Raw genomic sequence first — 53150 nt, 5'->3', positions numbered from 1 at the left:
CCTGCACCCTGGAGACCTCCTGGTCAGAAATGGACTTCCACTGCTCACGGCTGGCCCAACGAATCAACAGCAAGCCTTCCTCGCGCTGCGGGTCCCAATAGAGATCACGGCCCAGGAATCCGGCTTGGGTCTCGAGCCAGGGCTGCCAGGTCGAGCGTTCACCCTCGAGCCAGATCTGCCGTTGCGTTGCTGGCACCTGCAAGCGCAACTGTTCAACGACATCGGTCGCTGCCATCACTGGAGTCGCCACTGCCAGCACAATGGCGAAGACAAAGACCAGAACGCGGGTCATGGCCGCGACAGCAGGGCAACGGCCTGACAACTGATGCCCTCTTCGCGTCCTTCCGGACCCAGTTGTTCGTTGGTGGTGGCCTTGACGCCCACACAATCGGGATCCAACCCCACCCGCGCAGCAATGTTGGAACGCATGGCCTCAATGTGGGGTTTGAGTTTGGGGCGTTCGGCAATGACCACAGCATCGAGATTGGTCACCTGCCAACCGCGCTCCTTGACCAGAGCAACCACCTGTTCCAACAACAGGAGGCTGTCGGCACCCTTCCACTGGGGATCCGTGGGGGGGAAATATTTGCCGATATCACCCAAGGACAAAGCACCCAACAGGGCATCCATCACGGCATGCACGAGCACATCGGCATCGCTGTGGCCATCCAGACCGAGCCCGGCGGGGTGATCGAGGGCAACACCTCCAAGGATCAGCGGTCGACCGGGCACCAGGCGGTGGATGTCGTATCCGTTGCCAATGCGCACTTGCAACGTTGACTTTGCATCTGCATCCATTGTTTCGGTTTGGCTCTGCCAACGGCGGAACAGATCGGGGCGCCGTTCAGCGGTGCGTGCTTCCCTCTGACTCTGACGCCAGGCCTCGATGGCGGCATGGTCACCACTGCGAAGCACGCTCGGCACAGAGAGTCCCTGAAACTCAGCAGGACGCGTGTAATGCGGATGCTCAAGCAACAGGGTGCTGTGGCTTTCCTCAACCAGGGACGCCGGCGTGCCGACGGTGCCCGGCAACAGACGCACGACACCATTGATCACGGTCATCGCCGGCAGTTCACCGCCGGTTAGAACGAAATCACCGCAGGACACCTCCTCATCACAAAGGCTGCGGATGCGTTCATCAAATCCCTCGTAGTGACCGCATAGAAAAACAAGTTGGTCGTAATCAGTCGCCCAGCGCTGCAGATCGGATTGGCGCAGCGGTTGTCCCTGCGGAGACATCATCAGCACCCTGGAACGCGACGACCGGGGGATCGCCTCCATGGCCGCAAACACCGGCTCCGGCTTGAGGACCATGCCGGCTCCGCCGCCGTAGGGAATGTCGTCCACCTTGCGGTAGCGGTCCGTCGCGAAGTCCCTGGGGTTGTGGCAATGCAGTTCGGCACGTCCTGCCGCAAATGCACGGCCAATCACACCCAGCTCCAGGAGGGGAGCAAAGGCCTGCGGGGCCAGACTCACCACATCGAGGCGGTACGGAGCCATGGTGCCTAGGCAGCGGGCTTGGACACCCTGCGGATGTCTGTGCAGAAGCTTCCCTGGACGGGCTGCCCTGACGCATCAACGGATGTGGTGCTGCGTAACCGCAGATTGGGACGCGTAAACCAGATCCGTTCCTGAACTTCGAGGCCATCCTCCTGCTGGAGGGTCAACTCAACACTTCCATCGGGCCAAAAACGCCAGACACCAGCCTGGGAATGGGCACCGGCCTGAATGCTCAGGCCACCACTTTGCTCGAACACCAGGGCCGTGGTCACTCCACCGGGAGCTTCAACCGACAAACGCCCCAATTCGCCCTCCTGAGCAGGCTCCATGTGGACCATCACAGTTCCACGCTCGCTGCTATGCCAGTCGTCATCACCGGTGGTGGAGAGCTCAAAACCACTGCGCAAACTCATCCATTCCCCTGAACACAGGGAGAGAAATGCCGCTGGATCAGCAGGCGGGAATGTGGAATCGCTCATGGGTTCCATTCTCTCAGTTGGGTTCACCAGGTGAGGGGCAGGAACGGATACGGTCGATTCCATCCGTAGATGGCCAGTCGCTCGCGTCCGGGTTGTGCTGCCCCTCGGCGATGGAAGCCAAAGACATCGGCGAGCACCAGGGTGTTGGCAGCGCAGGACACCGACACCGGAGCCGGCAAGTCCAGCGCGGGGAGATCCTCTTCCTGGATCCGAAAGGATCCGGACGCATCCGGAGGACGGCGATGCTCAATCGCCGCATTGGCCTTGGCCTGCTCCCAATCCAACCGTGCGGACGTCAAACGATGGCTTCCGGGCACGTATTCAAACGGTCCATCGTTCGGCGTGACCGGATGGAGAAAAAACCAGAACTTAATCGCCCGAAAAAAAGTGTCGCGATGCAACTCTTTTTGCAGATCTGGTGTCCGTGTTTCTTCACCGTGTCGGGTGAGGTACAACTCCAACTTGCGCGGATTCATCGGCAAACCGATCACCTCGCGGCAGAGGGCGCTGAGGCGGCGGTCATGGCAGAACGTCTCAGCCTGGGGGAAGCCCTCGGGATTGAGGCGGAGGAAGCGATTCAGGGTGCCCCCGTCAAAGCGATCAAATCCACCCGGGAAAGGCTGTTTGGGCTGAAACCCCTGACGTTGATTCTGCGGAAGCGGATGACGGTCAGCGGCTGCAGCGACAGCCGCCTCGGCCTCGTGACGGAGTGCCGAGAACGCGTCCGTTGGCAGAACGTTCTCCAACACCACAAAACCATCGCGACGAAGGCGATGGACCACGTCCTCCGTCAAACCGGAACCGGAACGAAGGCTGCGGCGCCAGCGACAAAGGCTTTCTGCCAAGAGCAGACGACGACGATGCAGTTGCCATCTCCGATTTAGAACCGGATGGCCCACCCACGGGTCGCGAAAGCTTTTCGTTCGACTGAGCAGGGACAGCATCGCGGGAGGTTACGACCTCCTGAGCTGGCCACGACAGGCTGGAAGGCCTCAGCCATCCCGCGATGGACGTCGGCCAATCCGAACCATCTGCGAACGCAAAGGGCATGCCAACGCATGAATCGGGCGATGGGATCCATCCTCAATTAAGGTCCCCATCGGTTGGGCATTGGCGCTGTCGTATTTCATGAACAGGATGCGTTCAGAAACGTTCTAGACAGCCCCATCAGCTGCGGTCGATAGGTGAATGAACGGATTTCCACCTCAATCGACGGCACGGTTGGCAATTGCTGACAGAAACTGATGTTGAGGCGTCAAATCAAATCAGGAGGACTTCAGATTTGGACGACACCAACGCACAAACCCATCCCCTTTATGCGATCGATCGCGACGAGGTGGATGCCTTGCTTGGACATCAAGGGGATCCAGGGCCCGAACAACTCACCACAGCAGCTCGTCTTGTCATGCGCTACGGGGATTTTCCCGGTGCTGAAGACATCAAACAAGATCTCCAAAAGGCGGTGCAAGCTTGGGGGTTAGACCGCGACTCACTCAACCAACGATGCCGCGAGATCTGGTCCAGTGGCTGGAGACCGGGCCAACAACTGGGTGGAGACGTGGGTTCTGGATCGGATGTCGATGATCGGGAGAGCTGAGAGTGAGCTCGGCCCTACCGCGTCACTCGACCGGAACGGATCATCACTGGCTGATCGTCTTTCGAGCCGCCGTTGGCCAACAACGCTCCATAGCGAGAACTGAGGGGGCAGTAGCGACTGAAACTCGGCTGATTCAGCTGATAACAAGCAAATTGCTCTGCTTTAGCCAGGCAACACTCAAGTCCACAGGTCAAGCCCCTATAAAGCGGACAGATCATGACAATCCAGCAACTTCAATCACTGTCCAACCAAACGTCAACTGAGAACAGAGAGAACCCTGAAATCCAGTCAAGAATCAGCGTCCTGCCGAAGGTCGCGAAACCTCAATCAAGCAATCCTGCATCGCGCAGAACAGGAAGCAACCAGCCAGGGATGCCATCCCGGTCCCACTCCCAGAGACCATGCCGTTTGCTGATGAACACGTTCTGACGGCGACTGAATGACTCCAAGACCACCGTGCGGTCGATCATTTCCAAAGCATCCTCCCGTCTGATCCGCTCCAAACGCTGTCGGGCCGAGAAGTTCAAAAGATGCAACGAGCACAACGGTGATCCAACCTTAGGATCACGTCAACAGCAGCGACGAACTCTCCACACAACAAACAAACGGAATGGAGAGAATCAAGGCACTAACAATTAAAACAAACCCGCAACTTAACCGGCGATCAACACAGAATGGCAAGACTAAGAACTCGCTGGATCTGCCATGAAAATATTCCCTCGACGCTTGACCCTCCTCAGCCTTGGCGGAGTCACAACAGCATCACTCCTGATCGCAACACCAACCGTCGCCTTCCCAATCCAACCGAATGCATACTCAGCACGTCAATATTTAAACAGTGACACGATGTATAACGATGGAACAAGGATTTACATTCGAAATCTAAGCCAATGCAGAACAAAACTGAACAATAAAGGGAGGCTCAAGGCTTTCGTCTGTGAGCAAGGCAGCGCCGACAAGACATTTCCATCTGGAATCACAGTGCGCTGCAATATATCCAAAGTCAAAATCACGTCCAAACGATCAAAGGTCACCACAACAGGGTGTCGTTAATCAGGAACCCAACCTCGAGCCTCCAACCTGAGGCTGGAGAAACACCCACACAAGGGTGATCGTTCCGGCATGTCATCAAGTCGACTGACCCCAGAAGCAATCAACGGCAATTCTCCCCTGCTCAGGCAAGACAAGTTTCCGGGTCGTGAGATTCTCCAAGATGGGGTAGTCGGCATCCTGACGAACCAAGAACTTGTAATTCACCAGGCTTCCTGTTGATGCATCGAACGGAACAGTCGCCAACCAAGTGTTGTCATTGACATACTCCATCCCAAACGCACGGTCATGATCCCAGGCGCCGAGCTCCTGGCAGGAACCAGTGATCGCAAGGCTTTGTCCTGGCTTGGTTTCAAATCCATTCACTTGGAACACTGCGACAACCTGCCCCGTCACAGGTGCGCCTTCGACACTGATCACCAAAGCTGTTTTGCCATTCACCACGTAATGCTCAAGCTTGCCATTGGAGATCGTCACCGGGTAACCCGTGAGATGGCATGTGTAGGTACCATCGGGAAATTGAATATTATCCACACTTGCAACATGCTCTGAATCCGAACGATTCATCATCACCAATACAGCGGAATCACGGAAATTGCGGGTATATAGATAAAAGGATTCATTGACCCAAGCAGTATGGTGAGAGCCAAAAGCGAGAGCTTGGTTGCGCTCCCTGAGCGACAACAAAGCCTGAACCAGTTGGAACGAGTGGCTTTCTTCATCCCAACGATCCATCATCGGACGGTTGTAAGGATCCTGCCCCCCATTGGTGTCGTTACGTAGATACTGCTCAGTTCCATAAAACAAACAGGGCACCCCACGCAAGGTCAGCAAAAGAACCATGGCAAGGTCGAGAAGTTGCTCGTCCGGGACTGCGGAGAGAAACCTCGGCATATCATGGTTATCAATAAAGGTAACCAGTTCATTGGCGCGATGATAAACACGGTCATAGCCAAGAATCCTTTCAACCTGATAAAAACCACCTGGCTCCTGACCTGAAAAACAGAATCGAATTCCATCGCAAAGGCCAAAATCAAGAATCGACATCCCTATATTGTTGGCATAATCAACCGATCGCTGCTCCCATGGCTTGCTAAACCCATACTCTCCGAACATGAACAAGCCTGGCTTATGGCTCTTCATTTCTGTCGTGAATTCCTGCCAGAACCAAATCGGCATATGCTTGAGTGTATCCACCCTCAAAGCATCGACACCAGCATCGAGCCAGCCCTTAATCGCCGACTTAATGTAATCTCGATAAGCAATATTCTTCTCATTAAAAGTCGCCAAACCCATCATCTCTAGATGAATGAGCTGGTATTCATCCTCCCAGTCCGTAATCTCGCCTTCATGATAATAAAAATTGTTCACGTCATCGTTAAAATCCGCAAGCGGGACGCCGTCATCCAAGACGACACCCTTGCTACCATTGATATCAGGAGAGCTATGATTGCAAACAATATCTAAAACCACTTTAATTCCAGCGCGATGACAAGAATCAATCAACAGACGCAATGTCGCTGATTCAGACAAGCGCGTTGACTCATCTTTTTTCAGGAAACGTGGATTTAAACGCTTGAAGTCCCTCGTCCAATAGCCATGCATCGGCGCACGACTGAACTGCAAATCACTCACCTGCTCAAACAAGGGCGACAACCAAAGTGACGTAACCCCGAGGGACTTAAGATAGGGAATTTTATTAATTATTCCCTGAAGATTTCCGCCCCAGTACTTACCCCAATCCTGCTGAGTTCGATCATATAAACCTTTACTTTCCTCCTGTTCAGACCCTTCGATGTCGGAGGAAAGCTGCGAATGTCCATCACAGAAACGATCAACAATGATAAAATAGATAACCTCTGACCTGAAATCCACAGGCTCATTAAAAAAGCCCTGATCGATTTGATTCAGGCGTTGGCTGGCTGTTTCAGACATTGATCGAGACTCACCCTTGACAGGATGGCAAGAGGAATCAAAAAAAGAGCCTGATCAGAAATTCTTTAGACTTCGTCCATCTGGTTCGCAACCATCGATCATGAAGTTATTCCTCGTGGTTCTTGGCGGACGTCTTCCTGGCTGCCATCTCGAATGCCACGATGTGCGCTGGGTTGCAGCCGAAAATCTTGCATCGGCTATTCCTGAACTGAAACGTCAATGGATTGGACCCCAGAAGGGACTGCACCTGGACAGCTATTGCCAGGTCAATGTCATTGATGGTCACCAAATCAAGGTCCGTTCAGGCCCAATGACAACACCCAGCAAGCCCATGCTTTGGTTTGTCAATCTTGGGGCCTATCACGCAGATGAACTGGCGGAACGTCATCAATTCGGGTTGGTCGTTGCCAACAACCGACAGGCCGCCGCGATGGCAGCCAAGCGGCGCTGGTTGGTCGGCCTGGATCAGGTGCACACCGACGACCTGTTCAGCATGGACAGCCATCAGGGCGTTGATGCTTGTCTACCCATTGATGGCCAGGGCCATTGGCACGTGCAGCTCACGCCAACAGCCACAGCCGCCAACGATTCCGGACGACCCGATTGGTATGGCTACCGGCCCATCTGAACAACCAGGCGTATCCAGTCATATTCACGCCGTCGCTCAGACACGTCTTGGCTCAGCAGCATCAATACGTTGACATCAGTTGCGCAGCTCTCCCGTGCCAATCGCCCAACGCCTTTGTCTGTGCATGGTCGGCATGACTGGACTTGGCCTGATGCTCCAGGCCGAAGCCCAAGCCCATCAAGGCCACAAACACCACCATGGGGGCCATCGCCATGGACGGCATCACCATGGACATGGCAAACACCACAACCATCAATACAAAAAGGCCAAGGCCTACAACAAGGGCTATCGCCAGGGCCTGAAAACCGGTTACTACCAGACTCCCTACCGCTACGGCTACGGCTACCGCCCCTATTCCCAACCGGTGGTTGTATCACCCGGTCCCTGGGGCGCCCCCCCGGTCCAAGTCGGGCCGCCCAGCGTCGGATTCGGCTTTTATTTCTGATCAATCGCAGCAGCGATCAAGACACCATCCACTTCAGCAAGCAATGGCTTCCATTTCCCGCTGAAGCAGCGCATCTTTGGCTTGATTGAAACGCGTCATGGCCTCCGGGTCGCCTCCACGATCCGGATGATGCTGAACGGCCAACAGTTTGTGGGCACGCTTCACCTCTTGTTCAGTCAATCGGCCGGTCAGGGGCAGGCCGAGGGACTGACGCGCGACGATCGCCTCGAGGTCGGGATCACGCCCCATTGGACAGCGCTCGCGCTGATGGTTGGAGGTTCCTGGCTTGCGCTTGCGGCTGCCGCCATTGCGCCGCTTGCGTGGGTTCGTTCCTGGCTGGCCAAACCCTCCCTGGGAGTCCAATGGTTGTTTCGTCATGGCTGTGTTGCTCAGGCGACACAATGCCTGATCGCCCATCAAGCACCCTGAGCAAGCCCCCTCAAGGGCTCTGTCAGTCAGGGTTCGACGTCAACGCCCCAGAGGGGCACAGTCGAGGTCCAGCCTGAACCCATCAAGGCCTTCCAGAGCGCCTCCGCATCGGCGCGGTGCAGATGACGGCGGCTTTTCAGCAGAGCTGGCTGGCCTTCGGGCATCGGTCTGCCGTAGTCAACAAACACCTTGGGAGCCTGTTGCCAGGCCTTTTCATCCGGATGAAAACGCACACACCAAAATCTGTCTTGATCGATCAACCAACCATCCATCACCACAGCGAAGCACTAATACAGATGTACCAAAACGGACATCACGCGTCAACGCACGCGGCTGTCCACCATTGATCCACGCGCTCAGCAGAGCCATACCAGCTCGATCCGAACGCGCCGCCATGGGCCGTGTTCTCCAACGTGATCGGGTGGGCATCGCGGAGCAGGGCCGATTCCACAGGAACCAAGCCATCGCCAAGCGAGGAACCCTCACCCTTGATTTGTCGATACGAGCGTTGCGCGAGACGTCGGCTCAGCCAAGAGGCCGTCGAAGAGGACAGGTCAAGGACACCGGCAACGGCGATGGCATCCACTCGGTCAGCCCAGGGACAAGCCGGAAAACAGTGATCGACCTGGGCACGGAGCGGAGTGGCACGTCTGGCCTGATGCGGGCTTCCCAGGGTGATCAAGCGATTGCAGTGTTGCGCCCCGTTGTATCGGCGACCCAGAAACGACTGCTCACTGAGGTAGGGACGCAACATGACCCCGCCGGAGCTATGGCCAATCAAGGTGACCCGACCGGTGGGGGAATCCGTGCGTAAACGCCGGACCATGGCATCCACACGATCAAGACAACGGTTCCATCCGGCCGCCGCGCTGGTCCGCAGCCACTCCATGCGTGAGACAGCAACAATCTCCACCGGTGCACCGCTCAGGGCATGGATCCTTGAAGCCATCGTGAGATAGGCCTCTTGCGTGATGAGAAAACCGCCGAAAATCACAACCGGCTGCTGTGGCGACACCGACACCCGCATGGCCCAATGCTCAACGCATCATTCGCGCACATTGTGGACAAGCCACCAGGCCATAGGCCGAGCGGATGCGACTGGCCAATGGTTCAAGGATTGTGCTCAATGTTTGATCACCACTGACCGCCTCGAGGATCACGTGATGTCCGATCAGTACGATCCGAAAGGACCAAGCAGGAAGGCCGGGAAGAGTAAATGACAAAACCACTCAATTGCTAGCCTTAGGCTGGCGCAAGATGTGCGAACGTCCATCCCTCACCCGAGGGATTCTTCCTAAAGATACGATCACAAAGAGTAAACAACACCATCACACAATCCAAATCAATCGAGCCCATGCCTGAACTGGTCAGCCAATATCCGCGCCCACCAAAGCTAGAATTTAGCGATGAAAGCATTCGCGTCATCGCCCTAGGAGAGGTGCTGATTGAAACCTCCAGAAGCATTCGAATTCTGGAAACATTTCACCCTCCCACCTATTATTTCCCCCCTGAGGTCGTGAATCACGATCTACTGAAACCATCCACAGGACGCTCGACATTTTGTGAATGGAAAGGCGTGGCGAGTTACTTCGACATCCACCACGACAACCGACGTCTTGAACGCTCGATCTGGTGCTATCCCTCGCCCAGCGCACGCTTCGCGGAACTCGCAGGATGGTTTGCGCTCTATCCCGGACGGATGGATGGCTGCTGGGTGAACGACGAGTCCGTCACCCCTCAAGCTGGTGGATTTTATGGAGGATGGATCACCTCACGGGTCCAAGGTCCGTTTAAAGGAGACCCGAATCACCCTGAATTAATCTAATTTAAAAACATAAAAATCAGCAGCAGTGCGAAAGTCAACGACAAGTCAGAGAAGTCCAAAGCCAGAGAGTTGCCTGCTCTCGCTTGCCCACTGAGGTCGTAAACGACAACAATCAACGCAGCATTGACACAAAGGTCGTTGACAAACTCAGCCATTTGGCGAACGTCAGAACAAATCGATTAACGCCTGTTAACACTGACCAGCAACTGAATCGTGCGCCCAAGAGCCTCTCGAAGCGATCTGAATCCTGCGATTGACACACCCTGAAGCCTTTACAAAGAAGGGAATTGGTTGGTTGCCATTGCACATCAAAAGGTCAATCCACGTGGCAAAACGGCCAGCCAACCGTCAACCCTGCAGTGTCTTGAGATTTGCTTGTGCAGCTTTCAGGGCTTCTTCACAAGCCTCGCGATCATCGTGATCAATATCGCCTTGGCTTCCGTTCAGCCGTGCCTCAAGGAAGGCGATCTCATCAATCCAATAGCGCTTGCCCTTGACGTCCTGACTTGTCATTCCTTCGCGCAAAGACTCTGGTCTTAAGCATAGTCGCCATCAAAACTCAAAGTCGTACAGAGGCCGACACACCTGCGCGTCCAAAATCAGTTGGCACATCGGCCAATCTTGATCGTCCCTGATGTCGTTGCATGCATTCTGTCGAACAAAAGCAAGGAGCTTGGCGGCAGTAGAGGGCGTCATCATCCCAATCGTTCGCCATCTCTTGTGCAATCGAACCTGCCCCATGGAAGGGACAAAATCACCATAAAAAACTGGAGCTGGATGGATCTCACGATCCCGTCAAGGCCGAGACCGATGTCCAATCACAGCGAAAAACGGATCGCCGTTCGCACCCCACAGCCCGGCGATCCCAGAGGCCCTGGTCGATTCAGCGATCCGCTCGACGTTGATCCAACCCTGTGCCGATAAAACCGATTCGACGTAGTCAAGATGCTCTTGATCAGAGGAGTCCGTCCAGATTTGCGGCGCTTTGGTGAAAAACATCCGATTACTGAAGGCCACAATGATCTCTCCCCCAGGCCGAGTGACACGAAGCAACTCCTCAGCGATCGCTTCCGGTTGGGTCCAGTATTGCCAGGCCGCAACCGCCAAACAAACATCAACGGATGCGGAGTCCAAGGGAACCCGCTGATCTCGATTGAAATCCTGGATCCAATGCTGATCGAGGCGTTCATTGGCCTGAAGCTCAGCCTCATTCATGCCGTGACCGATCACACGGTCGTAGGTCACATCCTCCGGAAGATGACTCACCCAGGAGGAGCCAAGATCCAGAACAGTGGCGCAGGGAGGAATGCGCTCGCGATACAGCTGGGTTAAGCGTGATCGAAACCCTTGATCGAGATGGTGGACAAAGCGTGGATCGCGATAAAAAACACGATCATCCTCACGATCCAGCTTGAAACGCTGGTTGTCAGACAACAGCTGAGTTGCCATCTTTGCCCTGAAATCCCTCGCCGAGTCTGTCGGCTTTGACCCAGAACTGTGGGGTGCTCAACCCAGTGACAGATACCAGCGCAACACCCCACTGAGTTGCCCGACGATGCCTTCACCCGTCGCCCACTCCCCTAGAACAGCAGCCGCAAAACCCAGCATGGCCACACGCCCGTTGAGCTGCTCGACCCCGGACAAGGCGTGTCGATTCCAGGGACGTGCCGTTGTCAGGGACTCGCCAAAGCGCTCCGGCTGCTCATATTGATACTGGGGCTTCGACATCCGTAAAGCAGCAATAGGCACATCAGCCTATGGCTGATTCCGTTCGAGGGCTGAACAGATCCAAGCCACCCGGTCGGCGGACCCCGGACGGGAGGGGTAGGTCTCCCATTGCTGATCCGAATCAAGGCGCTGCAACTCCCCCTCCTGGCAAAGCGCACGCATGGGCAAGCTGCGCACCACCCAGGGATCGGAACCACGACGCAACATCAACAGGGCTTCAAAGTGAACGGAGCCATCGGCGGAGGGACGCCGCTGACGGAGATATTCGGCGACACGGCGGCTGTCAGTGATCTGCGCATCGATGAAATGCCAGCGTTCTGCCAGCTGCGGGTGCTGGTCGATGAGGGCATGGCGCTGATCCCGCCATAGGCCGGGCTCAGGCCGAGGCTGCCAGCGGGTTTGAGCCTGAACGGCGGTGGACAAGACAGCTGCGGAGATCGCAACGGCAAGACAACGCAACGGCATCAGACACCAACCTCTCCCTTGACTGTGCCCCAGCGACCGCTAAGACACGACCAGTACACACGTATTAGTCATGGCGTCGTCCCTTCCGCTGCGCGTGCTAGTCGGCGATCTGGTCGTCGTTGGGGATCCAGGAGAACTGCAAAACAATCCCTGCTCCACCAACTGGTTTCTGGCTGAGGTGCTCGGAACGTCATCGGCACATGCCCACGGCAACACCCGTTTCGTGCAGGTCTGGAATGTCGACAGTGGCGTGATCTCCTGGGAAGACAGCAGCCGCGTCACACGCGCCCTCGGCCGGCGGAGAGACGCATGGGGAATGAGCCTTAACACTGATTGCGGTGCATGGGCGGGGACACAACACTGGAAGAATCCAATCGGAGGGATTGATGGAGGCAACCACTCCACCCGAGTGCTGGAGAGCTGCGATGTGGGCGTGATCGCATAAGTCGTTCACCGTTCAACAACGTCGCTGCGTCGATGCTTGTTCCCCGACTCATTATCCGGAGGCTGTATGAAATTCGTTCTCAAATGGTTTGGTGAGGCCTTTGCCCATGCCATGGGTGCCTTTGATGAAACCGAAAAGCGCAATGTTCCGCCTCCAATCGGGACTCAGCCCTACCGAGATACCCCCCTCAGACGCGGTCACCACGACTGATCTGAAGTCGAGCAGCCGTTGATCCAACCGCTCCGTTGTTCCTCAAACCAAAGGGAACGGCGGAGTTTTTTTACTCACTAGAGATGCAAGCGATCCAGTCAGTGCTCTGACTCCCCCTTGGATTTGCTGCGCTCAAACCACAGGGCAATGCCCAAGGAGATGGTGATCGCAATCGCGGCACCTGCAAACACGAACGCGAATTCAACTGGCATGGGAAAGGATCAAAGCGACCTGAGCCGAGGCACAGTATCGATGCTTTCCAGGATCCTGACAGAAGGGAGTTCCCATCAGCCATGCAAGCTCCTCAAGCCCTGCTGAAACGCATCGCGCCTGACCCAACGATGGCCGCAGGTCAGCAACGACTGGTTGTTGTGTTGAGCCAACTCGGCGACTTTGACTCACTCGAATATGCAGAAGCTCTGGTTCAATCCTGGGATCAAATCGCAGCAGCCTCAATCCAAGTGTGCGCCATCGGCATCGGCGATAACAACAGTGCTGATCGGTTCTGCACATTCACAGGCTTTCCAAGAGATCGGCTGTCTGTGGAACCGAACGCTGAACTCCACACCAGCCTGGGGCTCTACCCAGGCCTCAGCACTCCCGGGGGAGCTTGGACGAATCTGCTGCTGATGTGCGCAGGAATCGGGTCCCCAGGAACACTGAAAGAAGTCATCCGGGGCTACACAGGCGACCGATCAGCACCGGCCAGACTCAACACTTCACTCTTCGACTTGGCCGGCCAGGGGTTTCAACGTCCCTTTGAATTAGCCAGCGTGCGACTGCAAAATATGGTCGAAGTCCTAGGACGCTGGCAGACGTATGTACCGGACCAACGTTATCTGTGTCAACGCGGAGGGACCTATCTCATCGATGAAAATAACGACTTGATTTATCAGCATCAGGACCGGGGAATTCTTGGCTTTTCTGAAACGATGGCCAATCCACTTCAGTTCTTAGAACACCGTCTGAATTCATGACAGGTATCAACGGGGCCGACATCCTGCGGTGGGAGCAAGAGGCACGGCAATCGGGATCCCTGATCCAAGCATCGCAACTGTGGGCGCGATGGAATCTTGATCAGGTCTTCGATCGCAGCGGTCAGTCTGGAGGATTGGGGACATCCAGCCTTCTGCGTGCATTTCAGGCATGTCTGATCCTCGCGCCGCACGGCGAAGAACCGTCCGACCGTGCACTGGCTGTTGCCAATCAAATCAGCGTGGGCCCCCTGGTCTTGCGTTTTGAGGGTGAAGGGCAACTGATCGGACGACGCCCCCTTCTGCAATTCAGCTTCACGTCAGTGATGCTCAAACTCGGAGCGGTGACACTGCTACAGCGGACGTTGGCACGACCAACAGCCAAGTCGATGCCGTTTTTTGCACTGATCAGAATCAATCACAACGATGGAACGTTGGCCGCCCGTGGCCGTGGAGGTGGGCTAGCAGTATGGAAACGTGATGCGTCTTCGAACCGCCATGTCGGGTGATGTTGCTTTAGCAATGCTGAAGAGAGACAACCAATGGCTGATGCAATTGCGTGATGACCGTCCAGACATTCTTTACCCAGGTCACTGGGGATTATTCGGTGGTCATCTTGAGGATGATGAAACACCTGAGGATGCCATCAAGAGAGAATTATTGGAAGAAATCAATTGGACACCACAGCACCCACTGAAACATTGGTTCAGCCACAACAACGGCAGGCGAACCGTTCACTTGTTTCGAGGAAGGCTCGATGTTCACCTGCATGAATTAACGCTGCAGGAAGGCCAAGATCTTCTATTGGCACCACTGGAGAAAATACTGAGTGGCACCCTATGGAGTGATGTTGTTGCACAGAACCGACCGATCGCCCCCGGCTTGCAGGTTGTTCTTGATCGACTCACCCAGGAGAACCAATGACTCAAACCATGGCAACACAATCCAATCCATGGTTGGAGCTGAAGAACATTGAGGTCTGGCAAAACAACCTCGCACTGGTCAAAGGTCTCAGCCTGGACCTCGTACTCGGTGAGTCAACAACGGTTCTTGGCCCCAACGGCTCAGGGAAAAGCACCCTGGTGAAGTTGATTGAGCGACGTCTGCACCCGATCGTGAAGCCAGAGTCTCATCTGCGCTTATTCGGCAGCGAGAACATTCATCTCCAGAATCTGCGCCAGCGCATCGGCATTCTCAACAGTGAATTAGATGAACGCATCCCGGGCCGATGTTTGGTCCGTGAGGTGGTTCTGAGCGGCTGCTTTGGCAGCACAAGACTTGGACGAGGTCAGACGCCAAGCTTGCAACAAAACAATGCCGCAACTGACGTCCTGAAACGATTCGAGCTCAATGAACTCGAGGAGCGCCAGTATTGCCAGCTATCGGACGGCCAAAAACGCAGACTTCTCATCGCACGGGCCCTGATTCATCGACCGGAAGTACTCATCCTCGATGAACCGGCACGGGCCCTCGATCTGCGCGCTTGCCATCAGCTGCTGGGACTCATTAGCGGCCTATGCCAAGAGGGGGTCACAGTGGTGCAGGTCACCCACCGGATCGAAACCATTGTGCCAGAGATGAAAAGATTGGTGTATTTAAAGGATGGAGATGTGATCGACGATGGGTCGCCACAATCCCTGCTTAAGTCTGACAAGCTCAGCGCATTATTTGATACTGATTTAACAGTTGTGCGCGCTAATGGTTTCTACCAAGTTGTGCCCGCATCACAGATGAATTAGCCCAGTGACAGGGCTGCATCCATCCGCTTGGCTTCCTGCTCGAGGAAGTCGTTCCACATTCCAATCAAAAACGATAACGTTTTCAACGAACTAATTTGCTGCGGAGATCCTGGAGCAGTGTATTTAAAGTCCATGAACATTTTGTCAGCGACTGACTGCTGTTCACGGCAACGATTATCAATGGTCATGACAGCTTTTCGTCAGAGGTCGCCAATCGGATCGTCCAGAGCGCGAAGCAGGAAGCACCGAAGGCTCCGAAACAAGTCAGGAGAAGTTGCGTCGTCATAAATGAGGGCTAACGCAGATCAGGAGGCCTGGAAGTGATTCGAACACGAATCAAAACAAGTCTCTTTACAAATCTACACGATTCAACCCTGCGGTGCGGACGGCCTAGCCGAACAGGGCAGGGAGCACCACGATCACAACCAGGACGCCCACGGCGATCCAGGCCCAAAACGGCAGACGGCCAACACTGACGCTCGAACGACGCAAAGCTGATCCACCACCGCCTCCGCCGCCTTGCCCCTGCGGGGTACCGCAACGCGTGCACACCAGGCGACCGGCCAACGAACGATCAGCACGAAACGAACGACTTCCGCATTGACGACAGGGACGAACCGACAAGGCAGCGAGATGTCAAAAACGAACCCTCTGATGGTAAGGCGAAAGTTGTGCTGGTTCAATCGCAAAAACCGAACAACAACACCACTCCAGACAACTCCCTCCATCACTGATAGAGTCTCGAAAGCTAAAGAACCAACCCTTGGCAAATACTTTCAAACCTATTCAGATTGACAACAAGAAAAGCAAAACAGTTAAAGTCCCCAAGGGTTTCGGCCACGAAGCGACCAAGGGCACTGTCGTTGAGCTCAATATCAATACACCCGGCACCGAGTCCACACTTTTTCTTGAGCTTTACGACAGGAAAGGGGCCGGCGACAACATCACCAAAAAAACAGCAAAAAACTTTCTCAAATACACAAAAAAGGGGCTTTACGACAACAGCTTTTTTCACCGGTCTGTCGACAGCTTCGTCATTCAGGCCGGGGGGTTTTCCGTCCCTGATCAAAACTTCCTTGAGGGCGGTCGTCCCGACAGCATCAAAACCTTTTCAACCCTTCAAAATGAGCCTGGCAACCCGAACGTAACGGGAACGGTCGCCATGGCAAAAATGCCTGGGGATTCAGATAGTGCCACCAGTCAGTGGTTTGTGAACCTGACGGACAATGATTTTCTAGACGTCGACAACGGTGGATACACCGTCTTCGGAAATGTCCTCGGCGATGGGATGGACGTGGTCAACACAATGGCAACAGCCATTGTGGTTCCTGCCGCCGAGTACTACCAAAACTCTGCACTCAACGAACTCCCTCTCTGGGAGGTCAATGTCGGCTCTCAAGATGGTTCTGAGATTGCCGATGTACGCCCGCAGGATTTCCTGACCATTCTGGATGCCAAAAAACTGGGCAAAAAAGATGCACTGGCCAGTTATGAGGTAAGTTCATCGGACCCATCACTTGTCACCGCAGAAATCAACAAGAAAAACAAAATCTCTCTCCAGGCATCCCAGAGCAAGAAAGGAACAGCTGAAATCACCATCACGGCGACCTCTCTTCTAGATGGAGAATCTACGAAGGAGAGTTTTGACGTCATCATCGGTGGACAACGGCGCGAACGGCGCCAGGGCCGACGACCCATGATTGACATCTATGTGGACGGTGGAAGTTTTGAAAGTCCTTTCTATAACTTCTTCGATTCGGAGGGCGATCAAATCGATGATTTAATCATCAATCCTCGTGATAAATACACCTTCCATCGTCTTGATGGCGCCACCAGTCATCCTTTCTATATCTCTGAAATCGATGCTCCGGGTGCGACCGGTCGTGGGATTAAACAACGCGGTGATGGCTCGGATGAGCAGGGGATCGTTGGCGATGAACGCTTCAAACTCCGCTTCTCCAAAGCAGCACGGAAGCGTCTAACCAATGAGACCGGACTGCGGTATTTCTGCACCTCGCATCCGTCGATGACCTCCGAACTCAGCCTCGACGCGGAGCCGACCCCTGCCAACGAGATTCCCCTCCCTGGAAGCTCTGAACCGGTGCTCTAAACATCGCTGCTGCGGTGGTTGTTCACCACCACCGCAGCAAGCACCCCACCGCAAAACCCACTGGCATGTCCAATCCAAGAGACCCCTGCTGGAGACACTCCCGGGATGAGGGTCACCACGGTTGGCCCATAGAGCCAAAGCGCGATAGCACTCAGAAGAATCGACAGGGGACGACGTTCAAGCCAGCCGATCAACAACAAAAAGCCCAGTAAGCCGTACACAACTCCCGACAAACCATGGCTGGCCCTCGGCCAGACCAGAGCCACAGGACAACTCAGAACAATCACACCGAGCCAGACCGCCCAATAGTCGCGGCGCCCTCGACTCAACACCATCCAGCTGAGCGGGAGAAAAATCAGCGAATTGGAGATCAGATGACCCCAGCCTGCATGGCTGAACGGTGCAGTGAAAACACGCCAAAACGGTAAACCTGCCCCCATGGGCAGATTCCACGTGCCGCTGAACAACAACTGATCCAGGCCTTCCTGAAACCACATCAGGCCGAGCAAGCCCAGCGGAAGGATCAATCGGTCCCGCACATTCAGCTCCCGAGGATCACAATGATGACTTCTGTTCAGGCTGGATGGCGGACGAGCCGGTCGACGTTGTGGTGATCGGTAGCGGCATTGGCGGTCTCTGCTGCGGTGCCCTATGTGCACGGGCGGGTCGCAGTGTTGTCGTTCTCGAAGCCCATCAACAGCCCGGTGGAGCCGCCCATGGCTTTGAGCGCGGGGGGTTCCACTTCGAATCCGGCCCCTCTCTATGGAGCGGTTTGAGCCGCTGGCCGAGCAACAACCCTCTGCGTCAAATTCTTCAGGCCATCGGCGAGGGCGACCTCCCGGTGGTCCGTTACAGCGATTGGGATGTTCTTCTTCCCGAGGGTCACCGTTCCATCGGTGTGGGCTGTGATGCTTTCGAAGCAGTCGTCCGTGATCTGAGCGGAGCGGCAGCCGTTGAGGAATGGCGACGGTTCGTTGCTGTGCTGCAACCGATTGCCGCGGCGGCCGACGCCCTGCCCCTTCTCGCCCTGCGGCCTGGTGTGGACATGGTGGCCCAAGTGCTGAAGCAGGGCCCGCGACTGATGAAGCACCTTCCGGCGATGCGACATCTCGCCGGTGCCTTTGGCCCTCTCGTTGATCGCCATCTTCAGGACCCCTTCCTCAGGCATTGGGTTGATCTGCTCTGCTTTCTGATCAGTGGACTGCCGATGGCAGACACCAACGCGGCCGCGATGGCCACGTTGTTCGGCGAATGGTTCAGTGACGACGCTTGCCTGGACTATCCGCTGGGAGGCAGTGCCGCGGTTGTGGACGCTCTGGTTCGAGGACTGGAGCGTCACGGAGGCCACCTGCGGCTGGGCACCCCCGTCGAATCACTGCTGATGGACGACGACCGTTGTATCGGTGTGCGTTGCAGCAGCGGTGAGGAGATTCGCGCACGCGAGGTTGTCAGCAATGCCGACGTGTGGACCACGACCAATTGGCTTCCCGACACCACGGCACCGGCCTGGCGGCAGGACAGAGCAGCCACACCCGCCTGCGGATCCTTTCTCCATCTCCACCTTGGCTTCGATGCCACCGGCCTGGACAAGCTGCCGATTCACACGGTCTGGGTGGGGGACTGGGAGCGCGGCATCAATGCCCCCAGCAATGCCATGGTGCTGTCGATTCCCTCTGTCCTGGACCCATCCATGGCCCCGGCGGGGCAGCACGTCCTGCATGGCTACACCCCCGCCAATGAACCGTGGCACCTTTGGGACGGGCTCTCCCGGGGTAGTCAGGACTACAAGCGATTGAAGGACGAGCGCTGTCAGTTGTTCTGGTCGGTCTTGGAGCAACGCATCCCAGACATTCGGGACCGCTGCAGCATCGTGATGGAAGGCACACCGCTGACGCATCAGCACTTCCTGCGAACCCATCAGGGCAGCTACGGACCCGCACTGTCAGCGGCCCAAGGGTTGTTCCCCGGTGTGAACACGCCCGTTGCGGGTCTCTGGATGTGCGGGGCCAGCACCTTTCCAGGCATCGGCATTCCACCGGTGGCCGCCAGTGGTGCCATGGCAGCCCACGCCATTGTTGGACGCAAAGCCCAATCGCAACTCTTGAACGACTTGGGGCTCTGAGTCGCTCGCCGTCATAGTCTCCAACGCAGGACAACCCCGGTGGGATGAAGACGAACGCAAGGATCGATGCCCTTCAGCTGATGTTGACCGATCTGCGCACCCGCAATGAGCCGATACGGCACAAAGCGGCTTTCCGTGGTTGCCAACCAGAATTTCAGACCTTGGTCAGCCAGTTGATTGAACAACTGGAAACCGAACTGATGGGTGAAAAGCAGCGTTATCGCGAAGAAAGTCGCACTGCCGCCAAATCCTGAACCAAGTCAACGTTGCTCCACAAAAAAAGGGAGTGGTGATGCCACTCCCTGAGATCCCCTAGTAGTCCGAATGGACGCGTGTGGTGCACTCCTGTGTGGAACGCCATCAGTTTGAGGGCTCAGTACGGCACAAAACGTGTCTAAAAGCACGGTCAGCATTCACATTTGCAAACCGGGACACAAGTCTGAGGACACATGCAATGCAGAATGCTGCTTGGTTTCCAGGGCGCCCCTGTGCATCGTTTGCGGAACCGCGTTCGCAACCTCTTTGGCGACGAGTGCCAAGGGGGGACAAGCACAACTGTTGATCGTTTCATCAGTCTGCTGATTGCCTTTTCCATCGTGCTTGCCGTCCTGGCGACGGAACCGGTGGTTCGGGCCGATTACATCGACCTGCTCAAAAATCTCGACCTTGGAATTGCCATTCTGTTCCTGATTGAGTATCTGATGCGACTGTGGATCGCACCGCTGAAACAAGGCGCACGTCAAGGAATTCGAGGCATCATCGACTATGCGTTGACGCCGATGGCCTTACTGGACCTCTTGGCGATCACCCCAACAATCCTGGGTGTCGTCAGCCCGGAACTGTATGTGCTGAGAATTGTTCGTTTGGTGCGCATCGGACGGATTGGTCGATCACGGCACTTTCGACGCAGTATCCGACACTTCAACCGCGCCATCACATCGAAACGCGAAGAGTTGCAGATCTCAGCGATCTACTCCGGTGTGGTGATCATGGTCAGCAGCGTGTTGATGTACCTGGCCGAAGGAGCTGTCCAACAGGACCAATTTGGTTCGATCCCACGATGCCTTTGGTGGTCATTAATTACGGTGACCACAGTGGGCTATGGGGATACATTTCCCATCACAGCCCTGGGACGGGTCGTGGCTTCCCTGACGGCCGTGGGCGGTATCGCCGTGATCGCGATTCCGATCGGCATCATCTCAGCGGGATTCACGGAATCGCTCAACGGTGGCATCAACGATCCGATGTCTCCTGTTCAGCCTGCTCAAACGCCGTCGGAACCAGGACCAGAAAAAGCCACCACCACACGATCACGCCAGTCGTGACCAAGGCCGTCAACCAAATCAGATGGAAAAACAACCAACTCAGCGCGATGGCGGTCACCCCGGTGAGAACAATGCTCCAGGGCTGACACCACCAGGGTTTCTGGTCCCAGAGAGAGCTCAACGCAAGCGGCTCAACTGACCGGAGCCGTGCCAATCGGTCAACGCGTCATAGCCACCGATCAACTCGTTGTTGATAAAAACTTGGGGGAACGTCCGCATTCCGCTGCGTTGATACAACTGCTCGAAGGCAGCGTCATCGTTGACTGTGATCACCTGATGAGGAAGGTCCAACGTGCGCAGGAGACGAAGGGCACGACTGCACCAGGGACAACCCGGCAAAACAGCGATCTCCACCTGAGGAGCCATGGCTTCGGCGACGGGAGCTGGATCCTGTGCCGCTTGGGGCTGATCGAGCACTCCGATCAGAAGGTCAACGCCTTTCTGGACAATCGTTCCAGGTTCCAGATGACCACCCCAGACCTGGCAAGCACCGTCGGAGAGGCTGAGGTGGAGATGGATACCAGCAGGTGACAGCGTTCCATTCAGGGTGATCACTTCCAGATCACCCTCCAAAACCGTGGGATCCGGCCGACCGGGACACTGAAAGGCTGCACGGGTGAGGTTGCCCACGACACCAAGAACGAATCCTGTGAGCTGATGCTCCTGCGCCAAGGCCGCGAGGGACTGGTGCAGATCGCTGCCTGGGCTGAGAGTCAATGGCAGCGAACGCATTGCACCTTGGAAAGCGCAGCTAATTTACGTCGCAACGGGGCAAAACGAACAAAAACACAAAAAAGCACGATACCGTGCCAAAATAGGCACGAATAAGTGTCGAAATCGTGCCATTACTGGAAGACTTGATTCAGGAGCTCCAGCAGCGGCTCAGCCCGAGCAGCACAGTTCCCAGCAGTGCCGCTGTCGCAGAGGCTGCACAATCGGAGCGCATCAACGTCACCCTTCCCGGTGGGGTCATGGAGGAACTCAAGCGGCACGCTCTGGCTGAAGGCCGTAGTTGCGGCAATCTCGCCTCGTATCTCATTGAAGACGGTCTGCGCCGCCACCGTCCCCTCCAGCAGAACGGTGACTGAGATCACACCAGCCGGCTCGACTCGATCAGAACAAGTAGCGCCCGGCGATCGTTTCGATCTCTTTGCTGCGTTGCATCTTCAGAACACTGACATCCAAAGGGGTCCTCAATGGACTGTTCGGCTGTAGTGCAAAGCCGTAGGTCTCTTCCGCCAGGCTGAAGGGTGCCAGGCGAACCCCAAGCCGGGGATTGGCCTTGAGGTGATAACGAATCGCCGGACGATCGAAAATCACAGCCTCCACGTGCCCCTTCTCCAGTTGCTCAATCGCATCTGCCAATTGCTTGACGGCGATGATGCGCATCTCCCCCCGCCGGGCTAACTCTTCACCGCTGGTGCCAGCGACCACCGCAACGCGCTGCTCCTTGAGCCCTTCTGCCGACTGGATTCCACCATCACTTGCACCGGACAGAAACAGGGTGAACGCCGAGGCCAGCCCTGCGGTGATCGACGAAACCGCGATCAAGGACATCACCATCCAGACGGCGGTGATGCCTTTGCCGACCCGTGTCACCGGTGCTTTATCGCCGTAACCGACAGTGGTGAGGGTGACGAGGGCAAACCACATGCCGTTGGCGACGCCGGGAAGAACAGCCCGGGGAAATTGAACACTGTTCTGGCGACGTTCCGCGCACCAAATCAAGACACCGACCGTCGCCAGCACAGAGATCAGGGCCAGGACAGACGACACAGCCGCCCATCCGAAGAAGACCTGCAGACGACGAAACAGGGGCGGGGCCTTGAGCGGGAGGAGCACCCCGGACTTGGCGAAAAAGTAGGGCTGGGTGAAATCAACGTCCGGACGAGCCAGCCGCGCCGGCGTGATGCTGATCGGTCCCACCAGCAAATCCAGTCGCCCCTGTTCAACCGCATCAATCCCGGCTGCCGGGGTCGCTTGCCCAACAAGTTCGAACTGAACGTTGTTCTCTGCGGCGATGGCACGCCAGACATCCAAGCTGATGCCTTCGAATTGGTCACCGTTCTGCATCACAAAGGGTGCCGTGCCAATCACACCAACTTTCAACGGTTCAGCCCGCAGGGGGAACGCTGAAAGCACCAAACTGGCGCTAGCGAGCACGCAAGAGAGCAGACGTTTCACGGGCAGATCCTCCGCGAAGGTTGATCAACCCTGTTCCAGCTTCTTGACGATCAAGGCCATCGCAACCAGCGAGCCACCGAGAGCGATCAAAAGGGCAATGGTCATGGCGCGTCATCGACGATGAATGGGGACAGCGTGACATCCACATCGCCAAACAACCAGGGTCCAGATCTGCGGTCCGGGCAACGGTGAGGCTGGTGGTTGGTGCCAAAGACCGCCACAATTCCCCCAGTGTCCACACACCGGCCCGCTGTGAGTGATCCATTCCTGTGGCGATGGAAACAGGAACGTCTTTGTTTTCTTCCGGAACGGGCTCTTTGGAGAGAGGAAGGCAGCATCTTGATGGTGGCGGATCTGCATCTGGGCAAGGCCGAATGCTTTCAAGCCCATGGCATCCCCCTCCCCAGTGATGGCGATGCCGGCACCTTGAATCGTCTGCTCGCGCTCTGCCACCGATGGAGACCGAACCGATTGGTGATCCTCGGCGATCTGATCCACTCCCGGCTGGGGATGACCAACAAGCTCAGGGACGTGCTCAAAGTTCTCCCCGAGCTGATTCACGCCGAGGTCGATTGGATCGGCGGCAATCACGACCGGCGCAGCTGGCTGGAGGGACTGCCGCAACAAGCCGCTCAACCCATGGGAGGTCTTTGGCTCAGCCATGAACCAGAGACGCCGCCCCCGGACACGGATCAACCCCTGCTCAACATCTGCGGTCACATTCACCCGATGGGACGCATTCATGGCGGATGTGACCATCTGCGCTTGCCATGCTTTGCCTATGAGCCTGACAATGAGCGTCTAATCATTCCAGCGTTCGGGGAGTTGACGGGAGGCCATGACTGCGACCACCGTTACCGGCAATGGCTGGTGGCCGACGACACCATCGTTCCTTGGTTAAGTCCCACCCCCCCAAAGCGGGCCAAGGCATCCGCGTGACAGCACCTCGACCGAAGCAACGGGTGAGAACCGGGGCCGGTCGACGGCTGTGGTGGCTGCGGAAACGCGTGTTGCTGCTTTCCAGTCCGCTGCTGATCTTTACGGCCCTGGTGTTGCTGGCGCCCAATGTTCCAGACAGCAATGAACAAAAGGACGATCTTTCAACCAGCGAAACCTCCACATCCACCAGCCGAGCATCGTTCCAGTACATCCCAGACGGGGAGGTTTATGCCCTGGAACTGGATCCCCGTAAGGTCCGCTTTGGCCTGCTCGAGGGGTGGGACCGAGAACAGGATGCGTTTGAAGACACAACAGCCCATGCATTTGTCTCCGGACCGATGTACGAACGGCACCTGGACATCGCCGGTCAGGAACTCACCGTTCCACTGGGTGACCTGAAGTTCGGATCGAGAATCTGGCGCGGTCGCAATCGAACCGCATCCCTGCAACGCGCCTTCATGGGCATCCGCCACGACGGCCAGGTTGATTTCGGCTACGGCGCACTCACAGACGAACGGGCCCGTCGATACGACACCTTCATCGGTGGCTTGCACAGCCTTTACAACGACATTGAAGTCGCTCCCGACAGTTACAAAGGGGCCTACAGCATCAGCATGGGGCAACGGATCCGCTATTACCTGCCGCGGATTCGAATGGTGATGGGCCTGCGCAGTGACGGACGCGTTGAAGTCCTCATGAGCCGTGATGGCCTCACCCTGGAACAAACCAAGGACCTCGCCCGCCGCCGGCGCTATCTGGCCGCTTACATGCCAGACCACGCCTCGAAAAGCCGTCTGATTATTCCGGGGGTGAAGGGGTTCACCGAAGAAGATGCGAACTGGATCAGCGGTGGGGCGACCAGCTTTGTCCACGTGCCTTATCTGCTGAGGATCAGCGAACGCAACCGTCCCCTCCGGGGTGACCTGCTCGCCGGAGTGACCCAGCGCATCCAAGAACGGAACCGTTGCGACGGTCCCCTGGACTGCAGCCGAAGCCTCGGAGGTCACCTCATGGACCGGGCTCTTGCCGGTCTCAACCGCGTGATGGAGCAGGGGGTGGAGCCCATTGCACGCATGATCTGGGCACCGACCCCCTCACCCAAGCAACGACGCCTGGATGATGCCGGCCAAGTCGCACCCGCCGACCAGCAGCAACGCTCACCACTCCGGGAGCCACCGATCACCGCCGACCCGCTGGTGCTGAGGGAACAGCCCTCCGTGCCGGAGGTCGAGGACGACGATTGGACACTGGCACCAGCAGAACCTCAGCTACCGGAGCCTGAACCGACGCAGCTCCCACCCGATTTGCCTCCTCCAGAACTCTTTGAGCAGAACGACGCAGCCGCGGCCGACCTCAACCCCGAGATCGATGATCTGCTTGGAGCACCGGCACCACCGGCACTTCCACCGCTGCCGCCCGTTCCTGCAGAGCCTCCACCGCTGTATCCGCCAACACAAAACTAGTCCGAACAGCGTGAGACAATTTTGAGATTCGCGAGACAATGATGTCAGCTTCGCTGGTGCCAATCCCCTTGGGCGCAGCGTTGATCATGGGATTTTCAATGAACCAGCTGCCCATGGCCCAGATGCAGCTGTTTCAAGACCTCAATCGAGAACTGGGTGTCCTCTGCCAGGACCCACCACGCAAGGCCCTCTCCGTGTGCAGGCTGCATTCAAGGCTGGTGCGAACACCCTGAAGGCCGCCAGGCTTATCAGTCCGAGGGATCCGGCGGCAGACGACGCTCCACTTGAACAAAGGCGAACCACGCCAGGGCAGCGGTGGCGCCACCACTCCAGTCGGAGCGAAGCAGCTCCACGATGGACACCGTGCTGGCCGTGATCCGCAAGGCACGAAGTCCAAATCGGCCGAGCCGCTGCAATCCCTTTCGCTCGGACATCCAATCAGAAGCAGACAAAAAAAAGCCGTCGGCAAGACGACGGCCTAATTAATCAAGGGATGTGTGATCCCAACTCGCAGACGATTCAATCGTCATCTTCTTCAACACCACCAACGGGAATCAAGCGGATGGCTTTCTTCCCGAGTTTGATGTCGAACTCAGCACCGGGCTCGAGGTTGAGCATGGCCGTATACGCCTTGCCAACCAGAAGGTTGCCGTTGCCCTGAACTTTCGCGGTGTAGCTGAGTTTGCGGCCGCCCTTACCGACGCCGGCACCACCACCGCTGAGATTGACGCCCTTGGCATCCAGCAGCGCCTCGTAGAACGCTGTGAAATTCAAGCGCTCTCCACCGTCCTTCTTGGTGGAGACGTAACCACAGGCTCGGACAATGTCTGACTTGGAGACATCACCAAGGTCTTTGACCTTGGAGAGAAGTTCAGCACCGGTGAGCATTGGGTCGTTACAACTAGGTACTTAATTTTTAACGGCCCAACCAGATAATTGTCAACAAATTCGTTGGTGATTAAAGCCCTGAAGCCAGGACGAATCGCTCACTCACCGGGTGCAAGCCGCCCATCAACGCTTGAACACACCATTGCAATCGCCAGGGGCAGGTTGAACGAAGCAATGCCCCTCAGGAGACCAATATCCAAGGGCTGGAAATTGAAGTCCCTGGGCACGGGCTTTGCTGTTGACATCGGCCACACCTTGTCCCTGGACAAGCACATGGCCCTCGCCATCAACGAGATCCAGGAAGTCATTTTCTTCCGTCTCCTTGGATGGATTCGCCAGGGCAAGGGTGGGGATCAGAGCCGCAGCACTCACGATCAGAAGCAAACGAAGCATGGTGGAAGAAGCTGATAAGCGAATGGAGAAGCAGAGGCTGAGGCGCAGCTAACTCAGTTCGATGTGACCAACACAGGAGTGCCAACCTTGATGCGGTTGAACACCTGGATGACATCGTCATTCAGCATGCGGATGCAACCCAAACTCACGGCGGAACGGAGTTTCACCCAACTCGGCCATGCCGTGCCATGGATCGCGTATTCACCGGTTCCGATTTGGACATAGGCGACATAACGCACACCCACCGGGTTTTGAGGACCCGGGGCAATCACCTTTCCCTTTTTGTGATAAACGGGCGCTGCATCCATTTTGGTCACCGCAAACTGACCGGGAACTGTGGGGGACTCCGGAGCACCAATCGCCACCGGGTACTTCCCGATGACCTTGCCGTCATCCAACAGGGTGAGATAGCGACTTTTCAGACTGATCTCCACGCTCGTTTCCGCCCGAGCGGAGACGGCCGTTGTGGCTCCGCACACAGCAACAGCCAGCATCGTTGCCAACAACGTCGGACGATTTCGCATGGTCGATCACGTTCAGCAAGTGGGAGCATTTTGACTTATTCGAAACGAGCTAGCGTCCGTTGACCTGCCGTTCACATCCGTCGATGTTCAGCTGTTCCGGATCAATCCGTGCCGTGATCGCAGGTGGGGTTGCCCTTTGCTCCGCCCTGGCATTACAGACACCCGTCCGAGCAGGATTTAGCCCGGAGCAACTGGCTGGTTTCGAAGTGACGCACCTGCGCGGTCAGGTGAGTGTTGTCCTGCCAGACCAGAAAGTCATCGAAGTCATCGACCCGGAAGGCCACAAAGAAATCATCACGGTCGGATTTGACATGACATCCCTTGGCCTCAAACCAGGGGACGGCGTTGATGTATCCGTTCTCGATGGATTGGTGGTCGATCTGCAGCTCAGCAAGAGCAGCGAGCTGAGCCTGAACCGAGAAGACATCATCATGCCCAGCACCATGGGTCCCCTCCCCAAGGGAACTCGGGTGGCCCTGGCTTCAGGAACAGCACGGGTTCTGAAAGTGTCCGCCAAGGATCGCTCCATCAGCCTGATGGGTCCGCTCGGGGGCATCCACAACCTCGATGTGATCAGCGATGCCAGCGACGATCTCTTTCCCAAGCTCAGAACAGGCGATCTCGTGGACTTCCGCCTGATCCAGCCCGTCGCCGTTGCCCTCGATCGCGTCCGTGCCGGGAAAGCGGTGCGCAGTGTTGCGGGGGAACCACCGATGACGGCCCCCCTGCGTGAACAGCCCGCCTCACTCCAGGCCGATCTGCTTCAAGCCTTCGAAATCACCAAACTGGAAGGGACGATTACCCGTCTGCAAGCGACGGATCAGGTGCTCGAGCTGCGGTCGCCCTACGGCCACGAGATGTTGATCACCAGCGGCGTGGACCTTCGAAGCGCCGGGGTGAAGGTTGGGGACACCGTCCAGATCGATCTTCTGGACGGTTTGGTCGTGGACCTGCAACGCAGCCCCCTCAAACGACTGAGCTTTCAACGGCAGGACGTGATCCTCTCGGAGGATTTTGGACCGGTCCGCAAGGGTGCACGGGTGGCGATGGGAACCGGTACGGCAGAGGTCGTCAAACTGACGATGTCAGACCAGGAAATGAGCCTGCGCGGGCCCTTCGGCGGCGTTCACAACTTGGACGTCCGCGATGGCATCGATGGGGATCCCCTCAAGACACTGCGTGTTGGCGATTACGTGCAGTTCCGGGCGATTCAACCCGTTGCCATCGGCCTGCGCAAGCTGAACTGATCCAATCAAAGACCCTGCTGGGAGGCGAGAGCACGCACCACGTCTCCCCGGGTGAGCACACCAATCGGTCGACGGGCTTCGTCCACCACGAACAAGCGCTGGGTGCCCCGATCATGCAATTGGGAGGCGGCCTTCGGCAGTGGCAAGGTCTCACGACAGCTGTGGCTGTCCTTGCTCATCAATTCGGCAACGGTGGTGCCGAGCACCTGATGCACCTGTTTGTCCCAGTTCAATGGGTTCTTCAGATAGATCACGCTGTCCAACAGCATCACGTAGGGACCAGCGTCAACACCGCTCTCGCGCACCATCAGATCCTGTTCCGTCAACTCCCCGATCAATCCTCCAGCCGCATCCACCACCGGTAAACCGCTGATGTGGTGATCACTGATCAATTTGACGGCATCCTGCAAGGGAGTCTCAGCACTGACACTCAGCACTGGCTGAGTCATCACATCCGCGACCGTCAGCTTCAAAACCATGAGACGTCCTCATCTGGTTGCATTCTGCTGGGCAACATCCGTCCTGGGTGCTGCTGTAGTGGGTTGAACTGATCCACAGCTCTGAACCCCCGCATCCTTCGCCGCAGCGCCGACGCGCTGACCATCGGCCGCGCTGTCTGTGGCCTGCCCCTGATCCTGGCGCTGCAGGCCGGCTGGCAACCGCTGGCCTGGGGAGTGTTGTTGGTGGCAGGACTGAGCGATGCCGCCGACGGTTGGCTGGCGCGCAAGGCCGGTGGTGGCACCAGCTGGGGCGCACGGCTCGACCCCTTAACCGACAAGGTTCTGATCCTGGCGCCCTTGCTGTGGCTTGCGACCGAACAACGGCTTCCGCTCTGGGCCGTTTGGTTGTTGCTGGCCCGTGAATTGCTGATTTCCGGGTGGCGCGCCGCAGCGGACGATGGGGCCCCAGCCTCGAGCGCTGGGAAGGCCAAAACGATTCTTCAATTTGTCAGTCTGCTGATGCTGCTCTGGCCAGCAACATGGACCGGACATGTCGTCCTGATCCGGATTGGATGGTGGCTGTTCTGGCCATCCCTGCTGCTGGCCTTGAGCTCCGCCGCGGCCTATCTCAAACCCCGATCAACGACGCATCAGCGCTGAAATCAGGGTCCTGCGTTGGCTGCAACGCATAGTCGTTGTCGTAACTGTCCTTGAGCCCAGCCGCCAGGTCGAAGCGAGGCTGCCAGGCCAGCTCGCGTTCGACCCGGGTGATGGCGGTCAGAAAATGGTTCAGCCGTAGCGGAAACGCTTTCCTGGCCTTGGGGTCCAACCCGGATGGATCGAAACTGCGGAGCTTGAGGGCCTCAGGATCCTTACCGCAAGCCACGGCAGCCGCCTGAATCAGGCCTTTGAAGGTCACCCCCTGGGAACCGGAACAGTTGTAAATGCGATTGGCCGCGGCCTCCACATCGATGCAGCGGGCCATGGCCTCAGCCAGATCATCGACATGGCCAAGCTGGGTGATGGTGCTGCCATCCCCCGGCAGAGGAATCGGCCGATCGTTGACGATGCGATCGAAGAACCAGCGCTCGATCGGGTTGTAATTCCCGGGTCCGTAGATGTACGTGGGGCGGAAGCTGGTGAAGGGAACACCTTCAGCGCGGAGCCAGTGTTCGGTCTCCGCCTTGCCGGCATGACGACTCTGGGGATCCGTGGCGGCGTCTTCCGACAGCGGCCATTGCGCTGATGCGGCATAGACACCAGCCGAGCTGACATAAACGAACCGATGGGACGGAGCCCCCGTGATCGCCAACACCCTCCGGCTGTCCTCAAGCTTGCGCCCGGAGCTGTCGACAATCACGTCAAAGGAACGTCCCTTCAGAGAGGCCATTCCTTCGTCGGTACTCCGGTCTCCCTTGAGGTGCTCGACCCCATCGGGAACGCTGTTCTTGCCACGGGTGAGCAAGGTCAGCTCATGTCCCTGGGCTTTGAGCCGCGCCACCAGAGGTTTGCCAACAAAACGGGTCCCCCCCATCACCAGGATCTTCACGGGCGCGGTACACAGATTGGGGATGTATTGAAGCGCGGAGCAGCAGGATGGGCGTTACCCCACGTGCTCGCCATGGAGATCATCCCCGCCATCGATCTGCTCGACGGTGCCTGCGTGAGGCTGCATCAAGGGGATTACGACCAGGTCACCCGCTTCAGTGACGACCCCGTTGCCCAGGCACTGAGCTGGCAACGCCAAGGGGCGACACGTCTGCATCTGGTGGACCTCGACGGCGCCAAACGAGGCGAACCCGTGAACGACGCCGCGGTCCGGGCGATCACAGAAGCTCTCGACATCCCCGTCCAACTCGGTGGTGGCGTGCGCTCGTTGGCACGGGCTCAAGAGCTGCTCAGCTGTGGGCTTGACCGGGTGATCCTGGGAACGGTGGCGATCGAGCAACCCGACCTGGTGACGCAACTGGCCGAGCAACATCCCGGTCAGATCGTGGTGGGCATAGATGCCAAGGAGGGCAAGGTGGCCACCCGCGGCTGGATTGAACAAAGCGATGTACTGGCCACCGATTTGGCCGATCGCTTCAGCATCGCCGGAATCGCAGCGATCATCACCACGGACATCGCCACCGACGGCACCTTGGCTGGCCCCAATCTCACCGCACTGCGGGAGATGGCCGAGGCCAGCCATGTTCCTGTGATCGCCTCTGGCGGAATCGGATGCATGGCAGACCTTCTCTCCCTGCTGCCGCTGGAACCCCTCGGCGTGTCCGGGGTCATCGTCGGACGAGCTTTGTATGACGGCCGGGTGGATCTCGCCGAAGCGATCCAGGCCATCAGCAGGGATCGGATCCAGGACCCAACCATGACAAGCTCCAACCTGGCCTGATGAGGCCTGGCGGGCGTCATTAAAATGAACGAATTGCAGGACTTTCTGTGCTACGGCGTCCGGACATTCAGACCGAGTCGTCGTCCACTGTGAACGGCCTGCAGGACGTCTTTGAACGGTGCCGTGATCTGGGCATGCGGCTCAGCCGTCAGCGGCGGATGGTTCTGGAATTGCTCTGGACCGACCGGACCCATCTCAGCGCCCGCGACATCTTCGAGAAACTGAATGCCCGTGGACGCAGCATCGGGCACACCTCCGTCTATCAGAACCTTGAGGCCCTGCAATCCGCAGGTGTCATCGAATGTCTGGATCGTGCCAGTGGACGGCTCTACGGCTACCGCAGCGATCCCCACAGCCACCTGACCTGTCTCGATAGCGGGACCATTCAGGACATTGATATCGAACTTCCGAGCCAACTCCTCAAGGAGATCGAGGCCCAGACCGGCTTCAAGATCGAGTCATACACCCTTCAACTCAATGGTCGATCGACCCTGGAGAAATGAGCGCAAGCTCGTTACCTTGACGCTACCGAAGTTCCGATCCGCACCTTGGCCGCAACTCAACCGGTGCGAATCCTTCTCCAAGCACCGCCTTTGTTGGCGGAATCACTCGCCCTTCAGCTGACCCGGGAGCAGCCGGGGTGGGCCGTGGCGCTCAAGCCCGATCAACTCACGGGGCGTCCGTCCCTGGTGATCTGGTCGATCGATGCAGTCACCAGCCTGGCCGCCATCGACCGCGAAGCCCGCGCCAACGGCGAACGCTGGCCATCAACGCCCTTACTGCTTCTGATCCCAGAGGATCTGACCATTGCCCAGGAGGCCTTGCTGGCCCTCCCCGCGGCAGGACTGCTCCAAAACAGCGACCTCAGTGATCTTCAGGGCGCCGTCACCACGCTTCTCGAAGGTGGCCGTGTTGTGCGCTTGAGCGCAGGCTCGGGCCGCTCCAATCCGAGCGACCGCGCTTCAACCATGGGGCTCGGCCAATGGCTTCTGGTCAGTGGTCTGCAACAGATCAGCAGCGATCTTCAGGTGATTGAGGCGCTGCTCAACCCACCACCAACACAGCTGTTGCTGCGCATTGTCCTGGAGGGACGACGCCGGGAATTGCGCAGTGCCCACGGATTGCTGCTCTGGATCTGGGGTCCACTGCAGCTCGGCCTGGCGGATTCAGTTCCACTTCATCCCTCCTCCGCGATTCCATCCACCACACCGACCGCGGGGCATCAGCCCGCAAGCGCTGGCACCGCCATCACCCTGCGTGAGCGCAATGCCGTCGCCGTCTGGGAGGCCATTCAGGAGCGGATCACCGCCTCGCTGCAACCCGGACTCAGCAATGGCACAGGTCGCTTGCTGGCCCTGGATGGTCTCAACCCAGAACGGCGCCGGGAGCTGGTGTTGGCTCTTCTGCAGCAGTTGGAGGCCGTCCTGAAGCGTCTCCGCGAAACACCCGCCAACACCAGCCCCCAGGAGACCTGGGGACAACTGCAAGGCGAACTGCGTCGGCAAGCGCTCACGAGCATGGCCGGCAGCTATGTGCAGATTCCGCGGGCCGGAGCACTGCTGCCCGTCGCCCAACAACTGCTGGACCATGCCGACTTCAGCAGCAGCGATGCCGAACTCCCGGAGGCCGACGCGATGCTGTCTCCGTTGCTGGCGGGACAGCCCGTGCTGGTCAATGGGCAACTGCTTCCCCCAGATGATCCACGCGCTCTGCTCCAGCTGGAGATCCTGGTCAGCAACTGGTTGATTCGCACCGCTGAGCTCATCGGGTCTGATCTGCTTGACCTCTGCGGCGAATGGCCAGAACTCCGTCGCTATCTGCTCAATGACGCGCTGATTTCAACGCGGGAATTGGAACGACTCCGCAACCAGCTGAACAGCCAACTGCGTTGGGACGACTGGATTCAACGGCCCATCGATCTCTACGAAAGCAAACGGACCCTGTTTCAACTGGAGGCCGGCCGCATCGTTCCGATCCAGCGGCTCGAACCCAGAGACCAGGAGCTCAGGGGCCTCGGATGGTGGCAACGACAGGTGGCTCTGCTCCTGGAAACACGCGACGCATTGGCTCCCCAGCTCCACGCCTTGATCCAGCGCATCGGAGATCTGATGGTCCTGATGCTGACCCAGGTCATCGGTCGGGGCATCGGCTTGATCGGACGCGGCATCGCCCAAGGCATGGGTCGTCATCTCGGACGCGGATAATGACCGCCGACGGCAACCGCCCGATGGCTTCCCTGCTCCAGGTTCTGTTTGCGATCAGTCTCGCCGTGATGCTGTGGGTCAGCCCTGCAGAAGCCATCCGGGACAACGACAGCTACGACGGCAACATCTATGCCCTGTATGCCGGAAACGGCTCCTTGGTTCCACCCGCCAACACCCTCGAAGACAGCCTGAAAGCAGGCCGCACCGCTGTGATCGTGTTTTACCTCGATGACAGCGCCGTGAGTAAGCGCTTCGCCCCCGTGGTGTCCGAACTGCAGAGAATCTGGACCCGGTCGATCGATCTGATGCCCCTGTCCACCGACCCTCTGCAGAACCGTGACAGCGGTGCCGCGAGTGATCCTGCGACCTACTGGCACGGAACGATTCCTCAGGTGGTGGTGATCGCCCCCGACGGTCAGGTGGTCTTTGATCAGGACGGTCAGGTGTCGCTGCAGCAGATCAACGACGCCATCAGCGCAGCCACGGGACTGGCCGCTCCCGACCTCAGCGCGATCGATCCCGGCGGCAGTTTCAACGAGGTGAACATCGAAGTCACCCCAGGCTGAGGCGGATGCCAACGATCCGCCTACGCTGCCGCGAGTTTGCTGCTTAAGACGGCGTGGTTCTGCCTCTTGCTTCGCTTGCCCTCGGTCTCGGCGTGGGCTGGCTTGAACTGCGTCACCGTCTACGACCGTCGTCCCCACTGCAGCTGAGGGGACGTGACTGGTCGGTGCACCAAGACGGATCCCGGCTTCAGGTCGACGGTGTTCTGGAGATTTCCAATCCACACCGCCGCATGGAGATCTTCGTTCCGGAGCTGACGGTCAAGCCGGTCCTGCTTGGATCTGCCGATCCATCCGCCCTGACCGTGACCACCCAGGTCCGCAGTGCCCATCCCGATGAGCCATCGCGGAACGATGGCTACTGGGCCGCGTACATCGTCAAGGGACATCGCAGCACCGAGGCGAGGGTCCGGATCACGATCGACGCTCCGGCTGGAACCGATCCAGGCACTCTCGTCGACACCTTGTGGGTGGATGTCGACTGGATCAATTACGGGCCCTTCGGACGACTGATGCGCCGCCAAGGGGTGTTGGTTCCCCTGACCAGACCACAACCTTTAGACGCTGAGCAAGCCAGGTTCCGCGACGGCGACCGTTGTGCGGTGTTGCCGCTGAAAACACACCTGCTGGGAACCCTGGATGATCCGATCGACGTGATGCGCACGTACGCCGGTCACCTCACCCAACCCGGCGATGTCCTGACCATCGGCGAAACACCGATCGCGGTGATTCAGAACCGCTACCGCCACCCCAGTGAAGTCGAACCGGGTCTGGTCGCGCGCCTCGCCTGCCGGGTGTTCCACCCCACCAGCAGCCTGGCGACGGCCTGCGGCATGCAGACCTTGATCGACCTGGTAGGACCCACCCGGGTTCTCTGCGCCTGGCTGGGCGGCCTGGCCCTAAAGCTGATGGGAATCAAGGGAGGCTTCTATCGCCTTGCCGGTGACCAGGCCCGCCTGATCGACGACATCACCGGAACAACACCTCCCTACGACCAGACCATCGTTCTGGGCCCTGAGCAACCCGGTGCGCTCTGCCAGCGCGCGGCCGAAGCCCTCGGTGTCGCCGTTGCGATCGTGGATGTCAACGATCTTGGCCGCGTCAAGGTGCTGGCCTCCAGCCAAGGCTGTGATGAAGCCCTGCTGGAACGCGCTCTGCGCCCGAACCCCGCCGGCAACGCCAATGAACGCACTCCGCTGGTGTTGGTCCGTCCGATCCAGGGATAAGCGATAGATTGGAGGTCGTGCAGTGAGGATCAGCACCGATGGCTGACGACCTCCTGAAGAAACTGCGGGTTGAGACGCTCAAACCCCAGCACCTCACCAAGCTCGACAGCCGAGTGGCATCCACCGAGCTGCTCGGCCTCCAGGCCTCTCTGGTGGGGGATTGGATTGCCCAACTCGAGCAGCGCTTCCCCGATCTCCTGCCGTCTCGGTCACCCCGTTGTCTGGTGGCCCTGGATGACCAACAACCGGTGTCGGCCGTCATTGTCCGTCCCTACAACCGTCGTGGCAGCTGCTGGAGCCTGGATCGGCCCCAGCCGCTGAATGCGAGTTCCCGCTTCAGCACCGCATCCATTGAGCGGGCTCTCCTCCATCAGGGGCTTCAGCTGGGCAGTCCACACATCTGCAGCTGGGTGGCCCGCTGCCCGGCTGCAGACGGCCATGCGGTGTCTCAACTCAGGGAACTTGGCTTCCAACCCTTGCGCCCCTATCAGCTCTGGACACCGCCAAAAACAGCCGCGACCGACGCAGCCAAGTCCAGCCTTGGGTCAGCCCTGCACTGGGAACCGATCAATCGCCGCACCGCCCGGCTGCTCTGGCCGATCGAACAGTGCGGCAGTTTTAGTCATTTGCGCCAGATCACGGATCGCCACTGGCTGGATCTGCTTGATCGCGGCGGCCCCGGATGTGGCGTGTTGATGGCCGGCGACAGCGTCTTAGCGGGGCTGGTCCGCACCCAGAGCAGTCCGCACCAACGCTTTCTGGAGCTGCTGCGAGATGTCGCGTGGGACGACCGGCTCAACGCTGCCCTGCCTGTTGTTCTCCACGACGTGCTGCAAAGCGCCCGTCCGGATGGGTTGATCACAAGCCTGGATGATCCGCCACTGCACGCGATTCTTGAGCAACAGGGTTGGAGCCAAGGCGAAGAGCAGCTCCTGATGGGACGGAACATGTGGCGTCGCCAGTCCACGGCCCGACCGATTGGTCTCAGTCGACCGATCGACGAGATGCTCGGTCGGCTTCGACCGCCACAAACGCCCGTGCCAACCCCGAGCCTGGGACGACGCTGACATGGGTCGTGCGCCGACTCCCTGTTCGGTCCTGAGTCTCGATGTTGGCCGCCGCCGCATTGGCCTGGCTGGATGCGATGCACTCGGCATCACCGTTCGGCCCTTAACAGCTCTGCAACGGGGGCGCTTTGAAACGGATTTGGTCATCCTCCGCGAGCTCTGCCACGCACGCTCGGTGGTTGGCCTCGTGGTCGGACTTCCACTGGATGACAACGGCCAACCCACCGACCAGGCCACGCACTGCCAACGGTATGGGCAACGTCTCGGACGCGCTCTTGCCCTGCCTGTCGCCTGGGTGAATGAACACAGCAGCAGCTGGGCCGCGGCGGAACGCCATGGGCTGGCAGGGGATCGCAGCGGACGTCTGGACAGCGCCGCCGCCGCCTTGCTGCTGGAGCAATGGCTGCGGGATGGACCGGATCTCAAACCGGTCCATGAGAGCCCGGTTGAGACGAGCGTGTCCGACGGCCATGCATGATCCTTGGACCAGCATCTTGTCGAGCAAAACCGATGCGCGATCCTGGGCCGAGCGGAAGTGGTGACGTGCCAACAGTTCTGGTGCGCGGAAGCGAAGGCCAGGATCTGCTCTGCTTCCTAGAGCAACTGATTCCCCTGGATGGCCAGGACTACGCCCTGCTGACTCCAGTGGACACTCCGGTGTCTCTCTTTCGACTGAAGGACGAAGGGGATCCGGAACCGATTACAACCATCACGAGCAGCGAGCCGATCCTGTCCGTGGCGGATGTCGTACTCCAGGAGCATGACCTCACCCTGATTCGCTCCGCTGTCACCCTCACCGTGAGCGGTGAACTGGAAGAGCCGGACCCCGATGAGCTGGAGGACGACGATGAAGAGCTCGACGATGAGTCGGAGACCTATGAGCTGCTCGTGAGCTTCATGGTCGACGGCGAGGAATACGGGCTGTACATCCCGCTCGATCCCTTTTTCGTCGTGGCGCGGATGGTCGATGGCCAGGCAGAGCTGGTCGAAGGGGAGGACTTCGATCGCATCCAACCCCGCATCGAAGCGGAACTCGATGAGCGTGATCCGGGGGAATGAACGCGAAGCATCCACTGCAGCCTGATTGGGCTCCGGGGCTGACGATTGCGCACTTACCCCTGCCCCATCTCACGGCCCGAAACATCCAGGCCGCCGTTCTGGATGTCGACCGGACCTTGCTCCCTGGCCGTGATGTGCGACTGCCCGACAGCGTGCGGACCTGGCTGGATGATGCCCAACGACGCATGCGGCTTTATCTGTTCAGCAACAACCCGTCAAAAGCTCGGATCTCAGCGGTGGCTGAGCAGCTGAATCTGAGTTTCACCAGTGGGGCTGGCAAACCGAGACGCGGGGCCCTGCGTCGCGTGGTGCAAGAGCTGGACCTTCCGCCTGAACAGATCGCGATGGTCGGAGATCGTCTGTTCACCGACGTGCTGGTCGGCAACCGGCTTGGGCTGTACACCGTTCTGGTTCGACCGATTCGTGAGGACGGCAGCGCCTGTTCCCATGACACGGTGCAGCGACTGGAATACCGCTTGGCACGGTTCATGGGAGCGCCGAGCGCATGACGCTCTGGGTGGTCAAGCTGGGGACAAGCCTGCTCCGCGGCGATACCGAGCGGACGACGGCCAGCGTGATCGAGGGCTATGCCGCGAGCATCGCGTCCGCCTACGCACGGGGGGATCGCGTGGTGCTGGTGACCAGTGGCGCGGTCGGCCTGGGCTGCCAGAGCCTCGGTCGACGCCAACGTCCCGACTCCGTCGTAGCCCTGCAGGCCGCCGCAGCCATCGGCCAAAGCCATCTGATGGCCCTGTACCAGCGGGCCATGGATCGGCATGACCGCGCCGTGGCCCAGGTGCTTCTGACCCGATCCGATCTGGCGGAACGACGGCGCTATCACAACGCCTCCAACACCCTGCTTCAGCTGCTCGATTGGGGCGTGCTTCCCATCGTCAACGAAAACGACGCTCTATCACCGGCGGAGCTGCGTTTTGGAGATAACGACACCCTCTCCGCCCTCGTGGCCGCAGCGGTTGGAGCTGAACAACTGATCTTGCTCACCGATGTCGACAGGCTGTACTCCGCCGACCCCAGAACCAACGAGGACGCGCAACCGATCTCGGATGTGCGCAGCAGCCGTGAATTGCAATCGCTCGAAGCCGGAGCGGGAGATGGTGGCCGCTGGGGAACCGGCGGGATGACCACCAAGCTGGCCGCCGCGCGCATCGCCACGGCCAGCGGCATCACGGTCCATCTCGCCGACGGCCGTGATCCCCATCGCCTCGAAGCATTGCTCAGCGGAGGCCGGGGGGGAACGGTGTTCCATCCCAATGCTCAGCCGCTGGGCAATCGCCGCAGCTGGCTGGCCCACGTGCTTCAACCGGAAGGAAGCCTGCATCTCGATGCAGGAGCCTGTCGAGCTCTGGAACACAAGGGGGCCTCGTTGCTTCTGGTGGGCGTTCAGCGGGTCGAGGGCGAGTTCGATGCCAACCAGGCGGTCCGCCTGGTTGGACCCGAAGGACGCGACATTGGCCGCGGCCTCTGCAGCCGTGACAGCACCAGCCTGCGGGACGCCCTGAACACCCCCTCACAGCAGGGCGATTCGCCGGTGATCGTGCACCGGGACGTCCTCGTTTTGAGCGACCGCCATCTCAGCTGACTACGATCCGCCCGCCGATCTGCCCCGCCATGCGCTTCAGCACCCTGGTCAAGCTCCTGCAGAGCGGAGATGCTGCTCTGCAATCCAGCGAGCGAGGCGCCGATCCGATTCTCAGCGGAGCCGCCTCCCTCGAGCAGGCCAAAGCTGATCAACTCAGTTTTCTGGAGAAGGGCAACGCCCTGACGATCCAGCTGAAGAACAGCAGCGTCGGCGCCATCCTTCTGCCCGACCAACGGGATCTGATTGACCTGGCGCGCGAGCGCCAGATCGCGTTTGCGGTGTTCACGAACCCACGCCTGGCCTTCGCCGAAGCCCTCGACCAGCTCTATCCCCGCCGCCGGCCCCCAGCGGACATCCATCCCACCGCTGTGCTGGACAGTCAGGCCGTGGTGGGACCAGGCACGTCGGTGGGGCCGCGGGTCTGCATCGGGGCCAACAGCAGGATCGGCGCCCAGTGCATCCTTCATCCCGGGGTGGTGATTTACGACGACGTCATCATTGGCGACCACTGTGAACTGCATGCCAATGCAGTGCTCCACCCCGGCTGCCGGCTGGGGGACCGCTGTGTGGTGAATTCCAATGCGGTGGTGGGATCGGAGGGTTTCGGGTTTGTGCCCACGGCGAAGGGATGGCGCAAGATGCCCCAAACAGGTCAGGTGGTGTTGGAAGACGCCGTTGAAATCGGCAGCGGCACCACCGTGGATCGCCCCTCCGTGGGCGAAACGAGAATCGGCGCCGGCACCAAAATTGACAACCTCGTGCAGATCGGTCATGGGGTCAGCACCGGACGCGGATGTGCTCTGGCCTCACAGGTCGGCATCGCCGGTGGAGCCCGTCTGGGCCATGGCGTGATTCTTGGCGGACAGGTCGGTGTCGCCAATCGCGTCGTGGTCGGTGATCGCGCCATGGCCAGCTCCAAGAGCGGCATTCACAACGATATCGATGCCGGTGCCGTTGTAAGCGGCTTCCCGGCCATCCCCAACCGGCTGTGGCTGCGCTGCGCAACCACCTTCAGCAAATTGCCGGAGATGGCCAAAACACTCCGTGAACTCAAACGGGAGACCCCTCAGTAACCTCAGCTGCTGTCCTGCCGTCTCCGGTTGTCATGGCTCAACACCGCGTTGTTCTTCTCCCCGGTGATGGCATCGGCCCCGAGATCACGGCGGTGGCCAAAACCCTCCTGGACGCCGTGAGCCAACGCCATGGCTTCAGCCTCAGCTTTGACGAACAACCGATCGGCGGCAGCGCAATCGATGCCACCGGTGAGCCTCTGCCAGCCAGCACCCTGGAGGCCTGCAAAGCGGCCGACGCCGTGCTTATGGCGGCGATCGGCAGCCCGCGCTTCGACAGCCTGCCCCGGGAGAAACGCCCGGAGACGGGGTTGCTGGGATTACGAGCGGGCATGCAGCTGTTCGCCAACCTCCGGCCGGTGAAGATCGTCCCGGCCTTGATCGGAGCCAGCAGCCTCAAGCCCGAGGTGATCGAGGGTGTCGATTTGATGGTGGTCCGCGAACTGACGGGGGGGATCTACTTCGGCCAACCCAAGGGGCGGATTGAGGCCGATGGCGACGAACGCGGCTTCAACACGATGACCTACTCCGCCTCGGAGGTGGATCGCATCGCTCAGGTGGCCTTCAACCTCGCCCGGGAACGACGGGGCCAGCTCTGTTCCGTCGACAAGGCAAATGTTCTGGACGTCAGCCAGCTCTGGCGCGACCGGGTCGAGACGATGGCGCCGGACTACAGCGATGTCGCCGTGAGCCATATGTACGTCGACAACGCCGCCATGCAGCTGGTGCGCGATCCCAAGCAATTCGATGTCCTGCTCACCGGCAACCTCTTCGGTGACATCCTCAGTGACGAGGCCGCGATGCTGACGGGCTCCATCGGAATGCTGCCCTCAGCATCCCTGGGCAGCGATGGACCCGGCTTGTTTGAGCCGGTGCACGGATCAGCTCCCGACATCGCCGGTCAAGACAAGGCCAACCCCATGGCCATGGTGCTGTCCGCCGCCATGATGCTGCGCATCGGCCTGAAGGAAAATGCAGCGGCCGACGATCTGGAGAAAGCCGTTGACAAGGTTCTGGCGGCCGGTTTCCGGACTGGTGATCTGATGTCAGAAGGCTGCAGCCAACTGGGATGTCAGGCCATGGGCGACGAATTACTCAAAGCTCTCTGACGAGAGAGTTGGAACTTTCGGGCCCCGATCTGGCAAGATCGCCGGGCCTGTTGTCCCTGCGTCGATGTCGAAGCGTCACCCGGTAGTTGCTGTTACGGGTTCTTCCGGAGCCGGAACCAGCACCGTCAAGCGCGCCTTCGAGCACATCTTCGCGCGGGAAGGCATCACTCCTGCCGTGGTGGAAGGCGACAGCTACCACCGCTACGAGCGGATGCCGATGAAGCAAGCCATGGCTGATGCCCTGGCCGCCGGCAAGAATTTTTCCCACTTCGGTCCCGAAGCCAACCTCTTCGACAAGCTCGAGGAGCTGTTCCGCACCTACGGCCAAACCGGCTCCGGACAGAAGCGCTACTACCTGCACAGCCCCGAAGAAGCTGCTGAGCACAACGCTCGTCTCGGCGTCAACCTCGAACCCGGTCAATTCACCCCCTGGGAGGACATTCCCAGCGGGACCGACGTCCTCTTCTACGAAGGCCTCCACGGCGGCGTGAAGGGCGAGGGCTACGACGTGGCAGGTCTCGCTGACCTGCTGGTTGGTGTGGTGCCGATCACCAACCTGGAATGGATTCAGAAAATCCACCGCGACAACGCTGAACGCGGCTACTCCGCAGAAGCGATCGTCGACACGATACTGCGCCGGATGCCGGATTACATCAATCACATCTGTCCGCAGTTCAGCCAGACGGACATCAACTTCCAACGGGTTCCGACGGTTGACACCTCCAACCCCTTCATCTGCCGGAACATCCCAACTCCGGATGAGAGCTTCGTGATCATTCACTTCCGCAAGGGAGCTCGCGAAAAGTGGGGCATTGATTTCAGCTACCTGCTGAACATGATCAATGATTCATTCATGTCCAGCCCCACCAGCATCGTCGTCAACGGCGGCAAGATGGGCTTCGCCATGGAATTGATCCTCACCCCGATCATCCACCGGATGATTGAAGAGAAGAAAACGATGAATTGATCGGGAACGTCCAACAGTTTCATCTCTACACTGGGCTCATCTGATTCATCAGGTGGGCCTATTTCTTTGTCGCCGCCCTCCTTCGAAATTCATGGTGCCGCAGGATCTCCCCAGGCACCCCGTTGGGACCGTGTCGACAGCCGTTCACTGATCCGCATCGCCCGCCGCACCTATTTTCAGTTTTTGTCCGACACCCCCGGCAGCATCGAGCCAATGGGAGTGGTGGTGGCCATGAGCCAGCAGGAAGGTCGGGTGGTCTTCGAGGCACCGGTTCTGCTACCCGATGAGGAGTTCGTCGGTCTGGAGCTGATCCGTGGACGCAGCACCAAAGGACGCCAGTCACGAAGCCGCAGCCCATGGGGATGACGGGCCCAGTCATCCTGTGGATCGCCTGTCTTGGCGCCTGCATCGGCAGTTTCACCAATGTTGTGGTCTGGCGTTTGCCCAGGGGTGAATCCGTCGTTCATCCAGGGAGTCACTGCCCGCGCTGCGGCCATGCCATCCGTTGGCACGACAACATTCCGATTCTGGGCTGGTTGGCCCTCGGGGGCCGCTGCAGGGATTGCGCCTCAGCGGTGAGCTGGCGCTATCCGACGGTGGAGGCGCTCACCAGCCTGTTGTGGCTCTCGGCCCTGCTGGTGGGGCCAGCGGGCGGAGGGGGGCTACCGGCAGCCTGGCTCCCCTGGGCGGGCCTCCCTCTGATCGGCCTGCTCCTACCCCTGACGCTGATTGATCTTGACCACCTCTGGCTGCCTGAATCCCTATGCCGCTGGGGGCTGCTGCTTGGTCTGGTCGTCAGTGGCAGCGGTGGCCTGACCCTGTTCTCACATCATTTGATCGCCGCCGTCCTCGGACTGCTGGCCCTGGAGGGGATCAGCGCACTCGGGGAGAAGGTGATAGGGCAACCGGCGCTGGGCCTGGGCGACGCCAAACTCGCGGCGCTCGGTGGTGCATGGCTTGGCAGTGCTGGGCTCACCATGGCCCTCGGACTTGCCGTCCTCAGTGGTGCACTGGTGGGAAGTGCCGCACGCCTCAGCGGTCGTCTCGGCCCGCGTCAGCCGTTCGCCTTCGGGCCCTTCATTGCACTCGGAATCTGGTTGGTCTGGCTCCAGGGCCCCAGCTGGTGGTGGGAACAATGGCTGGAGCTGACAGGTCCACTGCTGTGAAAGCCGCTCTGCTCTGTCTGGCCATGGTCGCCGGCACCAACCCGCTGCAGGAAGGCCGTCAGCGCAGCCACCCGATCCCTTCCAGCGCAGGACTGGTCAGCAGTCAGGACCGTCACGCCAGCGCAGCGGGGATGGCGATGCTCAACAAGGGCGGCAATGCCATCGATGCAGCGGTGGCCGCGTCCTATGCCCTGGCGGTCACACTGCCGCAGGCCGGCAACCTCGGAGGTGGCGGCTTCCTGGTGTTCTGGAATCAACCGGAGCAACGGGGCTATGCCCTGAACTTCCGCGAGATGGCGCCAAAACGGGCGCACCGGGATCTGTTTCTCAATCCAGATGGCAGCGTGAATCGTGAACGCGCCACCAGCAGTCTGCTGAGCAGCGGCGTGCCGGGAACCGTGGCGGGCCTGCTCAAAGCCCACGACCGCTTCGGCACACTGCCGCGACAGGTGGTGATGGAACCGGCCATCCGCCTGGCCAGGGAGGGGTTTCGCGTGGGGCCAATCCTGGCCAGATCATTGCGGCGGGCCCAGCCAAGGCTGGGCCGTGACCCCACGGCACGGCAGCTGTTTTACAAATCCAGCGGGGCCCCATACGCAGCCGGGGAACTGCTCCAACAACCGGAACTCGCTCGCACACTGCAGGGGATTGCCGACAACGGCCACAGCGGGTTTTATGCAGGACCGGTGGCCCAGCGCCTGGTCACCCTGATGCACGAGGGCGGAGGTCTGATCAACCACAACGACCTCACCAGCTACCGCGCCATCTGGGTGGAGCCGGTGGAAGGCACGTTCCAAGGCCACAGGGTGTTGTCGATGCCGCCACCCAGCAGTGGTGGGGTCACGCTGATCCAAATGCTCAACCTGCTGGAACCGTTGGAGCTCAAAGCAATGGGGCTGAACAGCGCCGACGGAATTCACACCCTGGCCGAGGCGATGAATCTGGCCTACCGGGACCGCAATGCATTGCTGGGGGACCCCGACCAGATTGCGGTGCCGACAGAGCACTTGATCAGCAAGGCCTATGCCGCTCAATTGCGCCGCAGCCTCAACCCGCAGAGGCATACCCCAAGTGAGCAACTGGGGGGAGTCGCCCCGCTTCCAGCCAACAGCAGCAACACCACCCACCTGTCGGTGGCCGACCCCCAGGGCTCACTGGTGGCCCTCACGACAACTCTCAACTTTGCCTACGGCAATGGAATTGCCATCCCAGGGACCGGCGTTCTGCTGAACAACGAAATGGACGACTTCACGGCACGACCTGGAGCCGCGAACGCCTTTGGCCTGATCCAGGGGCAACGCAATGCGATCGCTCCTGGACGGCGTCCACTGAGTTCGATGACGCCCACGGTGGTGTTACGTCCGGACGGGTCACCATGGTTCGCGACGGGAAGTCCGGGCGGCAGCCGCATCATCACCACCGTGCTGCAGGTGGTTCTGAACCGCATCGTGCATGGCTTGAATCTGTCCATGGCCGTGCTGAGTCCGAGGGTGCATAGCCAGCTCTGGCCTGACGCGCTGCAAATCGAACAAGGGATCAGTGCCGACACCATCCGGCTGCTGAAACAGCGGGGACACACGGTGAAACCCAGTCGCGCCATGGGCTCCGCCAACAGCGTTGAGCTTGGACCGAAGGGAGGAAGCCTGGGCGTGGCTGATCCGCGCAGGCCGGAGGGTGCGGCCGAGCCGGCTCCACCTCTGCTGCCCCCTGCGCAAAAAAAAAGCCGGTGATCCCGGCTTCATTGGGCTAGATGATCCCCATCACCCAGCCATATGGTTGCAATGTATTCCTTCTGGACACCGTTGAGTACAGATTGAAAAGCCAAAATCATGGAAATACTCCACACACGCGATCGTCACAGCCGAGACTTTCCACCTTGCTGTGGAATTCACCCGCAACGGAAGAGTTTTTCCACAAAACGTGCTCCATCCGCTTAAACACAGCCCCGTGAGCGGGCAAGTTGATACCCCCGCTGGATCTGCTTGTAATCATCACGACGGCTCTCCTGCTTCAAGAGTCGATCGACGTTTTGTTTGGTCTGTGTCTTGATCGACTCAGGCACGGCCGGGTCTTGCATCATCGTGCAGGTGTCATCCGCCAAACGTTCAGGGGTGAAACTCTCCGCCCGCACTGGAACCCAAGCGAGCAGAGTGGAACTCACAACCAACACAGTGATCGGACGGATCAAAACTGCACAGCCCATCGCAATGGCATTAGATCTCTGCACCTACGATGATCGAACCCATTCGTCAGGGTTGGTCGCGTCCGAAACCTTCGCTCCACGGATCGATTGCTGTGACCGATGCATCGCCAACACTGATGTCTTTGCCGTTGCTTAGGAGCTAGGAGCGCTGTCCCTCTTTGACTGGTTCGCTGATCGCCGCAAAGGACAATCCACCGTCAAGGTCAACCAGGAACCTGACGAGGGCGATGGACTTTGGAGTAAGTGCCCGGAGTGCGGTCAGGTTGTTTACCTCAAGGACCTCCGCGCCAACGCCAGCGTTTGTGCGAACTGCGGTTATCACAACCGCATCAACAGCGATGAACGGATCGCGGTCATCGCCGACCCAGGCAGTTTTCAGAGCTTCGACGATGCCCTGTCACCCACGGATCCCCTGGGCTTCAAAGACCGTCGGGCCTACGCCGACCGGCTCAAGGAAAGTCAAGCCGCTACAGGCCTTCAGGATGGCGTGATCACTGGATTCTGTCGGGTTGAAGGGCTGGCCATGGCCCTTGCCGTCATGGATTTCCGCTTCATGGGCGGCTCAATGGGATCGGTGGTGGGAGAGAAAATCACACGACTGATTGAACGGGCCACCAAGGACAAGCTTCCCCTGCTTGTGGTGTGTGCGTCAGGCGGTGCACGGATGCAGGAGGGCATGCTCAGCCTGATGCAGATGGCCAAGATCTCCGGAGCCCTGGAGCGTCACCGCGAAGCGGAACTGCTGTACATGCCTTTGCTGACCCACCCGACCACAGGTGGTGTCACAGCCAGCTTCGCCATGCTCGGTGATCTGATCCTTGCGGAACCCAAGGCGCTGATCGGGTTCGCCGGACGCCGCGTGATCGAGCAGACCCTGCGTGAAAAGCTGCCGGACAACTTCCAGACCGCTGAATACCTTCAGGACCATGGTTTTGTGGACACGATTGTTCCCAGAACCCAATTGCGCAGCACATTGGCCAACCTGCTGCGTCTCCATGGGAGCCGTCCCCTCGAACTGAGCAGCCGATGATGCGATCTCTCGCCGCCCTCCTGCTGGGCGTCCTGATCCTGGTTGGTGGAGGGCACCCAGCCCTTGCCGGTCCCGTCGAGTGGATCGAAGTTCCCACCACCGCCGCCGGGCAGCAATGGTGGGATCGGGGCAGCATCCGTGAAGACCGCCAGGGGATGCGCACGGTTCTCAGCCGTTTCACACCGGCAGCCAGTGAGGACGGAGACCAACCCAATGGATCGCTCTACGTGATGCAACTCGATTGCGGGCAATCCCTCTACCGCGATAAGCAGGTCAACGGCATCCCACGTTTCCGCTCCGAATGGCAACCCGCTGGCGACGATGGCCTGATCGACGCAGTCATTGATGCGGTGTGCAGCGAAACCCTGCCGAGCTGAACGATGTCTCCTTCCCCCATCGGTGTTGCGGTCGCCGGCCTCGGCTTCGGAGAAGCCGTGCATCTCCCAGCCCTTGCGACGAACCCAGCCTTCCAGACCGTTGCCCTCTGGCACCCGCGCCGGGAACGCCTCGATCAAGCCTGTGAAGCCCACGGCCTCAAGGGCACTGACGACTGGGATGCGCTTCTGGCCGATCCCGCCGTCGATGCAGTCATCATCGCGACGCCTCCCGCACCACGCTTCGACTTGGCCGAGCGGGCGCTCAAAGCAGGCAAACATCTGCTACTTGAAAAACCTGTCGCCCTTTGTGCTGACCAGGCCCAGGAACTACAGCGCCTGGCCATCAGCCGCCAGCTCTCCGTCGCGGTGGACTACGAGTACCGCGCTGTCCCCCTCTTCATGCAAGCCCAGCGTCTTCTGACGGCCGGCGCGATCGGAGAGCCATGGCTGGTCAAACTGGATTGGCTGATGAGCAGCCGGGCCGATGCGCGCCGCGGCTGGAACTGGTACTCCCAGAAAGACGCCGGGGGAGGGGTGATCGGTGCCCTCGGAACCCACGCGTTCGACATGTTGGGCTGGCTGATCGGTCCCGTCGGTGCGGTTCAGAGCCTCAACAGCGTCTCCATCGCGGAACGCCCCCATCCCGAAGGCGGCATGGCGAAGGTGGATGCCGAAGATGTCTCCATGCTTCAGACCTCTCTCCACTGGCAGGGGGAGACCACAGCCACGATCCCGGCCCAGATCGCGCTCAGTTCCGTTGCTCGCAACGGACGCGGCTGCTGGCTCGAGATCTATGGCTCGGAAGGAAGTTTGGTGCTCGGTAGCGCGAATCAAAAGGATTACGTGCATGGATTTGCGCTGTGGCATGCCAGGACCGGCGAAGCTCCACGCAGCCTCCAACCGGACGATGATCTGGCCTTCTCAACCACCTGGAGTGATGGGCGCATCGCTCCCGTGGCACGGATTCAGAGCTGGTGGGCCGAGTCCATCCTTAAAGGAACACCAATGGTTCCCGGCCTTCATGAAGCCGTTGCCAGTCGCAAAGCCTGCGATCAGGCATCGGCATAACGTGCTGGACTCGCGTAACGCGCGGTAATATCGCCGCGATTCGTCTTAGACGACACACCCTCGAGGATTTCACCATGGCGCTCGTTCCGCTTCGGCTCCTGCTCGACCACGCCGCCGAAAACGGCTACGGCATTCCTGCTTTCAACGTGAACAACCTGGAGCAGGTCCAGTCGATCATGGAAGCGGCCTACGAGACCGACTCCCCTGTGATCCTGCAGGCCTCCCGTGGCGCCCGCACCTATGCCGGTGAGAACTTCCTGCGTCACCTGATTCTGGCTGCGGTTGAGACCTACCCAGACATCCCGGTGGTGATGCACCAGGACCACGGCAACAGCCCTGCCACCTGCTTCGGTGCCGCAGCGAATGGCTTCACCTCCGTGATGATGGACGGCTCCCTCGAAGCCGACGCCAAGACTCCCGCTAGCTACGACTACAACGTCAACGTCACCAAAGAAGTGGTGGACGTCGCCCATGCCATCGGCGTGAGCGTTGAGGGTGAACTGGGTTGCCTCGGTTCGCTGGAAACCGGTAAAGGCGAAGCCGAAGACGGCCACGGCTTTGAAGGTGAACTGTCCAAGGATCAGCTGCTGACCGACCCCGCTGAAGCCGCTGACTTCGTCGCCAAGACCAAGGTGGACGCCCTGGCCATCGCCATCGGCACCAGCCACGGCGCTTACAAGTTCACCCGTAAGCCCACCGGCGAGGTTCTGGCCATCAGCCGGATCGCTGAAATCCACAAAGCCATCCCTAACACCCACCTGGTGATGCATGGCTCCTCCTCCGTTCCCCAGGAATGGTTGGAGATGATCAACAAGTACGGCGGTGCCATCCCCGAGACCTACGGCGTTCCCGTCGAAGAGATTCAGGAAGGCATCCGCAACGGTGTCCGCAAGGTGAACATCGACACCGACAACCGTCTGGCCTTCACCGCCGCTGTGCGTGAAGCCGCCATGGCTGACCCTGCCAACTTCGACCCCCGCCACTTCAACAAGCCTGCGCGGAAGTACATGAAGCAGGTCTGCCTGGATCGCTACCAGCAGTTCTGGGCTGCCGGCAACGCCAGCAAGATCAAGCAGCGCGACATCAACTACTACGCCGGTCTGTACGCCAAAGGCGCCCTGGACCCCAAGACTGCTGTCGCAGCCTGACTCTGAAGCCATCACCACCTGGTGATGTCGATTGTGAACAGAGGGCCGTCAGGCCCTCTTTTTTTGTCCCTCAGCGTTGAACACAAGCGTGGCCTTCTCACGTCGTACCCGTCAGTTGAGCCTCGGTCTGGTTCTGGTCGGAGGGGTCGCGCTTGCAGGGATCGTCGGGCGCAAGGGCCTGGAGCTCCTGACCTTCGCCCAGGCAGGAACGGCCTATTCCGCCAAAGTGCTCTGCAGCGGAGCCCTGATGGCGGGACTGGACCCTCAGCGGCTTGAGCGGGAGGATCTGGCCCTCGGATCACAGCTCATTCGCAGTCGGATCGACACGGAGCGCCAACGGGTCACGGCAACGGCCCTGGGCGGATTGATCTCGGCGGTGGCGATCCGACAGGCCAACCTCGGCTGCAGCCTCGAGGGGAGGGATCAACCGCTGGTGCGCTTGCCAGTCCTTCAACGGACGTCGTCATCAGGTGATCCCATGGGGACGACCACACCCTGGCCGCTGAACAGCGATGCAACGGCATCGCCACCTGTTGTGGACCAGGCTCGTCTGAATCGGGCCCTGGACCAGGCCTTTGCAGAACCCGATGCCAACAACAGGCCACGTCGAAGCCGAGCCGTTGTCGTGGTTCAGGACGGCTGGGTGGTGGCTGAGCGCTACGCCGAGGACATCACTCCGACCACGCCACTCGTGGGCTGGTCAATGACCAAAAGCCTGCTCCATGCCTTGATTGGCCTGGCCATTGCCGATGGTCTGATGGATCTGGACCAGCCACTGGCGCCACTGGAATGGTCTCGCAGTCCAGACGATCCGCGGGCCAGCATTACGGTGCGCCATCTGCTGCAGATGAACAGTGGGCTGGCCTTTGATGAACTGAGTCGGGATCTCAGTTCTGACCTGGTGCGCATGCTGACCCAGAGCGATGACATGGGGATCTTCGCAGCACGTCAGCCGCTGATCGCCGTGCCGGGGCAACGCTGGGCCTACGCCTCCGGCACGACCGCCATCCTGTCCAATGGCCTGCGACGGGCCATCAACGACGACCAACGCTACTGGCGGTTTCCCTATGAGCGTCTGTTTGATCCCCTCGGAATGACGACAGCAGTTCTTGAAACCGATGCGTCAGGACATTTTGTGGGGTCGTCCTACGGCTGGGCCAGTGCTCGCGACTGGGCTCGATTCGGTTTGCTGTATCTCAATGGGGGACGGTGGGAGGGGGACCAAATCCTGCCCGAAGGTTGGAGCGATCAGGCCAGACGAGTCAGTCGGGGATCCAAACGGAACTATGGATCCCACTGGTGGATCAACCGAGGACGGCGTCACCGAGATCTCCCCCGCAACAGCTTTTCTGCAGAGGGGTACGAAGGGCAGCTTCTGTTGGTTGCACCCAGCCACAACGCGATCATTGTGCGGCTGGGTCAGACCCCTCAACGGGGTGAATTTGACCGCAACAGGTTTGCAGCGGCTGTCCTGGCCGCGCTCTCAACCTGAGCAAGCCTCAGATCCAATCAATTCTCATCGGTGTTCTTGGGAACGAAGGCCTGGGACGCTGCCACAAGCAAACCAGTAATCAACAGAGCGGGAAGGATGACACTGGGGCCTCCTTGAGCCGTCTGAGAGGCGAAGAGCAACATGATCAACGCAATGAGAAGCGCTAAATACCTTGGCAGAGCAGCGATGCCGGCGTGTGAGAAGAAATGAATTGTTATCCCAGCTGAGCGACAGCAGCGCTGCAGAGTCACAGCCGTGGATCGGTCGAACCAGGCCCGCAGAATGGTGATGGCCATCCCCGATCTCAGGCATGGGAGCACTCGAGGTTCAGTTGCCGAAGCCGCTCAAACGGCGGCTGCGTCGGTATGCCCAAACCAACGGCATCACCCTCGAGGCCGCTGTCATCCAGGCGATCGACACCATGATCTCAGCGCCGCCCCCTGACGATCGAATGGAGTCCATCGAGGCACGCCTCAACCGGCTCGAAGAGCGGGTTGAGGTGCTCAACACGGTTCCGGCGTCCGACCGGGAGGCCCTTCGCGGTTTCGAGCAAGAGCGCCAGGAACAAACGGGGCTGTTCCTCACGGATGAAGAACAAGTCAGCAGGCGCGATCAGGCCTATCGAACCTGGCTGGACTACTTCAACAGCCACCCGGACAGCCTTGAACCGGGACGATCAGCCCACGAGATGGCAGCACTCAAGGCCTCAGTGGTCTGAGATTCAGGCCAATGGACGGCCCTTCCATGTCCAACCGCGACCGGTGAGGCTGCGCCAGACCGAAGTGGGGGCGATTGCCGCAACGATCAAACCACCCAAACCCATGAGCCACCAGAAGTTGAGGGGCAGACCAAACCGCCAGCGCGTCCAGAGCCGCAACATCCACTGGAGCAGCACAGCAGTCGCTGCCGCAATGACGACGCTGAGGGTCGCGAGACGACAGTCAGGAAGCACAACAAACCCAACAGGAGCGGTCATCAACAACAGCCATGGAAGGCTGAACATCGTGAAGACAGCGGCACCGGCCAAGAGCGACTTCAGCACACTGCGCTCCAGACCCAGATACCAGTTTTTGGTCCAACCCTCCCAGAGCGAACTCAGATCGGAATACATCTGAAGGTCGACAGCATCAAGACCAAGGCGGTAGATCAAGCGATGACCGGTCTGCTTGATGGTCCGAGCCAACGCCAGATCCTCGACGACCTCTCCCGCCAGGGCACGGTGACCACCGATCGCGGTGTAAGCCGAATGCCGAAACAGCATGAATGGACCAGCGGCGAAGGCCACAGGTGAAGCAGGGTCATTGGCTTCGGAAATCGGAAACCCCAGTCCCAGCAGGCTCGCCATGATCGGCTGAACCATCCACTCAGCAAGACAGTCACAAACCAGTCGGGGAGCCAAGCTGAATAGATCGGCACCCTCAGCAACCGCCGAAGCCAACGCACGCTTCAGGGCATCGCGACTCAGGACAACATCAGCATCCAGAAACAGAACCCATGGCGTCTCCACGACGTCCATGGCCTGACTGCATGCCCAATTTTTACCCACCCAACGCTCATCCATCGGGCGTTCGCCGGATTCCATGATTCGGCAGGTGATCGCACGGTTGTCGCGCGCAGCGACAATCTCGCGGGCCAGCTCCGCAGTGCGGTCCGTGGACTGATCATCGACCACCACAACCGACCAATTCAACGCTGGCGGATCCGAAGCCAGAACGCTGGATAAACAACGGACGATGTTGTCTTGCTCGTTGTAAGCAGGAATGACCACGGTCAACGCCTGGTCAGAGGGTTGAGCCGGCGGATCCGATGACAGAAGCGGTGCTGACCTGAACACCCGCTGAAGGCTGATCAGCAGAATCAGCAGGCCCATGACGGGCACCCAGGCCACGAGGCTCACCCCTGCAGCAGCACAAACTGTCCAACCGGACATCAGCATGACGATCGGATCCCGGAGTTGATCAAGCACGGGTCTAGCCGATGCTCAACGGCTGAGACAGCCACGAAGCACCCCGAACCCATGCCTTTTGCACAGCTTTTCCACAAACCATGCATCGGGGCGCGCAATGGCCCAGCGATGCCGACACCTCGTCGTGGACAGCCGCCATCCGGTGGACAGTCCAGGCCGACCGCCCAAGTAACCAGAGGCACAAAAACCATCAGATCTCAGCTACTGCAAGGGCTTAGGAGGGACAAGACAGCCGCGAGAACATCACAATGTGCTTTTGGTTACCGCAGACTCCACACACCATCCCAAAGCGATTGACAGATCACACACGCGTCGCAAAAGACAAGCCCTGCGAAATGCTTCCACCAGCGATGTGGAAAACA

General features: G+C 59.2%; 69 protein-coding genes and 1 pseudogene (1 of these 70 running past the window's edge). 42 read left to right on the top strand and 28 right to left on the bottom strand.

The window, feature by feature from the left end:
• The 4 genes in view from ACGVKB_RS10875 to ACGVKB_RS10860 are tightly spaced (at most 23 nt apart) and all read right to left on the bottom strand, a layout consistent with a single transcriptional unit that may run on beyond the window.
• On the bottom strand, positions 1–292 hold the 5' portion of the coding sequence (locus ACGVKB_RS10875) for a TIGR03792 family protein (protein ID WP_392351751.1). The gene continues 113 nt to the left of window position 1, outside the view; 292 of the gene's 405 nt are visible here — the first part of the coding sequence; the start codon lies at positions 290–292; the stop codon falls past the left edge of the window.
• Complete coding sequence (gene trmD / locus ACGVKB_RS10870) at positions 289–1500, bottom strand: tRNA (guanosine(37)-N1)-methyltransferase TrmD (RefSeq protein ID WP_392351750.1); 1212 nt, start codon at positions 1498–1500, stop codon at positions 289–291. Before trmD ends, ACGVKB_RS10875 begins: the two co-directional genes overlap by 4 nt.
• 5 nt (positions 1501–1505) lie before the next feature.
• Positions 1506–1979, bottom strand: coding sequence for a phycobiliprotein lyase (locus ACGVKB_RS10865; protein ID WP_392351749.1), 474 nt, complete (start codon positions 1977–1979; stop codon positions 1506–1508).
• Between the two features lie 23 nt (positions 1980–2002).
• Positions 2003–2824 (bottom strand): phytanoyl-CoA dioxygenase family protein, encoded by an 822-nt coding sequence (locus ACGVKB_RS10860; RefSeq protein ID WP_392351748.1) that lies wholly within the window; start codon positions 2822–2824, stop codon positions 2003–2005.
• A 437-nt stretch (positions 2825–3261) separates the two neighbouring features.
• On the opposite strand from ACGVKB_RS10860, the gene ACGVKB_RS10855 reads away from it, so the two are divergent.
• Positions 3262–3576: a DUF3288 family protein gene (locus tag ACGVKB_RS10855; RefSeq protein ID WP_392351747.1), complete on the top strand. Its 315-nt coding sequence runs from the start codon at positions 3262–3264 to the stop codon at positions 3574–3576.
• Positions 3577–3899: 323 nt separating this feature from the next.
• Here the strand turns inward: ACGVKB_RS10855 and ACGVKB_RS10850 are convergent, their stop codons facing one another.
• Both ACGVKB_RS10850 and ACGVKB_RS10845 read right to left on the bottom strand, forming a co-directional pair.
• The gene (locus tag ACGVKB_RS10850; RefSeq protein ID WP_392351746.1) at positions 3900–4103 is read right to left on the bottom strand and encodes a hypothetical protein; all 204 of its coding nucleotides are present in this window, start codon (positions 4101–4103) and stop codon (positions 3900–3902) included.
• 601 nt (positions 4104–4704) lie between these two features.
• Complete coding sequence (locus tag ACGVKB_RS10845) at positions 4705–6561, bottom strand: alpha-amylase family glycosyl hydrolase (protein WP_392351745.1); 1857 nt, start codon at positions 6559–6561, stop codon at positions 4705–4707.
• 100 nt (positions 6562–6661) lie between these two features.
• Here ACGVKB_RS10845 and ACGVKB_RS10840 point away from each other — a divergent pair, with 100 nt between their 5' ends.
• Entirely contained in the window at positions 6662–7189 is a 528-nt protein-coding gene (locus ACGVKB_RS10840; protein WP_392351744.1) for a DUF1543 domain-containing protein, read from the top strand.
• Positions 7190–7268: 79 nt separating this feature from the next.
• Complete coding sequence (locus tag ACGVKB_RS10835; RefSeq protein WP_392351743.1) at positions 7269–7634, top strand: hypothetical protein; 366 nt, start codon at positions 7269–7271, stop codon at positions 7632–7634.
• Between the two features lie 33 nt (positions 7635–7667).
• Here ACGVKB_RS10835 and ACGVKB_RS10830 read toward each other — a convergent pair whose 3' ends face one another.
• The 3 genes from ACGVKB_RS10830 to ACGVKB_RS10820 form a co-directional block, all read right to left on the bottom strand.
• Positions 7668–8012, bottom strand: coding sequence for a J domain-containing protein (locus ACGVKB_RS10830; protein WP_392351742.1), 345 nt, complete (start codon positions 8010–8012; stop codon positions 7668–7670).
• Between the two features lie 77 nt (positions 8013–8089).
• A complete protein-coding gene (locus tag ACGVKB_RS10825; RefSeq protein ID WP_392351741.1) occupies positions 8090–8335 on the bottom strand; it encodes a DUF1651 domain-containing protein in 246 nt (81 codons plus the stop codon).
• 41 nt (positions 8336–8376) lie between these two features.
• Positions 8377–9090, bottom strand: coding sequence for an esterase/lipase family protein (locus ACGVKB_RS10820; RefSeq protein ID WP_392351740.1), 714 nt, complete (start codon positions 9088–9090; stop codon positions 8377–8379).
• A 327-nt stretch (positions 9091–9417) separates the two neighbouring features.
• On the opposite strand from ACGVKB_RS10820, the gene ACGVKB_RS10815 reads away from it, so the two are divergent.
• Entirely contained in the window at positions 9418–9888 is a 471-nt protein-coding gene (locus tag ACGVKB_RS10815; protein ID WP_392351739.1) for a DUF427 domain-containing protein, read from the top strand.
• Between the two features lie 348 nt (positions 9889–10236).
• On the opposite strand, the gene ACGVKB_RS10810 is transcribed toward ACGVKB_RS10815, so the two are convergent.
• From ACGVKB_RS10810 to ACGVKB_RS10795, 4 genes are all read right to left on the bottom strand, one after another.
• The gene (locus tag ACGVKB_RS10810) at positions 10237–10413 is read right to left on the bottom strand and encodes a hypothetical protein (protein WP_392351738.1); all 177 of its coding nucleotides are present in this window, start codon (positions 10411–10413) and stop codon (positions 10237–10239) included.
• A 270-nt stretch (positions 10414–10683) separates the two neighbouring features.
• A complete protein-coding gene (locus tag ACGVKB_RS10805; protein WP_392351737.1) occupies positions 10684–11337 on the bottom strand; it encodes a class I SAM-dependent methyltransferase in 654 nt (217 codons plus the stop codon).
• 57 nt (positions 11338–11394) lie between these two features.
• Positions 11395–11616, bottom strand: a complete 222-nt coding sequence (locus ACGVKB_RS10800; RefSeq protein WP_392351736.1) for a high light inducible protein — start codon at positions 11614–11616, stop codon at positions 11395–11397.
• A 27-nt stretch (positions 11617–11643) separates the two neighbouring features.
• Entirely contained in the window at positions 11644–12039 is a 396-nt protein-coding gene (locus ACGVKB_RS10795) for a hypothetical protein (protein WP_392351735.1), read from the bottom strand.
• Between the two features lie 112 nt (positions 12040–12151).
• Between ACGVKB_RS10795 and ACGVKB_RS10790 the strand changes: the two genes are divergently transcribed.
• From ACGVKB_RS10790 to ACGVKB_RS10765, 6 genes are all read left to right on the top strand, one after another.
• A complete protein-coding gene (locus tag ACGVKB_RS10790; protein ID WP_392351734.1) occupies positions 12152–12526 on the top strand; it encodes a hypothetical protein in 375 nt (124 codons plus the stop codon).
• Positions 12527–12592: 66 nt separating this feature from the next.
• A complete protein-coding gene (locus ACGVKB_RS10785) occupies positions 12593–12736 on the top strand; it encodes a hypothetical protein (protein WP_392351733.1) in 144 nt (47 codons plus the stop codon).
• Between the two features lie 293 nt (positions 12737–13029).
• The gene (locus ACGVKB_RS10780; RefSeq protein ID WP_392351732.1) at positions 13030–13713 is read left to right on the top strand and encodes a peroxiredoxin-like family protein; all 684 of its coding nucleotides are present in this window, start codon (positions 13030–13032) and stop codon (positions 13711–13713) included.
• On the top strand, positions 13710–14219 hold the full coding sequence (locus tag ACGVKB_RS10775) for a hypothetical protein (protein ID WP_392351731.1): 510 nt from the start codon (positions 13710–13712) through the stop codon (positions 14217–14219). The genes ACGVKB_RS10780 and ACGVKB_RS10775 overlap by 4 nt, the downstream gene beginning before the upstream one ends.
• On the top strand, positions 14209–14634 hold the full coding sequence (locus ACGVKB_RS10770) for an NUDIX domain-containing protein (RefSeq protein ID WP_392351730.1): 426 nt from the start codon (positions 14209–14211) through the stop codon (positions 14632–14634). Before ACGVKB_RS10775 ends, ACGVKB_RS10770 begins: the two co-directional genes overlap by 11 nt.
• A 32-nt stretch (positions 14635–14666) precedes the next feature.
• A complete protein-coding gene (locus tag ACGVKB_RS10765; RefSeq protein WP_392351729.1) occupies positions 14667–15449 on the top strand; it encodes an ABC transporter ATP-binding protein in 783 nt (260 codons plus the stop codon).
• Here the strand turns inward: ACGVKB_RS10765 and ACGVKB_RS10760 are convergent.
• Together ACGVKB_RS10760 and ACGVKB_RS10755 are read right to left on the bottom strand one after the other, a co-directional pair.
• Positions 15446–15637: a hypothetical protein gene (locus ACGVKB_RS10760; RefSeq protein WP_392351728.1), complete on the bottom strand. Its 192-nt coding sequence runs from the start codon at positions 15635–15637 to the stop codon at positions 15446–15448. The genes ACGVKB_RS10765 and ACGVKB_RS10760 overlap by 4 nt on opposite strands.
• Positions 15638–15839: 202 nt before the next feature.
• Complete coding sequence (locus tag ACGVKB_RS10755; RefSeq protein WP_392351727.1) at positions 15840–16073, bottom strand: TFIIB-type zinc finger domain-containing protein; 234 nt, start codon at positions 16071–16073, stop codon at positions 15840–15842.
• 139 nt (positions 16074–16212) lie between these two features.
• Here ACGVKB_RS10755 and ACGVKB_RS10750 point away from each other — a divergent pair, with 139 nt between their 5' ends.
• Complete coding sequence (locus tag ACGVKB_RS10750) at positions 16213–17559, top strand: peptidylprolyl isomerase (RefSeq protein ID WP_392351726.1); 1347 nt, start codon at positions 16213–16215, stop codon at positions 17557–17559.
• Here ACGVKB_RS10750 and ACGVKB_RS10745 read toward each other — a convergent pair.
• On the bottom strand, positions 17556–18056 hold the full coding sequence (locus ACGVKB_RS10745; protein WP_392351770.1) for a rhomboid family intramembrane serine protease: 501 nt from the start codon (positions 18054–18056) through the stop codon (positions 17556–17558). The two genes, ACGVKB_RS10750 and ACGVKB_RS10745, sit on opposite strands and share 4 nt — an antisense overlap.
• Before the next feature lie 86 nt (positions 18057–18142).
• Here ACGVKB_RS10745 and ACGVKB_RS10740 point away from each other — a divergent pair, with 86 nt between their 5' ends.
• The 3 genes from ACGVKB_RS10740 to ACGVKB_RS10730 all read left to right on the top strand — a co-directional run bounded on the left by ACGVKB_RS10740 (position 18143) and on the right by ACGVKB_RS10730 (position 21006).
• The gene (locus tag ACGVKB_RS10740; protein WP_392351725.1) at positions 18143–19681 is read left to right on the top strand and encodes a phytoene desaturase family protein; all 1539 of its coding nucleotides are present in this window, start codon (positions 18143–18145) and stop codon (positions 19679–19681) included.
• Between the two features lie 44 nt (positions 19682–19725).
• Complete coding sequence (locus ACGVKB_RS10735) at positions 19726–19935, top strand: hypothetical protein (protein ID WP_392351724.1); 210 nt, start codon at positions 19726–19728, stop codon at positions 19933–19935.
• A gap of 207 nt (positions 19936–20142) precedes the next feature.
• Positions 20143–21006, top strand: coding sequence for an ion transporter (locus ACGVKB_RS10730; RefSeq protein ID WP_392351723.1), 864 nt, complete (start codon positions 20143–20145; stop codon positions 21004–21006).
• Positions 21007–21013: 7 nt separating this feature from the next.
• Here ACGVKB_RS10730 and ACGVKB_RS10725 read toward each other — a convergent pair.
• Together ACGVKB_RS10725 and ACGVKB_RS10720 are read right to left on the bottom strand one after the other, a co-directional pair.
• A pseudogene (locus ACGVKB_RS10725) lies at positions 21014–21064 on the bottom strand (hypothetical protein); the annotation flags it as partial.
• A gap of 59 nt (positions 21065–21123) precedes the next feature.
• Positions 21124–21738 (bottom strand): PCC domain-containing protein, encoded by a 615-nt coding sequence (locus tag ACGVKB_RS10720; RefSeq protein ID WP_392351722.1) that lies wholly within the window; start codon positions 21736–21738, stop codon positions 21124–21126.
• Positions 21739–21845: 107 nt separating this feature from the next.
• On the opposite strand from ACGVKB_RS10720, the gene ACGVKB_RS10715 reads away from it, so the two are divergent.
• Positions 21846–22094 (top strand): CopG family transcriptional regulator, encoded by a 249-nt coding sequence (locus ACGVKB_RS10715; protein ID WP_392351721.1) that lies wholly within the window; start codon positions 21846–21848, stop codon positions 22092–22094.
• 25 nt (positions 22095–22119) lie between these two features.
• Here the strand turns inward: ACGVKB_RS10715 and ACGVKB_RS10710 are convergent, their stop codons facing one another.
• On the bottom strand, positions 22120–23190 hold the full coding sequence (locus ACGVKB_RS10710; protein ID WP_392351720.1) for a transporter substrate-binding domain-containing protein: 1071 nt from the start codon (positions 23188–23190) through the stop codon (positions 22120–22122).
• Positions 23191–23442: 252 nt separating this feature from the next.
• On the opposite strand from ACGVKB_RS10710, the gene pdeM reads away from it, so the two are divergent.
• From pdeM to ACGVKB_RS10695, 3 genes are read left to right on the top strand one after another with little or no spacing between them, the layout of a single operon-like run.
• Positions 23443–24129, top strand: coding sequence for a ligase-associated DNA damage response endonuclease PdeM (gene pdeM, locus ACGVKB_RS10705; protein ID WP_392351719.1), 687 nt, complete (start codon positions 23443–23445; stop codon positions 24127–24129).
• Positions 24084–25592 (top strand): hypothetical protein, encoded by a 1509-nt coding sequence (locus ACGVKB_RS10700; RefSeq protein WP_392351718.1) that lies wholly within the window; start codon positions 24084–24086, stop codon positions 25590–25592. The genes pdeM and ACGVKB_RS10700 overlap by 46 nt, the downstream gene beginning before the upstream one ends.
• 41 nt (positions 25593–25633) lie before the next feature.
• The gene (locus tag ACGVKB_RS10695; protein WP_392351717.1) at positions 25634–25825 is read left to right on the top strand and encodes a hypothetical protein; all 192 of its coding nucleotides are present in this window, start codon (positions 25634–25636) and stop codon (positions 25823–25825) included.
• A 15-nt stretch (positions 25826–25840) separates the two neighbouring features.
• Here ACGVKB_RS10695 and ACGVKB_RS10690 read toward each other — a convergent pair whose 3' ends face one another.
• The 4 genes from ACGVKB_RS10690 to ACGVKB_RS10675 all read right to left on the bottom strand — a co-directional run bounded on the left by ACGVKB_RS10690 (position 25841) and on the right by ACGVKB_RS10675 (position 27367).
• Complete coding sequence (locus ACGVKB_RS10690) at positions 25841–26026, bottom strand: hypothetical protein (RefSeq protein WP_392351716.1); 186 nt, start codon at positions 26024–26026, stop codon at positions 25841–25843.
• Positions 26027–26111: 85 nt separating this feature from the next.
• Positions 26112–26480: an AbrB family transcriptional regulator gene (locus tag ACGVKB_RS10685; protein WP_392351715.1), complete on the bottom strand. Its 369-nt coding sequence runs from the start codon at positions 26478–26480 to the stop codon at positions 26112–26114.
• 123 nt (positions 26481–26603) lie between these two features.
• Positions 26604–26873 (bottom strand): hypothetical protein, encoded by a 270-nt coding sequence (locus ACGVKB_RS10680; protein ID WP_392351714.1) that lies wholly within the window; start codon positions 26871–26873, stop codon positions 26604–26606.
• A gap of 53 nt (positions 26874–26926) precedes the next feature.
• Positions 26927–27367: a L,D-transpeptidase gene (locus ACGVKB_RS10675; RefSeq protein ID WP_392351769.1), complete on the bottom strand. Its 441-nt coding sequence runs from the start codon at positions 27365–27367 to the stop codon at positions 26927–26929.
• A 113-nt stretch (positions 27368–27480) separates the two neighbouring features.
• Here ACGVKB_RS10675 and ACGVKB_RS10670 point away from each other — a divergent pair, with 113 nt between their 5' ends.
• Positions 27481–28644: a hypothetical protein gene (locus ACGVKB_RS10670; RefSeq protein WP_392351713.1), complete on the top strand. Its 1164-nt coding sequence runs from the start codon at positions 27481–27483 to the stop codon at positions 28642–28644.
• A gap of 5 nt (positions 28645–28649) precedes the next feature.
• Here the strand turns inward: ACGVKB_RS10670 and ACGVKB_RS10665 are convergent, their stop codons facing one another.
• Positions 28650–29123, bottom strand: coding sequence for a CBS domain-containing protein (locus tag ACGVKB_RS10665; RefSeq protein ID WP_392351712.1), 474 nt, complete (start codon positions 29121–29123; stop codon positions 28650–28652).
• 81 nt (positions 29124–29204) lie between these two features.
• Between ACGVKB_RS10665 and ACGVKB_RS10660 the strand changes: the two genes are divergently transcribed.
• The gene (locus ACGVKB_RS10660) at positions 29205–29744 is read left to right on the top strand and encodes a CDP-alcohol phosphatidyltransferase family protein (protein ID WP_392351768.1); all 540 of its coding nucleotides are present in this window, start codon (positions 29205–29207) and stop codon (positions 29742–29744) included.
• Here the strand turns inward: ACGVKB_RS10660 and ACGVKB_RS10655 are convergent.
• Positions 29713–30633, bottom strand: coding sequence for an NAD-dependent epimerase/dehydratase family protein (locus tag ACGVKB_RS10655; protein WP_392351711.1), 921 nt, complete (start codon positions 30631–30633; stop codon positions 29713–29715). The genes ACGVKB_RS10660 and ACGVKB_RS10655 overlap by 32 nt on opposite strands.
• Before the next feature lie 72 nt (positions 30634–30705).
• Here ACGVKB_RS10655 and hisA point away from each other — a divergent pair, with 72 nt between their 5' ends.
• The 16 genes from hisA (at position 30706) to ggt (ending at position 45234) form a co-directional block, all read left to right on the top strand.
• Entirely contained in the window at positions 30706–31473 is a 768-nt protein-coding gene (hisA, locus tag ACGVKB_RS10650; protein ID WP_392351710.1) for a 1-(5-phosphoribosyl)-5-[(5-phosphoribosylamino)methylideneamino]imidazole-4-carboxamide isomerase, read from the top strand.
• A gap of 134 nt (positions 31474–31607) precedes the next feature.
• Positions 31608–31976: a transcriptional repressor gene (locus tag ACGVKB_RS10645; protein WP_392351767.1), complete on the top strand. Its 369-nt coding sequence runs from the start codon at positions 31608–31610 to the stop codon at positions 31974–31976.
• Positions 31977–32021: 45 nt separating this feature from the next.
• On the top strand, positions 32022–33677 hold the full coding sequence (locus tag ACGVKB_RS10640; protein WP_392351709.1) for a DUF3685 domain-containing protein: 1656 nt from the start codon (positions 32022–32024) through the stop codon (positions 33675–33677).
• A gap of 23 nt (positions 33678–33700) precedes the next feature.
• A complete protein-coding gene (locus tag ACGVKB_RS10635; RefSeq protein WP_392351708.1) occupies positions 33701–34243 on the top strand; it encodes a thylakoid membrane photosystem I accumulation factor in 543 nt (180 codons plus the stop codon).
• A gap of 53 nt (positions 34244–34296) precedes the next feature.
• The gene (locus ACGVKB_RS10630; RefSeq protein WP_392351707.1) at positions 34297–35466 is read left to right on the top strand and encodes a F420-0:Gamma-glutamyl ligase; all 1170 of its coding nucleotides are present in this window, start codon (positions 34297–34299) and stop codon (positions 35464–35466) included.
• 38 nt (positions 35467–35504) lie between these two features.
• Complete coding sequence (locus ACGVKB_RS10625; protein WP_392351706.1) at positions 35505–36533, top strand: hypothetical protein; 1029 nt, start codon at positions 35505–35507, stop codon at positions 36531–36533.
• Position 36534: 1 nt separating this feature from the next.
• Positions 36535–37011, top strand: a complete 477-nt coding sequence (ruvX, locus tag ACGVKB_RS10620; RefSeq protein WP_392351705.1) for a Holliday junction resolvase RuvX — start codon at positions 36535–36537, stop codon at positions 37009–37011.
• A 32-nt stretch (positions 37012–37043) separates the two neighbouring features.
• Positions 37044–37592 carry a DUF3727 domain-containing protein gene (locus tag ACGVKB_RS10615; protein WP_392351704.1) on the top strand — a complete coding sequence of 183 codons (549 nt, stop codon included), beginning with the start codon at positions 37044–37046 and terminating at the stop codon, positions 37590–37592.
• Complete coding sequence (locus ACGVKB_RS10610) at positions 37589–38101, top strand: YqeG family HAD IIIA-type phosphatase (protein WP_392351703.1); 513 nt, start codon at positions 37589–37591, stop codon at positions 38099–38101. The genes ACGVKB_RS10615 and ACGVKB_RS10610 overlap by 4 nt, the downstream gene beginning before the upstream one ends.
• Positions 38098–39192: a glutamate 5-kinase gene (gene proB / locus ACGVKB_RS10605; RefSeq protein ID WP_392351702.1), complete on the top strand. Its 1095-nt coding sequence runs from the start codon at positions 38098–38100 to the stop codon at positions 39190–39192. The genes ACGVKB_RS10610 and proB overlap by 4 nt, the downstream gene beginning before the upstream one ends.
• 29 nt (positions 39193–39221) lie before the next feature.
• The gene (gene lpxD, locus ACGVKB_RS10600) at positions 39222–40265 is read left to right on the top strand and encodes a UDP-3-O-(3-hydroxymyristoyl)glucosamine N-acyltransferase (RefSeq protein WP_392351701.1); all 1044 of its coding nucleotides are present in this window, start codon (positions 39222–39224) and stop codon (positions 40263–40265) included.
• Positions 40266–40297: 32 nt separating this feature from the next.
• Positions 40298–41371 (top strand): 3-isopropylmalate dehydrogenase, encoded by a 1074-nt coding sequence (gene leuB / locus ACGVKB_RS10595; protein ID WP_392351700.1) that lies wholly within the window; start codon positions 40298–40300, stop codon positions 41369–41371.
• 64 nt (positions 41372–41435) lie between these two features.
• Entirely contained in the window at positions 41436–42338 is a 903-nt protein-coding gene (locus ACGVKB_RS10590) for a phosphoribulokinase (RefSeq protein WP_392351699.1), read from the top strand.
• 66 nt (positions 42339–42404) lie between these two features.
• The gene (locus tag ACGVKB_RS10585; protein WP_392351698.1) at positions 42405–42704 is read left to right on the top strand and encodes a hypothetical protein; all 300 of its coding nucleotides are present in this window, start codon (positions 42405–42407) and stop codon (positions 42702–42704) included.
• Entirely contained in the window at positions 42701–43504 is an 804-nt protein-coding gene (locus ACGVKB_RS10580) for a prepilin peptidase (protein WP_392351766.1), read from the top strand. Before ACGVKB_RS10585 ends, ACGVKB_RS10580 begins: the two co-directional genes overlap by 4 nt.
• Positions 43501–45234, top strand: a complete 1734-nt coding sequence (gene ggt / locus ACGVKB_RS10575) for a gamma-glutamyltransferase (RefSeq protein ID WP_392351697.1) — start codon at positions 43501–43503, stop codon at positions 45232–45234. Before ACGVKB_RS10580 ends, ggt begins: the two co-directional genes overlap by 4 nt.
• Before the next feature lie 203 nt (positions 45235–45437).
• Here ggt and ACGVKB_RS10570 read toward each other — a convergent pair whose 3' ends face one another.
• Positions 45438–45665, bottom strand: coding sequence for a hypothetical protein (locus ACGVKB_RS10570; RefSeq protein ID WP_392351696.1), 228 nt, complete (start codon positions 45663–45665; stop codon positions 45438–45440).
• Positions 45666–45855: 190 nt separating this feature from the next.
• Here ACGVKB_RS10570 and accD point away from each other — a divergent pair, with 190 nt between their 5' ends.
• From accD to ACGVKB_RS10545, 5 genes are all read left to right on the top strand, one after another.
• Positions 45856–46737 (top strand): acetyl-CoA carboxylase, carboxyltransferase subunit beta, encoded by an 882-nt coding sequence (accD, locus tag ACGVKB_RS10565; RefSeq protein ID WP_392351765.1) that lies wholly within the window; start codon positions 45856–45858, stop codon positions 46735–46737.
• Positions 46734–47114 (top strand): hypothetical protein, encoded by a 381-nt coding sequence (locus ACGVKB_RS10560; protein WP_392351695.1) that lies wholly within the window; start codon positions 46734–46736, stop codon positions 47112–47114. The genes accD and ACGVKB_RS10560 overlap by 4 nt, the downstream gene beginning before the upstream one ends.
• Before the next feature lie 3 nt (positions 47115–47117).
• Positions 47118–48182, top strand: coding sequence for a Gfo/Idh/MocA family protein (locus ACGVKB_RS10555; protein WP_392351694.1), 1065 nt, complete (start codon positions 47118–47120; stop codon positions 48180–48182).
• Positions 48183–48256: 74 nt separating this feature from the next.
• Positions 48257–49330, top strand: a complete 1074-nt coding sequence (gene fba / locus ACGVKB_RS10550) for a class II fructose-bisphosphate aldolase (RefSeq protein ID WP_392351693.1) — start codon at positions 48257–48259, stop codon at positions 49328–49330.
• 88 nt (positions 49331–49418) lie between these two features.
• A complete protein-coding gene (locus ACGVKB_RS10545; protein WP_392351692.1) occupies positions 49419–50822 on the top strand; it encodes a serine hydrolase domain-containing protein in 1404 nt (467 codons plus the stop codon).
• Between the two features lie 17 nt (positions 50823–50839).
• Here ACGVKB_RS10545 and ACGVKB_RS10540 read toward each other — a convergent pair whose 3' ends face one another.
• On the bottom strand, positions 50840–51118 hold the full coding sequence (locus tag ACGVKB_RS10540) for a hypothetical protein (protein WP_392351691.1): 279 nt from the start codon (positions 51116–51118) through the stop codon (positions 50840–50842).
• A 14-nt stretch (positions 51119–51132) separates the two neighbouring features.
• Between ACGVKB_RS10540 and ACGVKB_RS10535 the strand changes: the two genes are divergently transcribed.
• Positions 51133–51540: a hypothetical protein gene (locus ACGVKB_RS10535; protein WP_392351690.1), complete on the top strand. Its 408-nt coding sequence runs from the start codon at positions 51133–51135 to the stop codon at positions 51538–51540.
• 3 nt (positions 51541–51543) lie between these two features.
• On the opposite strand, the gene ACGVKB_RS10530 is transcribed toward ACGVKB_RS10535, so the two are convergent.
• Complete coding sequence (locus ACGVKB_RS10530; RefSeq protein ID WP_392351764.1) at positions 51544–52752, bottom strand: glycosyltransferase; 1209 nt, start codon at positions 52750–52752, stop codon at positions 51544–51546.
• Positions 52753–53150: the final 398 nt, after the last annotated feature.

The organism is Parasynechococcus sp. (assembly GCF_042954325.1).
GTDB lineage: Bacteria > Cyanobacteriota > Cyanobacteriia > PCC-6307 > Cyanobiaceae > Parasynechococcus.
The sequence above is the reverse complement of the archived record's forward strand: the minus strand, read 5'-3'. Positions and strand labels throughout refer to the sequence as shown.

Coding starts and splice junctions, on each gene's coding strand:
- trmD (WP_392351750.1), bottom strand. CDS start 1,500: ATGGCTCCGTACCGCCTCGATGTGGTGAGTCTGGCCCCGCAGGCCTTT.
- ACGVKB_RS10865 (WP_392351749.1), bottom strand. CDS start 1,979: ATGAGCGATTCCACATTCCCGCCTGCTGATCCAGCGGCATTTCTCTCC.
- ACGVKB_RS10845 (WP_392351745.1), bottom strand. CDS start 6,561: ATGTCTGAAACAGCCAGCCAACGCCTGAATCAAATCGATCAGGGCTTT.
- ACGVKB_RS10840 (WP_392351744.1), top strand. CDS start 6,662: ATGAAGTTATTCCTCGTGGTTCTTGGCGGACGTCTTCCTGGCTGCCAT.
- ACGVKB_RS10830 (WP_392351742.1), bottom strand. CDS start 8,012: ATGACGAAACAACCATTGGACTCCCAGGGAGGGTTTGGCCAGCCAGGA.
- ACGVKB_RS10825 (WP_392351741.1), bottom strand. CDS start 8,335: ATGGATGGTTGGTTGATCGATCAAGACAGATTTTGGTGTGTGCGTTTT.
- ACGVKB_RS10820 (WP_392351740.1), bottom strand. CDS start 9,090: ATGCGGGTGTCGGTGTCGCCACAGCAGCCGGTTGTGATTTTCGGCGGT.
- ACGVKB_RS10815 (WP_392351739.1), top strand. CDS start 9,418: ATGCCTGAACTGGTCAGCCAATATCCGCGCCCACCAAAGCTAGAATTT.
- ACGVKB_RS10805 (WP_392351737.1), bottom strand. CDS start 11,337: ATGGCAACTCAGCTGTTGTCTGACAACCAGCGTTTCAAGCTGGATCGT.
- ACGVKB_RS10800 (WP_392351736.1), bottom strand. CDS start 11,616: ATGTCGAAGCCCCAGTATCAATATGAGCAGCCGGAGCGCTTTGGCGAG.
- ACGVKB_RS10790 (WP_392351734.1), top strand. CDS start 12,152: ATGGCGTCGTCCCTTCCGCTGCGCGTGCTAGTCGGCGATCTGGTCGTC.
- ACGVKB_RS10785 (WP_392351733.1), top strand. CDS start 12,593: ATGAAATTCGTTCTCAAATGGTTTGGTGAGGCCTTTGCCCATGCCATG.
- ACGVKB_RS10780 (WP_392351732.1), top strand. CDS start 13,030: ATGCAAGCTCCTCAAGCCCTGCTGAAACGCATCGCGCCTGACCCAACG.
- ACGVKB_RS10775 (WP_392351731.1), top strand. CDS start 13,710: ATGACAGGTATCAACGGGGCCGACATCCTGCGGTGGGAGCAAGAGGCA.
- ACGVKB_RS10770 (WP_392351730.1), top strand. CDS start 14,209: ATGTCGGGTGATGTTGCTTTAGCAATGCTGAAGAGAGACAACCAATGG.
- ACGVKB_RS10760 (WP_392351728.1), bottom strand. CDS start 15,637: ATGACCATTGATAATCGTTGCCGTGAACAGCAGTCAGTCGCTGACAAA.
- ACGVKB_RS10745 (WP_392351770.1), bottom strand. CDS start 18,056: ATGTGGTTTCAGGAAGGCCTGGATCAGTTGTTGTTCAGCGGCACGTGG.
- ACGVKB_RS10740 (WP_392351725.1), top strand. CDS start 18,143: ATGGCGGACGAGCCGGTCGACGTTGTGGTGATCGGTAGCGGCATTGGC.
- ACGVKB_RS10735 (WP_392351724.1), top strand. CDS start 19,726: ATGAAGACGAACGCAAGGATCGATGCCCTTCAGCTGATGTTGACCGAT.
- ACGVKB_RS10730 (WP_392351723.1), top strand. CDS start 20,143: ATGCTGCTTGGTTTCCAGGGCGCCCCTGTGCATCGTTTGCGGAACCGC.
- ACGVKB_RS10720 (WP_392351722.1), bottom strand. CDS start 21,738: ATGCGTTCGCTGCCATTGACTCTCAGCCCAGGCAGCGATCTGCACCAG.
- ACGVKB_RS10695 (WP_392351717.1), top strand. CDS start 25,634: ATGTCAGCTTCGCTGGTGCCAATCCCCTTGGGCGCAGCGTTGATCATG.
- ACGVKB_RS10690 (WP_392351716.1), bottom strand. CDS start 26,026: ATGTCCGAGCGAAAGGGATTGCAGCGGCTCGGCCGATTTGGACTTCGT.
- ACGVKB_RS10685 (WP_392351715.1), bottom strand. CDS start 26,480: ATGCTCACCGGTGCTGAACTTCTCTCCAAGGTCAAAGACCTTGGTGAT.
- ACGVKB_RS10680 (WP_392351714.1), bottom strand. CDS start 26,873: ATGCTTCGTTTGCTTCTGATCGTGAGTGCTGCGGCTCTGATCCCCACC.
- ACGVKB_RS10675 (WP_392351769.1), bottom strand. CDS start 27,367: ATGCTGGCTGTTGCTGTGTGCGGAGCCACAACGGCCGTCTCCGCTCGG.
- ACGVKB_RS10670 (WP_392351713.1), top strand. CDS start 27,481: ATGTTCAGCTGTTCCGGATCAATCCGTGCCGTGATCGCAGGTGGGGTT.
- ACGVKB_RS10665 (WP_392351712.1), bottom strand. CDS start 29,123: ATGGTTTTGAAGCTGACGGTCGCGGATGTGATGACTCAGCCAGTGCTG.
- hisA (WP_392351710.1), top strand. CDS start 30,706: ATGGAGATCATCCCCGCCATCGATCTGCTCGACGGTGCCTGCGTGAGG.
- ACGVKB_RS10645 (WP_392351767.1), top strand. CDS start 31,608: ATGCGGCTCAGCCGTCAGCGGCGGATGGTTCTGGAATTGCTCTGGACC.
- ACGVKB_RS10635 (WP_392351708.1), top strand. CDS start 33,701: ATGGCTTCCCTGCTCCAGGTTCTGTTTGCGATCAGTCTCGCCGTGATG.
- ACGVKB_RS10625 (WP_392351706.1), top strand. CDS start 35,505: ATGGCTGACGACCTCCTGAAGAAACTGCGGGTTGAGACGCTCAAACCC.
- ruvX (WP_392351705.1), top strand. CDS start 36,535: ATGGGTCGTGCGCCGACTCCCTGTTCGGTCCTGAGTCTCGATGTTGGC.
- ACGVKB_RS10615 (WP_392351704.1), top strand. CDS start 37,044: ATGCGCGATCCTGGGCCGAGCGGAAGTGGTGACGTGCCAACAGTTCTG.
- ACGVKB_RS10610 (WP_392351703.1), top strand. CDS start 37,589: ATGAACGCGAAGCATCCACTGCAGCCTGATTGGGCTCCGGGGCTGACG.
- proB (WP_392351702.1), top strand. CDS start 38,098: ATGACGCTCTGGGTGGTCAAGCTGGGGACAAGCCTGCTCCGCGGCGAT.
- lpxD (WP_392351701.1), top strand. CDS start 39,222: ATGCGCTTCAGCACCCTGGTCAAGCTCCTGCAGAGCGGAGATGCTGCT.
- leuB (WP_392351700.1), top strand. CDS start 40,298: ATGGCTCAACACCGCGTTGTTCTTCTCCCCGGTGATGGCATCGGCCCC.
- ACGVKB_RS10590 (WP_392351699.1), top strand. CDS start 41,436: ATGTCGAAGCGTCACCCGGTAGTTGCTGTTACGGGTTCTTCCGGAGCC.
- ACGVKB_RS10580 (WP_392351766.1), top strand. CDS start 42,701: ATGACGGGCCCAGTCATCCTGTGGATCGCCTGTCTTGGCGCCTGCATC.
- ACGVKB_RS10560 (WP_392351695.1), top strand. CDS start 46,734: ATGATGCGATCTCTCGCCGCCCTCCTGCTGGGCGTCCTGATCCTGGTT.
- ACGVKB_RS10555 (WP_392351694.1), top strand. CDS start 47,118: ATGTCTCCTTCCCCCATCGGTGTTGCGGTCGCCGGCCTCGGCTTCGGA.
- fba (WP_392351693.1), top strand. CDS start 48,257: ATGGCGCTCGTTCCGCTTCGGCTCCTGCTCGACCACGCCGCCGAAAAC.
- ACGVKB_RS10540 (WP_392351691.1), bottom strand. CDS start 51,118: ATGGCCATCACCATTCTGCGGGCCTGGTTCGACCGATCCACGGCTGTG.
- ACGVKB_RS10535 (WP_392351690.1), top strand. CDS start 51,133: ATGGGAGCACTCGAGGTTCAGTTGCCGAAGCCGCTCAAACGGCGGCTG.
- ACGVKB_RS10530 (WP_392351764.1), bottom strand. CDS start 52,752: ATGTCCGGTTGGACAGTTTGTGCTGCTGCAGGGGTGAGCCTCGTGGCC.